This is a genomic window from Herpetosiphonaceae bacterium, from assembly GCA_036374795.1.
In the GTDB taxonomy this organism is placed as follows: domain Bacteria; phylum Chloroflexota; class Chloroflexia; order Chloroflexales; family Kallotenuaceae; genus LB3-1.
Map to the genome: position 1 here is coordinate 1 of DASUTC010000041.1, position 42,990 is coordinate 42,990.

General features: G+C 63.4%; 26 protein-coding genes and 1 pseudogene. 15 read left to right on the forward strand and 12 right to left on the reverse strand.

Going from position 1 to position 42,990, the window contains the following annotated elements; translation table 11 throughout:
- Positions 1-5,067 (forward strand): amino acid adenylation domain-containing protein (locus VFZ66_02575; GenBank protein HEX6288042.1); only part of this gene is annotated, 5,067 nt, incomplete at its 5' end.
- 202 nt (positions 5,068-5,269) lie between these two features.
- Positions 5,270-6,409, forward strand: a complete 1,140-nt coding sequence (locus VFZ66_02580; protein HEX6288043.1) for a tyrosine-type recombinase/integrase — start codon at positions 5,270-5,272, stop codon at positions 6,407-6,409.
- 107 nt (positions 6,410-6,516) lie between these two features.
- Here the strand turns inward: VFZ66_02580 and VFZ66_02585 are convergent, their stop codons facing one another.
- From VFZ66_02585 to VFZ66_02600, 4 genes are all read right to left on the reverse strand, one after another.
- Entirely contained in the window at positions 6,517-7,020 is a 504-nt protein-coding gene (locus tag VFZ66_02585) for a (2Fe-2S)-binding protein (protein ID HEX6288044.1), read from the reverse strand.
- A gap of 12 nt (positions 7,021-7,032) precedes the next feature.
- Positions 7,033-9,399: a molybdopterin cofactor-binding domain-containing protein gene (locus VFZ66_02590; protein HEX6288045.1), complete on the reverse strand. Its 2,367-nt coding sequence runs from the start codon at positions 9,397-9,399 to the stop codon at positions 7,033-7,035.
- Positions 9,400-9,449: 50 nt separating this feature from the next.
- The gene (locus tag VFZ66_02595; GenBank protein HEX6288046.1) at positions 9,450-10,346 is read right to left on the reverse strand and encodes a xanthine dehydrogenase family protein subunit M; all 897 of its coding nucleotides are present in this window, start codon (positions 10,344-10,346) and stop codon (positions 9,450-9,452) included.
- 197 nt (positions 10,347-10,543) lie between these two features.
- A complete protein-coding gene (locus VFZ66_02600) occupies positions 10,544-10,738 on the reverse strand; it encodes a hypothetical protein (protein ID HEX6288047.1) in 195 nt (64 codons plus the stop codon).
- Between the two features lie 434 nt (positions 10,739-11,172).
- On the opposite strand from VFZ66_02600, the gene VFZ66_02605 reads away from it, so the two are divergent.
- The 7 genes from VFZ66_02605 to VFZ66_02635 all read left to right on the forward strand — a co-directional run bounded on the left by VFZ66_02605 (position 11,173) and on the right by VFZ66_02635 (position 21,508).
- On the forward strand, positions 11,173-13,287 hold the full coding sequence (locus VFZ66_02605) for a prolyl oligopeptidase family serine peptidase (GenBank protein HEX6288048.1): 2,115 nt from the start codon (positions 11,173-11,175) through the stop codon (positions 13,285-13,287).
- A gap of 1,016 nt (positions 13,288-14,303) precedes the next feature.
- The gene (locus VFZ66_02610; GenBank protein HEX6288049.1) at positions 14,304-14,654 is read left to right on the forward strand and encodes a hypothetical protein; all 351 of its coding nucleotides are present in this window, start codon (positions 14,304-14,306) and stop codon (positions 14,652-14,654) included.
- A 13-nt stretch (positions 14,655-14,667) separates the two neighbouring features.
- Positions 14,668-15,564, forward strand: coding sequence for an AraC family transcriptional regulator (locus VFZ66_02615; GenBank protein HEX6288050.1), 897 nt, complete (start codon positions 14,668-14,670; stop codon positions 15,562-15,564).
- 25 nt (positions 15,565-15,589) lie between these two features.
- Positions 15,590-17,095, forward strand: coding sequence for a hypothetical protein (locus tag VFZ66_02620; GenBank protein HEX6288051.1), 1,506 nt, complete (start codon positions 15,590-15,592; stop codon positions 17,093-17,095).
- 4 nt (positions 17,096-17,099) lie between these two features.
- Positions 17,100-19,295, forward strand: coding sequence for a nitrate reductase (locus tag VFZ66_02625; GenBank protein HEX6288052.1), 2,196 nt, complete (start codon positions 17,100-17,102; stop codon positions 19,293-19,295).
- On the forward strand, positions 19,292-20,155 hold the full coding sequence (locus VFZ66_02630; protein HEX6288053.1) for a uroporphyrinogen-III synthase: 864 nt from the start codon (positions 19,292-19,294) through the stop codon (positions 20,153-20,155). Before VFZ66_02625 ends, VFZ66_02630 begins: the two co-directional genes overlap by 4 nt.
- A 102-nt stretch (positions 20,156-20,257) precedes the next feature.
- A complete protein-coding gene (locus tag VFZ66_02635; GenBank protein ID HEX6288054.1) occupies positions 20,258-21,508 on the forward strand; it encodes an MFS transporter in 1,251 nt (416 codons plus the stop codon).
- A gap of 170 nt (positions 21,509-21,678) precedes the next feature.
- Here VFZ66_02635 and VFZ66_02640 read toward each other — a convergent pair whose 3' ends face one another.
- The 4 genes from VFZ66_02640 to VFZ66_02655 all read right to left on the reverse strand — a co-directional run bounded on the left by VFZ66_02640 (position 21,679) and on the right by VFZ66_02655 (position 28,003).
- Positions 21,679-23,835 (reverse strand): hypothetical protein, encoded by a 2,157-nt coding sequence (locus tag VFZ66_02640; protein HEX6288055.1) that lies wholly within the window; start codon positions 23,833-23,835, stop codon positions 21,679-21,681.
- A 575-nt stretch (positions 23,836-24,410) separates the two neighbouring features.
- On the reverse strand, positions 24,411-26,195 hold the full coding sequence (locus VFZ66_02645) for an IlvD/Edd family dehydratase (GenBank protein ID HEX6288056.1): 1,785 nt from the start codon (positions 26,193-26,195) through the stop codon (positions 24,411-24,413).
- A gap of 221 nt (positions 26,196-26,416) precedes the next feature.
- Positions 26,417-26,638 carry a hypothetical protein gene (locus tag VFZ66_02650; GenBank protein HEX6288057.1) on the reverse strand — a complete coding sequence of 74 codons (222 nt, stop codon included), beginning with the start codon at positions 26,636-26,638 and terminating at the stop codon, positions 26,417-26,419.
- A gap of 138 nt (positions 26,639-26,776) precedes the next feature.
- Entirely contained in the window at positions 26,777-28,003 is a 1,227-nt protein-coding gene (locus tag VFZ66_02655) for an MFS transporter (protein ID HEX6288058.1), read from the reverse strand.
- 382 nt (positions 28,004-28,385) lie between these two features.
- Between VFZ66_02655 and VFZ66_02660 the strand changes: the two genes are divergently transcribed.
- Complete coding sequence (locus tag VFZ66_02660) at positions 28,386-28,745, forward strand: DUF983 domain-containing protein (GenBank protein ID HEX6288059.1); 360 nt, start codon at positions 28,386-28,388, stop codon at positions 28,743-28,745.
- Between the two features lie 62 nt (positions 28,746-28,807).
- Here the strand turns inward: VFZ66_02660 and VFZ66_02665 are convergent.
- The 3 genes and pseudogenes from VFZ66_02665 to VFZ66_02675 form a co-directional block, all read right to left on the reverse strand.
- Positions 28,808-28,973 (reverse strand): annotated as a pseudogene (locus VFZ66_02665) (transposase).
- Positions 28,974-29,132: 159 nt separating this feature from the next.
- The gene (locus VFZ66_02670; GenBank protein ID HEX6288060.1) at positions 29,133-30,452 is read right to left on the reverse strand and encodes an acyltransferase family protein; all 1,320 of its coding nucleotides are present in this window, start codon (positions 30,450-30,452) and stop codon (positions 29,133-29,135) included.
- A 597-nt stretch (positions 30,453-31,049) separates the two neighbouring features.
- The gene (locus tag VFZ66_02675; GenBank protein HEX6288061.1) at positions 31,050-32,708 is read right to left on the reverse strand and encodes a hypothetical protein; all 1,659 of its coding nucleotides are present in this window, start codon (positions 32,706-32,708) and stop codon (positions 31,050-31,052) included.
- 882 nt (positions 32,709-33,590) lie between these two features.
- On the opposite strand from VFZ66_02675, the gene VFZ66_02680 reads away from it, so the two are divergent.
- The 5 genes from VFZ66_02680 to VFZ66_02700 all read left to right on the forward strand — a co-directional run bounded on the left by VFZ66_02680 (position 33,591) and on the right by VFZ66_02700 (position 42,397).
- Positions 33,591-34,511: an SIR2 family protein gene (locus tag VFZ66_02680; GenBank protein ID HEX6288062.1), complete on the forward strand. Its 921-nt coding sequence runs from the start codon at positions 33,591-33,593 to the stop codon at positions 34,509-34,511.
- Positions 34,451-37,324, forward strand: coding sequence for a pentapeptide repeat-containing protein (locus tag VFZ66_02685; protein HEX6288063.1), 2,874 nt, complete (start codon positions 34,451-34,453; stop codon positions 37,322-37,324). Before VFZ66_02680 ends, VFZ66_02685 begins: the two co-directional genes overlap by 61 nt.
- Entirely contained in the window at positions 37,321-40,887 is a 3,567-nt protein-coding gene (locus VFZ66_02690; GenBank protein ID HEX6288064.1) for an ATPase domain-containing protein, read from the forward strand. The genes VFZ66_02685 and VFZ66_02690 overlap by 4 nt, the downstream gene beginning before the upstream one ends.
- Positions 40,888-41,041: 154 nt before the next feature.
- Positions 41,042-41,785: a metallophosphoesterase family protein gene (locus tag VFZ66_02695; protein ID HEX6288065.1), complete on the forward strand. Its 744-nt coding sequence runs from the start codon at positions 41,042-41,044 to the stop codon at positions 41,783-41,785.
- 312 nt (positions 41,786-42,097) lie between these two features.
- On the forward strand, positions 42,098-42,397 hold the full coding sequence (locus tag VFZ66_02700; protein HEX6288066.1) for a hypothetical protein: 300 nt from the start codon (positions 42,098-42,100) through the stop codon (positions 42,395-42,397).
- 170 nt (positions 42,398-42,567) lie between these two features.
- Here the strand turns inward: VFZ66_02700 and VFZ66_02705 are convergent.
- On the reverse strand, positions 42,568-42,990 hold a 423-nt coding region (locus VFZ66_02705; GenBank protein HEX6288067.1), incomplete at its 5' end, for a response regulator.

Consider the following 42,990-nt stretch of genomic DNA (forward strand, 5'->3'; position numbering starts at 1 on the left):
GGGCCGCAGGTCCAGGTCGTCAACATCTATGGCCTGACCGAGATCAGCGACATCAATATTCTGGGTGTGCTGCGCGCCGACGATCTTGGCAAACCGGTTACGGTGGGCACGCCGTTGCAGAACAACCGGATCTACATCCTCGACCAGCACCAGCAGCCGCAGCCCATCGGGCTTGCGGGCGAGATCTGCATTGCGGGCGAGAGCGTCTCGCGGGGCTACCTGTTCCGCCCGGATCTCACGGCGGAGCGCTTCGTGCCGTGTCCGTTCGAGGACGGCGCGCTGATGGTGCGCACCGGCGACCTTGGCCGCTGGCTCCCCAACGGCACGGTCGAGATCCTGGGGCGGATTGACCATCAGGTGAAGATCCGAGGCTTCCGCATTGAGACGGGCGAGATCGAGGCGGTGCTGGCGCAACACCCAGGCATCGATGAGTGCGCTGTGGTAGCGCGCGAGGATGGGGCAGGCGATCAACGGCTGGTAGCATACATGGTAGAACAAGGGGACAAGGGAACAAGGGAGCCAAAGAACAAGGGAACTGGGCACGCGGAACTTGAAACGTGGAACTTGAAACTTCACGCCTACCTTGCCAGGCATCTGCCCGCCTACATGATCCCCGCCGCGTTCGTGGTGCTCGACGCGCTGCCGAAGACGCCCAGCGGCAAGCTCGACCGCAACGCGCTGCCTGCGCCGGGAGAGGATCGCCCGACCGTCGGCGATAGCCTTGTGGCACCGCGCACGCCGATTGAAGAGATCATCGCCGAGGTGTGGGCGGCGGTGCTCAAGGTGCGCCCGATCGGCGTCCACGACAACTTTTTCACGCTCGGCGGGCACTCGCTGCTGGCGACGCAGGCCATCACGCGCCTGCGCCAGATCTTCGATCGTGACATCCCGCTGCGGCTGCTGTTTGAGGCTCCCACGATCGCCGAGCTTGCGCCTCGGCTTGCGCAGGAGCAGATCGCCGACGCGCTGCCCTTACGGCGGGTGCCCCGCGACGGCACGCGGCTACCGCTGTCCTCGGCCCAGCAGCGCCTATGGTTCCTCGATCAGGTGCAGCCCAGCAGCACGCTCTACTCCATCCCGCTCGTCCTGCGCCTGTCCGGATCGCTTGACCACGCGGCGCTGGAGCGCAGCCTCAATGTGATCGTCGAGCGCCACGAGGTGCTACGTACTACGTTCGCGTACGATCCCGACGCCATGCTGGAGCCTTACCAGCAGATCAGGCCGCCCGGCCATGTTCCACTGCCGCTGGTGGCGCTGCCCGCGACGGCGGACGAGGAGTATATCCGCCAGGCCGTCCTGCGCGTCGTCCGGCAGCCGTTCGATTTTCAAAACGGGCCACTCCTGCGCGGCACCATCTTCCAGCGGCACCCCACCGAGCACATCCTGGCATTCGTGATCCATCACAGCATCTTCGATGGATGGTCACAAAGCGTGCTGCTGCGTGAGCTGACGAGCCTCTACCGGGGCTTCGTCGAAGGCGTGGAGGTCGTATTACCGCCGCTCCCCGTCCAATACGGCGATTACGCCATGTGGCAGCGGCAATGGCTTGCCGGGTGCCCTCAGGGCATAGCGCCGGGCGACATCCTCGGCAGGCAGCTCGGCTACTGGCAGCAGCAATTGGCGAATTGCCCGCCGCTGGACCTCCCCCTCGACCATCCGCGTCCGACAGCGCCGTCCGATCGGGGTGATGTCGTGGCCGTGCCTCTTGGGGCGGCGCTCTCGACCAGGCTCCGGCATCTGAGCCAGCGTCTTGGCAGCACGCTGTACATGACGCTGCTGGCGGCGTGGCAGACGCTGCTCTACCGCTACAGCGGGCAGACGGATATTGCCGTGGGCACGCCGATCGCCGGGCGGCTGCGGCCTGAGCTGGAAGGTTTGATCGGCTGCTTCGTCAATACGCTGGTGCTGCGATCCAGCCTGGCGGGCAATCCCCGCTTTGCCGAGGTCGTCGCGCGCGTGCGAGCGACCGCGCTAGAGGCATACGCGCACCAGGATCTGCCATTCGAGGTCGTGGTCGAGCACATCCAGCCTGAGCGTGACCTCGGTCGGACGCCGCTCTTTCAGGTCATGTTTACATTGCAGAACACGCCGCGCGCGGCAATCGAGCTGCCCGATCTGACGCTGGAGCCGCTGATGCTGGGGCCGCACACCGCCAAATTTGATCTGTCGCTGAGCCTGAGCGAGACGCCAGACGGTCTGCGAGGCGCGATCGAGTATCGCACGGATCTCTTCGAGGCAAGGACGATCGCACGGATGGCGGCGCACTACCAGATCCTGCTCAGCGCGATCACGAGCGATCCGGATCAGCCCATCGATCGGCTGCCCCTGCTGGCTGAGGCCGAGCGTCAGCGATTGCTCGCGCGGCGACCACGGGGAGCACCTACGCCTGTCTGCGTTCACCATCTGATCGCGGCTCAGACCGCTCGGACGCCGGATGCGCTGGCGGTGCAATACCAAGACCGGACGCTCACGTATCGCCAGCTCGATCAACGGGCCAATCAGATCGCGCACCACCTACAGTCGCTCGGTGTCCGTCCCGACGTGCGGGTTGGCGTGTGCCTCGATCGCGCGCCGGAGCTGATCGTCGCGCTCCTTGGCATCTTAAAGGCGGGCGGCGCCTACGTGCCGCTCGATCCGACCTACCCGCAGGAGCGCCTGTTCTTTATGGCGCAGGATGCGGGCATCGCCGTGCTGATCACCGACCAGGCGCTGCGGTCGTCGCTTCCCTGCTACGAGGGGCCGATCCTCTGGCTCGACCGCGATGCCGCGCTGATCGACCGGCAGCCGCTTGCTCTGCCGGACACGTCCGTCGCTCCCGATCACCTGATGTATGTGATCTACACCTCCGGCTCAACCGGCCAGCCAAAGGGCGTGCTGATCACCCACCGCGCGGTGGTGAGCTATCTCGCCGGAGTGCGCCACCGCTATACCGTATTGCCCAACGATCGCGTGCTGCTGTTCGCGTCGATCGGCTTTGATGCCAGCGTCGAGGAGCTCTTCGTCACGCTGACGACCGGCGCGACGGTGGTGCTGCGCACCGACGAGATGCTGGCTAGTCCGCAAGCCTTCATGGAGCACTGTCGGCAGTGGCAGATCACCGTGCTGAGCTTGCCGACGGCCTTCTGGCATGTGCTGGCAGACGCCAGCGCGACCGGCACGCTGGACGTGCCGCCATCCGTCCGCATGGTGATCATCGGCGGCGAGCAGGCCGCCCGCGATCATGTGCGTCGCTGGCAGGAGCAGCTTGGCGACAGGATCGCTCTGGTCAACGTCTATGGGCCGACCGAAACCACGGTTGCAGCGACCGCGTATGTCGTCCCGTCCGCGCTCCCCGCCGATCGTGTGGACATTCCGATCGGATTGCCGCTGGCACATGCACGCGCTTATATCCTGGATCGGCAGATCCAGCTCGTGCCGCCGGGCCTGCCTGGGGAGCTCTACATCGGCGGGGAAAGCCTGGCGCGTGGCTACCTGAACCGGCCCGACCTCACGGCGGAGCGGTTCATCCCCGATCCCTTCAGCGACGAGCACGCTCAGGATGCAGGCGCGCGGCTCTACAAAACCGGCGATCTGGTCCGCTACGGACGTGACGGGATGCTCGTCTTCCTCGGACGTGTCGACTCCCAGGTGAAGCTGCGCGGCTTCCGCATCGAGCTTAGCGAGATCGAGGTTACGCTGCGCCAGCATCCCGGCGTGCATGAGGCGGTGGTGCTGCTGCGCGAGGACCATCCTGGCGAGCAGCAGCTTGTGGCGTATGTCGTAGAACAAAGAGCAACGGAACACAGCGAGGACCACGCCTCTCCCGCGCCTGCACACGCCGAGCGGGAGCCGGGTGGTGAGGGCCTCACCTCGGAACTCCGCGAGTTCCTGGGGTCGCGCCTGCCAGCATACATGGTGCCGAGCGCTTTCGTGCTGCTGGATGCCCTGCCGCGCACGCCCACCGACAAAATCGACCGCCGCGCGCTGCCTGCGCCGACGGCGGCACCGATCGAGCGTCAGCCCGCGCTGGCGACACCTCACGATCAGTGGGAGCTGTGGCTATCACAGCTCTGGGCCGATCTGCTGCATCGTCCGGTCGTCGGTGTCACCGAGAACTTCTTTGCCCTGGGCGGACACTCCTTGCTGGCCGTTCGCCTGATGGCCCATGTCCAGCAGCGCATCGGTCGCGCGCTGCCGCTGGCCGCGCTGATCCAGGCTCCGACCATCCGGCAGCTCGCGGCCTATCTCCGCCGGGAGTCGCCCGCCGAGCCGTGGACGCCGATCGTGCCGCTGCGGCCACATGGCGATCGACCACCCTTGTTCTTGATCCACCCGATCGGCGGTACGGTCTTCTGCTACACGGCGCTGGTGTGCCACCTCGACGCCCGGCGGCAAGTCTATGGCCTCCAGGCGCGCGGCGTTGACGCCGGTCAAACACCGCACACGTCGATCCGGGCGATGGCCGCCGAGTATGTGGCGGCGATTCGCACGATCCAGCCGCACGGTCCCTACCTCCTGGGCGGCTGGTCGATGGGCGGCGTGGTGGCATTCGAGGTAGCGCAGCAGTTCCGCCAGCACGGCCAGCAGGTGGATCTGCTCGCACTGATCGATAGCGGGCCTCCCTCTGCCTCGCGCAGCATGCCCGACGATGCAACGCTGGTTGCCGCGTTCGCGCGGGATCTGGCGGCTGTCTACGGAAAGCGCCTGGTGATCAGCCGTGAGGAGCTGGCCGATCTGCCCGTCGAGCAGCGCCTGAGCTACGTTTTGATGCAGGCCCGTCGTCAGGCGAGTGTTCCGCCCGATATCACCGAGGAGCAGATCAGCCAGCTCGCCGCGACATTTCGCGCGCATCTAGTTGCCCTCCATACGTACGCGCCAGCGGCGCCTGCTGAGCGAGCCGCCTTGCTGGAGGCGCGGCCAGCCGACGCGCCGCAGCCGAGTCGTGCAGAACGCTGGCGTGCGTGGAGCCATCATCTTGAGGTCGTCCAGCATTCCGCCGACCACTATGGCCTGATGCATCCGCCGCACGTTCAAGCTGTTGCCGCGTGGCTGGAGCACCAGCTCATGCAGGCGATCCGGCCAGCATGATCGACGGGCTAACAGGAAGGCATGGCGTCGCCCGCAGCCGACTCGTCCGGTCATCCCGGTTGACAGGAGGCTGCAACGTATGTGATAGTACATGTCTCAAGCCACAGGCCGTTCGCGATCCTGGTGAGATACGCGCAGACGTTGGAGCGGGTCGCACGCATGGAACGAGGATTCAGGCGCTCGATACGTATGCGGAGGAACGATGCTCGACCCGACCTTTCAGACATGGCGCGACCTCTTTATTACCGATCTCACCGACAGTCGGCGGAGCCCGACCACGATCACGGCGCACGCCGCGACGATCACCGCGTTTCTCCACTGGCTGGCCGAGCAGCCCGATCCGCCGAGCGTACACGCGCTGCCTGCCGCTGTCTTCGAGCAGTATGTCGAGTATCTGCGGGATAGTCGCGTGTCGCTCCATACCACGCGGCGCATCGCGGCGGGCAAGCAGGTCGAGCTTCAGCCGCTGAAGACGACCACGATCCTGGCCTATATCGGCGTGCTCACGCGCTGGCTCCAATGGCTCAAGGATGAAGGCGAGCTGACGGCGCTCACCGACCGGCGGAATCGCCCGCTGACGCCGGCGCAGCTCGCCAAACGTCTGGAGCGACTGGTCGACCGGCCCCAGCCGCGCGCCGCGCCGCGCATGCCCGATCTCCGGCGGCTGCCCGCCTACTATGATCTACAACTTGCGGCGTTCGTGGAAGCGGATGCTCATCAGCGCGGCGACGATACCGCTCGCGCGCGGGTCTATCTCAACCTCCTGCGCAACCGCGCGCTGATCGCCGTCCTGTTCGCGTCTGGCGGTCGAATCAGCGAGGTCCTGAGCCTCACCACCACGGTGCAGCGCGCAGGGCGCATCGTGGATATGGCTCCGATCAGCGGAAAGGGCCGCAAGCGACGCTCGCTGCGCCTGGATGAAACCGCACGCGCGTGGATCGCCGAGTACCTTGAGGCGCGCGCGGCACGCTATCCGGTCGCGGAGGCGCTGTTCATCTCGCACGGCCCCAAAGCGAACGGCAAGCGACTCTCGGCGGTATCGGCCTGGCGCGTGGTGAAGGAGGCGGCGCACTGGCTGGCCGACGAGCGCGCGGCGGAAGGCGCCGCCGAGAAGGAGGTCGCGGCGATTCGCGCCGTATCGCCGCACGGCCTGCGCCATTTTCTGGCCCAGGCGTTGCTCGATGCCGATGCCGAGTACAAAGACATCGCGGAGCTGCTCGGCCACAGCTCGACGGTGGTCACGGAGCAGGTCTATGCCCGCCCGGATGAGCAGCGCACGCACGAGCTGGTCGACACGTTAGCGCCGCGTCCGCTGCTGGGAGCGCGCAAGCGAAAGGCGTGAGAGGCAGCGGACGTGCATGTCGACTCGCGCCGGGGGCTGATCCGAGCCAATCAGGAACCGCCCTTTTCGGCGGCGACGATCGGACCTTCTTCGCGTGCGCGATGCGCTTACCGGCTGCCTGCGCCTGACTCGTCGTGGGCCATCGAGCGCTGCGCGCACGCCAGCACCGCGTCGACGATCCCCTGATAGCCCGTACAGCGGCACAGGTGCCCGGCCAGCGCCCGACGAATCTCTGCTTCTGTCGGGTGCGGGTTGGTGTCCAGAAAGCTGCTCATCTGGACCACGATGCCTGGCGTACAGAAGCCGCACTGCAATCCATGATGCGCGCGCAGCGCGCGCATCAGCGGTGTGAGCCGCCCATCCGGCGCAAGCCCCTCGATGGTTGTGATCGTCTGACCATCGGCCTGCACGGCCAGCATGAGGCAGGAGCGAACGGCCTCTCCGTTCAGCAGCACGGTACACGCGCCGCAGATCCCTTGCTCACAGCCCAGGTGGGTTCCAGTCAATTCGAGATCCTCACGCAAACAGTCCGCAAGGGTCAGTCGCGGCTCAACCGACCGGGCATACGTCACGCCGTTCACGGTCAGCGTGATCGGGTGTTGATCGGGCATGGCTCACCTCCCTCAGTGACCGGCCTGGCGCAAAAGCTCCCGAATCCGAGGCGGGGTAAACGGCTGTTCGGTCACGCGCACGCCGAATGGAGCCAGCGCATCGGCAATCGCATTCATCACAGCAGGCACGGCCCCAAGCACGCCGCCTTCGCCCATTGGCTTCACCCCGTAGGGCGTCAGGGGCGAGGGAGTCACGATGTGCTCGATGCGCACCGCTGGCACGTCCGCTGCCGTGGGAAGCAGATAATCGGCGAGCGTCATCGCGAGCGGATGACCATCATGATCATACGCCAGGCGCTCGTATAAGACGCCGCCAATGCCCTGCACGGTCGCCCCCAGGATCTGCCCGTCGACGACCATCGGGTTGAGCATCGTGCCACAATCTTCGACCACGACATACCGGTCGATGCGTACCTGCCCGGTCGCAACATCCACCTCGACCACGCAGGCATGAGTCGCGTTGGAGAACGATGCAAAGGGTGGATCGTAGCGACCGATCGTTTCCAGGCCTGGCGTTTCTCCTTCCGGCAATCCGGCGAGGTGGAAATGCGCCGTATGCGCAATGTCCTTCAGCGTCACCTCGCGATCGGGCACGCCTTTCACCCCGACGCGCCCGCCACCACGTAGCTCCATGTCCTCAGGAGCCGCTTCCAGAAGATGAGCGGCGATGCGCAGGATCTTTTCGCGGATCGTACGGCTGGCGTGCGATGTCGCTCCGCTGCCGACGACGGCGCTGCGGCTGGATTGTGTCCCAGCGCCATACGGATCGCGCGCGGTATCTCCATACAGGATCGTCACGTCGGCCATATCAACGCCCAGCTCTTCAGCGACGACCTGAGCCAGGGTGGTATCCAATCCCTGGCCGTGGTTTAAGAGGCCGACCATCACCGTCACCTGACCGGTTGGCTCGACGCGCACCGTCGCGCTATCCCAGCCTGAGATCTCGCTCCCCATGCTGTGGTATACCTGATTGCTGAACGCGCCCGGCTCGATATACGTCGCGATGCCTAAGCCGAGATACCGACTCTGCTGGCGGGCCTGCGCCTGCTCGTGGCGAAACTGCGGGTAATCGATCAGGTCAAGGGCTTTTTCAAAGGCCTCGTCGATCGAAAGGAAGATCAGCGGAAAGCCCATCGTCGTCATGTAGGGCTGGTCCTCACGGCGAACGATATTTTTGCGCCGCACGTCGACCGAGTCCAGCCCTAGTTCGTGGGCGATCACCTCGATGATCCCCTCGCTGACCACGCTGTAGATATTGGGCGGGGCGCGGAACGGCCCAACCGGGCATTTGTTGGTCGCGACGGTGTACGCTTCAAAGCCATAGCTCGCAATGTTCCAGTGACCGGGGATATAGCTGGCGCCCAGATACGTGAACATCTGGGCGGGCAGCGGAATGGCAGGGTAGGCACCGGCATCGGTGAAGAGCCGCGACCGCATGCCCAGGATCGTACCGTCCGACCTGACCGCCGCCTCGATGTAGCACGTCTCTTCGCGCGCGTGGTGGCCCGCGCTGAGATTTTCAATGCGGTCTTCAATCCATTTCACGGGACGACCAAGCTCGCGAGCGATGAGACACAAGACCACATCTTCACGCTGTAAGATCGACTTTTGCCCGAAGCCGCCGCCGACATCCGGTGTGATCACGCGCAGCTTGTGCGCCGGGAGGCCAAGCAGCGCGGCGAGCATATCGCGCAGCTTATGCGGCGCCTGGGTCGAGGCATAATACAGCATGGCCTGCCGGGCAACATCCCAGTCGGCAATGCCGCCGCGTGTTTCGAGGGGCACATGCGTTTGACGATGCTGACGAAACACCGCCGACACGATCGTGTCGGCGGTCGCAAAGGCACCGGCGACATCGCCCATCTCTTGAGCGTACTGCGCGAGAATGTTGTCGCCGAGATCTTCGTCGACCAGGGGAGCACCAGCCGCAATCGCCTGTTCGGCGTCGATCACGACGGGCAGCCGCTCGTAATCGACCTCGATCAGGTCGAGCGCATCCTCGGCCACGTAGCGGCTGCTCGCGACGACAACCGCGATCGGATCGCCGACAAAGCGCACTTTGTCTACAGCCAGCGGGTAGCTCCGCGTCGTCTTTGTCACCGGCGGGTTGCCGACGATCATCATCGGCCGGGCCAGCTTACCGACGAGCATCTCGCCGGTGTACACGCCAAAGACGCCGGGCAGGGCTCGTGCCCGCGTGGTATCAATCCGCGTGAGACGCGCGTGGGCGTGGGGGCTGCGTAAGAACGCCACATGCGCCATGCGCGGCAGCTTGATGTCGGCAATGTACTGCCCCCGCCCAAGCAAAAAGCGTGGGTCTTCGACGCGCTGGACGCGGCGGCCAATGAAGCGGGGATCGGATTGCCCGGCTGTCGTCATCTCGATGCTCCGTATCAGTCTACCGTTGAATCCGTTGTCCGGCGCTGGTGTCAGGGACGAGGAGGCATCCCGGAGCCGCGACGCGCTCGCTGCGCTGCCTCGGTGAGCGCACGACCAGCCAGCACCGCCGCAACCTCTCGCCGGTAGGCCGCCGAGGCATGCATATCGCTCGGCGGGTCAAGCAGGGACGGAAGATCCGCCACGGCTGCGCGAATCGTCTGTGCATCCGGTCGCAGATCGATCAATCGCTGCTCGATCTGCGTCGCTCGTACGGCGGTATCTCCGACACCAAAGAGTCCCAGCCGCACATCCGAGCAGCAGCCGGACGCATCCAACGTCACTACGGCAATCACCCCAACGAGCGCCAGATCGTGCTGCCGAGGTGCGACCTCTTGAACCGACCAGCCCGTCTGATCTGGGAGATACGGCAGGCGAATTTCGGTCAAGATGTCCGTGGGTTGAAGCGCAGTGGTACACGCGGCGACGAAAAATGCATCGGGATCGAGCTGGCGCGTGCGACCATCCGCTCCCATGACAACGAACTGCGCGTCGACGACCTTCGCCAGGGCTGGAAGCTCTGCCGCCGGGTGCCCAAGTGCTACGCTCCCGCCGATCGTTCCACGATTGCGAATCGGAATATGTCCAACCCAGGACAACGTTTCCGCGAGCAGGGGCAAATGTTCGCGGACAGCCGGACTCTGCTCTGCGCTTCGCTGGCGGGTCATAGCGCCGATGCGAAGGCTCTGCTGGGCGGCCTGGATGTAGGCCAGCTCCGTGACGTGGTTCAGATCGATGATCACCGTGGGGCGTACCAGGCGGGCATTCATCAGCGGCATCAGGCTTTGCCCGCCTGCCATAAGCCTGGCCTCCGACCCATATTCTCTAACCAGCGCAAGCGATTCTTGGAGATTTGCTGGTGCGTAATACTCGAATGCCGACGGCTTCATGCGCGATCTCCTCACATGCACCGGTGAGACGGAACAGGACCACGGCAAGGCACCTGATGTGCGCAGCTACATTCTAGCACAGCGAGACACCATCAATCCAGCCGCGTGTGTACCAACGAGCCTGTACAGGCGCCGTCGCCCGGCGTCCGCGCCGCACGTGTGGGAGTAGGGCCATGCGCCGCCGGGCTTCACCCGCCTTAAGCCGTTGCCTCTTCTGCCGTCGCCGACAGCTCGTGCAGCAGCTTCCCGATCAAGACCTCGCGCTCCTGAAGCTGTGCCCGAAAGCTGCGCGTATCGGTCGCACGAATCTCGCTCCGGAGATCCGTGAGATACGTGGTGAGCACCAGGCGGAGCTGCGCTGCTTCTTCTGGGGTCAGCGTGAGCGTTACCATCTCTGCACCTCCTCGTCGTTAACGAGATCAGCATATCGTAGGCCGCGGGCTGTCGTCGTTCATCACGCGCAGCGATCAGACCGGCAACGCTGGCGATCCGTCTTCCTCTGGACCGAGCTCGCGGGTTTCGGCACACGTAGCTTCATCGACCAACGCCAACGCCGCAGGGCTGGCATATAAGCGCGCTGGCGATCCATTGCACGTGCCGGGGCTGAAGTCTGGTCGCTGAGCTTCTCTCCCACACCTGCCAGGTCGATGTTTGGTATGATAGTCCAACACTCGCGACGATCCGCCCATGACGATGAAGGCGTGCATCCTGACCACAACGCACGCCTCCATCCGATGGGTACGGTTCCACTCAGGAAGGAGGCGGCGGCTTCGCCCGGAGGGCGCCCGCTACCGCATGGGGCTGGGATTTCCACCGCCGATGTTGTATGAAGAAGCTGAACCTGGACATGCCCGCGACGCGACGCGATCCGGAGAGCGGCTATACGCTGCACGGTCGGCGGTTCGACGATCCGTACGCCTGGCTGGAGCGGCTCGACGACGCAGAAACGCAGGCATGGATCGCCGCGCAGGAAGCCGTCACGCACGCTGTGCTACGCACGGTGCCGGGACGCGACTGGCTGCGGGCAGCGGTCGCTCGCTCGGCGCGTCAGGCGCGGCTGTCGCCGCCGATCCGCAGCGGGCCGCACGGACGCGAGTTCCTCTGGCAGGCGGATGCCAGCGACGAGAAGCTGAAGCTCATGCTGCGGCGCGCCCCTGCGGCACCGCTTGAGACGGTGCTCGACCCCAACACCTGGGCGAGCGACAAGGCGCTGGTGTTCGCCGTGCCGTCTCCCGACGGCGCGCTGGTCGCGTTCGGGAAGTCCGTCGGCAGCACCCACGACGCGGTGATTCAGGTGCTCGATGTCGAGACGGGGCGGCTGCTGCGCGACCGGCCACGCGGTACGAGCCACACGTCGCTGACGTGGCGGCCCGACGCATCGGGGTTTTTCTATGCGGCGTGTCCCGATCCCGGCGAGGTGCCTCCGGGCGACGAGGCCCACTGGAACGCGATCTACGAGCACCGGCTCGGTTCGGACGCGCCAGCTCGCCGGATCTTCGGCGACGACCGTGTGAAGGAGTACTGGTGCTCCGTCAGCATCAGCGAGTGCGGACGCTTCGCCGTGCTGTACATGTGGGACTTCGTACACGCCAACGTCGTCTATCTGCTGCGCCTCGCCGACGACACGCTGGTGCCCGTGGCTCCCGCGATGCGCTCGATCAATCAGGTGCAGGTGATCGGCGAGTCGCTGCTCATCCATACCGACCTTGACGCGCCGCGTGGCCGTGCCTGCGTCGCGTCGCTCGCGGCACCGACGGAGTGGCGGACGCTCATTCCCGAAAGCGCGGACACGCTTCAGACAGTTGTCGGCGTCGGCGGGCGGCTCTACGCGGTCTACTCACATGCGGCGGCGCACCGTGTGCGCATCCACGCCGAGGACGGCGTCTATCTCCGCGACCTTGAGCTGCCGATGCTCGGCTCAGTGAATCGCAACGATGGATCAGGCATCATCAGCGGCGTTAGCGGCGCCTGGGGCGGCGATGACGTGTGGGTGAGCTTCGAGTCGTACGTGCAGCCACGCTCCGTGTATCGGTATGACTACGCCGCGAATCGCCTCTCACCATACGACGTGCCTGACGTTGGGATCGACCCAGCCGCGTACGTGACGAGCCAGGTCTGGTACGAGTCGCTCGACGGGACGCCCGTATCAATGTTCATCATCCACCGCAACGACCTGCCGCGCGACGGGTGCCAGCCCGTGCGTCTGAGCGGCTATGGAGGCTTCAACATCTCCGTTGAGCCGCGCTTTTCGGCGCTCAACGCCGCCTGGCTGAAGCTCGGCGGCGTACTGGCCTTCGCCAACGTGCGCGGCGGCGGCGAATACGGTCGCGCCTGGCACGAGGCGGCACGCGCCACACGGCGGCAGAACGCCTTCGACGATTATATCGCCGCAGCGCGCTGGCTCGTCGCGGCGGGCTACACAACGGCCTCCAGGCTCGCCTCGCGCGGCAACAGCAACGGCGGTCTGCTTGTCGCCGTCACCGCCATGCAAGCGCCCGAAGCCTTCGGAGCCGTGTTGTGCCGCGCGCCCACCCTCGATATGCTGCGCTTTCCACGATTCGGCCACATGAGCTCGGCGATCGTCGAATACGGCTCGCCCGACGATCCCGTCGAGGGCAGGTATCTCGCCGACTACTCGCCGTATCACAACGTGCGAGCCGATCGCCGCTATCCCGTGATGATGTTCGTGTCGGCGTTGAACGACCGCGTCGCGCCGCCCTACGATCCGCTCAAGATGGTTGCCAGGCTCCAGGCCGACGCCAAGCAGGGCGGACCCTATCTCCTGCTGCCGCTCCGAGACACAGGGCACGGCGGCGGCACCTCGCTGACGGCGCTCATCGAGCAGGACGTCGACGAGCTGAGCTTTTACTGCTTGGCGCTCGATGTCGCGCCACCCGCGCCGGACGAGGCCAGCCGCGCACCGTCGGCGGACGCGCAGTGAGCCAGGGAGCGCGGCGGCAGCGCTGTCGACAGACGGAACCGTCGCGCTCAAGCCACGGCTCCGTGTGCTGGCTGTGGACAGCCCGATCTCGCTGATGTTAACGGTGAGATCGGGCTGCGGTCATGACGCCTGTGGCGTCGGTCCTCCGGGCACAGCCGCACGACCGCGTGCTCTCGCCGTGCGTATTATGACAAGCTATGACCGCGTGTGCTCGCTCAAGCTTCTTTCGGATTCTCGCTCTCATCTCATAGGCTGCCAGGCAACGGGTCGTGGCCGTGATTCGGGTACGCTGCCTCTTCGCACCCAAACCGCCTCCGCCCCTCGTGTCCGCCGACGCGAGCCGTGAAACCACCATCCCGCGCGCATCTTCCCCTTCCGCGTGCGCAGATGTCGTCCGGCGTGACAGGCTGATGCCGGAAAGAAGTATAGGCGTCCTCGCACGCCGTGGATTGGCTCGGCCACGCCGCTCCCCGAAACCGGCGTGCCGTCACGGAAGCGCATCCACGGCATTCTGATGCCGTAGACAGGCGAGCCATGAGGCCCGACGCCTCGGATGCGCCATGTCGTTTTTTCGCAAGTCGCTTGATTCCGGCCCTGCGCCGACAGCGACGCGCTGCCCGTGAACTTGTGCAGATCGTACAAATCAGAAGCGGGTACATTTATATCGTCTGGCTATTGCCAACCAGCCGTCGACGCCGTAGGCTACTCCCACAACTCGTTGACGGACCCCTGATGGACGATCCTCGGCACTGCCTCGCGCGAGACGCCATCACTTCCCCTTGCGGATGCATGACGCATCCGTGCGCTTTCGTCAATCATCGGAACCAGCCTGCTACGACAGCTTCTGCTACGACAGCCTCTGCTATGACAGCCGAACGCACCGCTGCTGCTCCACATCGTCGGTACTACGCACTGCCGCACTGATCGCTGCGCGCCAGACGCGCCGCTGCATGATGTCAGCGCTCCGCGTCGGTTCCGCGCCGCTGCTATGGGCACGACATCAGAGGAGGTTTGTGATGGGAGTATTTGTCAGCGAGGGCGTCCCACGGCTGCTTCAAGCGATCGTCACGTTTGAAGGGCGCGGGCTGCGCGTGCCGCAGGCGCTCGATCTGCGCTACACGGTGCCGACCGGCAAGACATCGGGCATGTTCTATTTTCGGGGCGGCAGCACCGTCAGCGGCATGGTCAATGTCGCCGTGCTGCGCGACGGCCAGCCGATGCGCTACTTTCCGATCGCCGCCGATAGCACCGTCCACGTATCGCTGGCAATCGTCGAGGACCTGCCCGCTGGCACGCGGATCGAGATCTGCGCAGCCGGTGAGGGATCAGGCCTGTTGATCCTCGACATCGGCTTTCTCGAAGTCTAGCGGAGCGATGAGCGTGGCGCGTTTTCACAACATCGAGCATCAGGTCGTCGTCGAGACGCTGACGCACGCGAACGGCCTGGCCGTCGAGCGGGTGCGACGCTTCGACCACACCACCGCGCTGCCGACGTACGAGCGCTGGTCAGGCTGGGCATTTCGGATCATGCTCGGCGGGACACGTTATGTCGAGCATGACGCCCAGGTGTACACGCTTGCGCCCAGCTCGATCCTCTGGCAGAGCCCACTTGATCATCCCGTGCGGCTGCGCGCGCTGCCTGGCACGAGCGCCGACCACCTCGTGGTGCGATGGAGCGACCGGGGCTGGCGGCGCTGGCTCTCGATGCAGCCCGGCTTCGCGCAGCGCCACGAGACGCTGATGATGCGCCGCCCGGTCGTGGCGCTTGGCGTCGCGCCGCCGCAAGTGCTGCTCGTCATCCGCGATCTGCTGGCGCTCAACGAGGCGCTCCGACCGTCGGCATACGCGATGCAGCAGCACGCCGCCCTGCTGCTGCATCTGCTCGGCGGCCTCCACTTCGACCGGCACCCGCACGCCGCACCGCCTGAGCAGCGCCGACGGGTCGAGGCGGCCCAGGCGTACCTGGCGCGCGACCTGTCGCAGCCGCCGAGCCTGATCGAGCTGGCGTCCGCGCTCAACGTGAGTCCGCGCCAGCTTCAACGCGATTTTGTCACCTGCACCGGCCTCACACCGCGACGCTATCTCAACATTATGCGGCTCAGCGAGGCCAACGCGCTGCTGTCCGAAACCAACCTGCCGATCGCGACGATCGCGGCACGGCTTGGCTATGTCAGCCAGACCCATTTCAGCACTGCATTTCGCCAGGTGTACCAGTGCAGCCCGCGCCAGCTTCGCGCGGCAATGCATGGACAGGTTGGCGAAGAAGCGGACGAATAGACATGACCTGGAGGAGGAACCCGTGATGAGTCAGACACCGATCGAACAGATAAAGGCGGCCAAAGACGGCCTCGCGGTCTTGCCCGACATCTACCGCTATGCCCGCGAAGGCTTCGCCGCGATTCCGGCAGACGATCTGGAGCGCATGAAGTGGTACGGCCTGTTCCATCGCAAGCAGACGCCCGGCTACTTTATGATGCGCCTTCGCCTGCCAAACGGCATCGTCTCCAGCGCGCAGCTACGGACCCTGGCCGGTATCGCCCGCGATGTTGGACGCGGCAGCATCGATCTGACGACGCGCCAGAACGTGCAGCTCCGCTGGATCGAGATCGAGCATGTGCCGGAGATCTTTGAGCGGCTGCACCAGGCTGGCATCAGCGCGCAGCAGACGGGCCTGGATAACTACCGCAACGTGATGGGCTGTCCGCTGGCGGGGCTGCATGAGGCTGAGGTCTTCGACGCCGCGCCGATCGCCCGCGCCGTCTCGCTCGCGCTGCTGGGACGCGAGTTCAGCAATCTTCCGCGCAAGTTCAACATGTCGATCAGCGGTTGCCGCCACGACTGTGCGCACAGCCGCTCCAACGACATCGGCCTGACGCCTGCGGTCACGCACCGCAGCGGCTTTGAGGTGCGCGGCTTCAACATCAGTCTGGGCGGCGCGCTCGGCGGCACCTGGCCGCAGCTCGGCCAGCCCATCGATGTGTTTCTGCGTCCCGAACAGGCGCTGCCGTTCTGCCGCGCCGTGCTGAGCGTGTTCCGCGATCACGGCAGCCGCGAAAAGCGAACCGAGGCGCGGCTCAAGTGGCTGATCCACGAGTGGGGCAAGGAGCGCTTCCTCGCCGAGGTCGGGCGTGCGTTTGGGCAGCCGTTCGAGCCTGCGGGCGAGTCGCTGCTGATCGAGCACAACGGCGATCATATCGGCGTGCAGCCACAGCGCGACCCCGGCTTCTTCGCCGTGGGATTGCTGGTGCCGGTGGGCCGTACCAACGCCGAGCAGATCGACGAGCTGGCCGATCTTGCCGAGATGTACGGCACCGGCGAGGTCCGGCTCACCGCCGATCAGAACGTGATCATCCCCCATGTGCATGAGTCGATCCTGGAGCGTCTGCTGCAAGAGCCGCTGCTGACCGCCTGGCTGGTCGATCCGCCCGGCGCGCTGCGCGGCCTGTCGAGCTGCACCGGCAAGGACTTTTGCCATTTCGCGCTCAACGATACCAAGGGCCTGGCGCTCCAGATCGCGCAAGAGCTGGCGGCGCTCTGCCCTGGCCGCGAGCGTATCGACATCAAGGTTTCAGGCTGCGTCCATGCGTGCGGACAGCATCACATCGGGCAGATCGGCTTGCAGGCGCAGCGCATCCGCCAGGAAGACGGCACGATCGTCGACGGCTTCGATCTCTTCGTCGGCGGTGGTCACGATCGCCTGGCCGAGCTGCACGAGCGCAAGGTTCCCGCCGATCAGGTGGCCCGGCGCATCGCCGAGGAGCTGGCACAGATGGAACCGGATGAGCTGGCGCTGGTCGCCGAGGTGTGAGGCTATGACCGAAGCAACCGAAACGCTGGTGCGCTCGCAATGTCCCTACTGCGGCGTGGGCTGCGGCATTCAGCTTACCGTCCGCGATCGGCAGATCGTGCGCGTGCAGGGCGATCCGCGCCATCCGGCGAACGCGGGCAAGCTCTGCATCAAGGGCGCGACCCTGGATCAGGTGCTCGACACGCCCAATCGCCTGCTGCAGGCGCTGCATCGTCCGGCGCGGTGGGACGATCTCGCGCCGCTCCCGCTCGATCACGCCCTGGATGCTGCGGCAGACGGGCTGCGCCGGATGCTGGCGGAGCACGGGCCGAGCGCCGTCGCCTTCTACGTGTCGGGCCAGCTCACCACCGAGACGACCTACCTGATCAACAAGTTCTGTAAGGGGCTGCTCGGCACCAACACGATCGATGCCAACTCGCGGCTATGCATGGCGAGCGCTGTCGCCGGATACACGCTGGCGTTCGGCAGCGACGGCCCGCCCTGCTCGTATGCCGACATCGAGGCGGCAGATGCGTTCTTCATCTGGGGCAGCAACACCGCCGAGTGCCATCCGATCGTCTACCGCCGCGTCGAGAAGCAGGTCCGGCAGCACGGCGCGAAGCTCGTGGTGGTCGATCCCCGCTGTACCGCGACGGCCAGGTATGCCGATCTGCACCTGCCGATCCAGCCCGGCGGCGATACCGCCCTGCTGAATGGGCTGCTGCACATCCTGATCCGCGATGGCGCATACGATCCGGACTTCATCGGGCAGCATACCGAGGGCTGGGAGGCGGTCGTCGCCGCAGCGCAGGATTGGACGCCTGAGGCGACGGCGCAGGCAACCGGCTTGCAAGCCGAGCAGATCGAGTACGCGGCAGCGCTCTTTGCCCAGAGCGAGCGGACGCTGAGCCTGTGGAGCATGGGCGTCAACCAGAGCCGCAACGGCGTCGCCAAGGTCACGGGCATCATCAATCTCCACCTCGCCACGGGCAAGATCGGCCTGCCCGGCAGCGGCCCGTTTTCGCTCACGGGCCAGCCGAATGCGATGGGTGGCCGTGAGACGGGCTACCTCGCGCATCAGCTGCCTGGCTACCGGCAGATCGCGAATCCGCAGCATCGCGCCGAGATCGAAGCGTTCTGGGATCTGCCGCCCGGCGCGATCGATCCACAGCCGGGACCGCCCGCGATCGAGATGTTCCAGCGCCTCGCCGACGGGACGATCAAGGCCATCTGGATCATCGGCACCAATCCCCTGGCGTCGCTGCCGCATAGCGCGATGGTCGAGCGGGCGCTGAGTCGTGCGGATCTGGTGATCGTGCAGGAGGCCTATGCCACGAGCGCGACGCTGCGCTACGCCGATATTGTCCTGCCGGCGGCGCAGTGGGCCGAGCAAGACGGCACGTTTACCGCGTCGGATCGGCATGTGACGCTGCTGAACAAAGCGATCGACCCGCCTGGCGAGGCGCGTCCCGACTGGCAGCTCGTGCAGGCCGTGGCACATCGCCTGGGCTACGGCGATCGGCTTGCCTACCCGGATGCCGCCGCGATCTTTGACGAGTTCCGGCAGATCGCCCACGGCGACTCGCCGCTCGACCTGCGTGGCGTCAGCCATGCGCGGCTGCGCGCGGGTCCGCTCCAGTGGCCGTGCCCCGACGACGATCATCCGGGGACGCCCCGGCTGTACGGCGATGGCCGCTTCGCGACGCCGAGCGGACGGGCGCGCTTTCATCCTGCCAGCTTTGTGCCGCCCGCCGAGCAGCCCGACATCGAGCATCCCTTCTGGCTCACGACCGGTCGCGTGCTGGAGCAGTGGCATACGCGCACCCGCACCAGCCAGGTGCCGAAGCTTAACCACAAGGCAGCGCACAGCTACGTGGAGATCCACCCGGTGGATGCGCTCGCGCTCGGCCTCGGCGATGGCGATCGCGTGACGCTGGTCGGGCGGCGCGGCGACTGTACGAGCATCCTCCGCATCAGCGATCAGATCGCGCCGGGCACGCTCTTCATGCCGATCCACTGGGAGGACGCCAATCCCAACCGGCTGACGAATCCGGCGATCGATCCCCGCAGCAAGCAGCCGGAGCTGAAGGCCTGCTCGGTTCAGCTTCTGCCGGTTGCAGAACTACCGACGCTCGCGCCGCAGCGGGAGCGGGTACGGGTCGCGGCGAGCGATAGGGCCGGGCTTCACGGCGTACGTGCGCCACACAAGGAGGAACGATGACCAGCTTACAGGGAGCGGTAGTCGCGCTGCTCGAAGCGCGCATGAGCAGCGAGCTTGCCAGCCTTGTCCTGCGGCACGGCGGCGAGCCGCTGTGCGTACCGGCGGTGCGGGAGTCAGGGCGATCCTGTACCGCCGAGGTGAGTCGGCTGATCGACGGTGTCAGCGCTGGCACCTACACCATGCTGATCTGCGCGACGGGCGTCGGCGTGGAGACGCTGATGCAGGAGGCCGCACAGATCGGGCGCTACGCCGAGCTCATCCACAGCCTGGCGCAGATCACGCTGGTCTGTCGCGGCCCCAAGCCCGTGGCGGCGCTCAAGCGCCACGGCCTGCGCGCCTCGATCACGGCGACGGCACCCTACACCACGACGGAGCTGCTGGCGGCGCTGGAGCCGCTGCCGCTGAGCGGGACCGGCATCGCGCTGCTGCATTACGGCGAGCGCAACGCGCCGCTCGCCCAGGCAATGGAGGCCCGCGGCGCGCATCTGACCGAGCTGTGCCTGTATGAGTGGCAGCTTCCGGAGGTGCAAACGCCGCTGCGCGACCTGATCGACGCGCTGATCGGCAGCCGCATCGATGCAATCGCCTTTACCAGCCAGGTGCAACTGCGCCATCTGTTGCAGGTCGCGGCTGAGATGGGGAATGCCAATGCGCTGATCGACGCGCTGCATGACAAAACGATCGTTGCTGCGGTGGGGCCGACGTGCGCTGCGGCGCTGCGTCAGGCCGGGATCGCGCCCCGCGTGGTGCCCGAACACCCCAAAATGGGGCAGATGATCGCCGCGCTGGCCGCCTATATCACGCATGAGATCGAGCATGGCCGTCGTCGAGCGCCGGACGTGCTCGAACAGAGCGCCTAGCGCTGCGGCTACGTCCGGCATCGAACGCCGATCCGCAGACCGATCGGCCGCTCGACGCATATCCGACCGGATGACCAATCATGGGGATGAAGGAGCAACACTATGGAACCTGTCACTACACCGATCACCGATGAGCCACCAGGCCATCTGCCGACGTTGATCGCGAGCTTCCTGCACTTCGACCTGAGCTTTATGCTGTGGGTCTTGTTGGGCGCGCTCGGCATCTCGATTGCCGAAAGCTTAGCGCTGAGTCCGGCGGAAAAAGGGATCATCGTCGCGATCCCGATCCTCAGCGGCTCGCTCCTGCGCGTGCCGCTTGGGCTGCTGAGCGATCGTATCGGCGGCAAGCGTGTCGGCGTCGCGATGCTGGCGTTTCTGTTCCTGCCACTGAGCGTGGGCTGGCTTGCGGGGACCAGCCTGCCAAGCGTGGTGATCACGGGCCTGCTGCTGGGAACGGCTGGCGCGTCGTTTGCCGTGGCCCTGCCCCTGGCGAGCCGCTGGTATCCGCCGCAGCGTCAGGGCATCGTCCTGGGGATTGCCGCCGCAGGCAACAGCGGGACGGTCGTCACCAATCTTGCCGCGCCGTACCTGGCGACGATCGTCGGCTGGCACAATGTCCTTGGCCTGGCGATGATTCCCCTGGCGCTGGTGCTGATCGCCTTCACCTGGATGGCGAAGGATCGTCCCAGCCCGGCGACCGGCCAGCCGGTCCGGCGGTATCTCGCGGCGCTCAAGCACCGTGACCTGTGGTGGTTCTGCCTGTTTTACAGCGTGACCTTCGGCGGGTATGTCGGGCTGAGCAGCTTCCTGCCGATCTTCTTCCGCGATCAATACAACGTCGATGCGCTGACAGCCGGATACGTCACGGCACTGGCAACCTTCGTCGGCAGCCTGATCCGTCCGCTCGGCGGCTATCTCGCGGATCGGGTCGGCGGTACGCGGATGCTGTCATGGGTGCTGATCGGCATTTTTGGCACCTACCTGCTCGGCGCGCAGCTTCCGTCGCTTCCGCTAATGCTGCTGCTGCTGGTCATCGGCATGGCCTGCCTCGGAATGGGCAACGGCGCGATCTTCCAGCTTGCGCCGCAGCGCTTCGCCCGGCAGATCGGCATCACGACCGGCGTGATTGGAGCCGTCGGCGGGATCGGTGGCTTTTTGCTGCCGACGATCCTTGGCAGCGCCAAGCACATCAGCGATTCGTTCAGCCTGGGCTTCCTGGTGCTGGCAGCCGGGGCGCTCTTCGCCTATGGTGTGCTCCAGGTGCTCACGACGGTGCAGCGCGGCTGGCGCATGTCGTGGCGACTCTCCCCGCTGACGGAGGCCGTGGCGGACGTCCACGCGAGCGAAGCATAGGCAGCGCCATCGGGCACACCTGATGCGCCTGGGAGGTGGCCGACGCTGCGTGCAAGTTGTGTATGCCGTCGCCACCCCCGGCCACCCTTCCCCTCCCTGATAGCCAGTCGGCAGCGCGGGCGACGATGGACGCGCCTCGTGAGAGCGGCGCTCCGCCCGGCCCCATGAGGCTACGGAAATTGAGGCCCGTCCGGCCCTGGCCGGTAGCGTGGGCGCTCGAGCAGGTTATCCTTTGCGTGCTCTTCGCCGGAGCGCGCTTTGTCGCGCAGGTACTTCTGCATCGCTCGCGGCTCGATCGACGCCAGCGCGCTGTCAACCGCTATGATCCGCTTCTGCTGGAGCATTAACAGCTCTTCGGGGGCGGCGTCGAATCTCAGAAGCGGCGCCAGGATCCCGGCATGCGCCATTTCAATGGGTGTGGGCGACTCGTACTCGCTCATCAGCGCTTTGACCTTCTTGCGGACGCGCACCTGAAACTCTGCTTCGATCGCTTCGGGTGTGGGCGTGCCGCCTCCGGCGGATAAATCGTCGACGACCTGCTGCCGAATCGCGTCGCCTTCGTTTGCGACCACCTCCGCGAACAGCTCGTTCGCTTTCTCGTCTCGGAGCCGATCGCGCACATCTTGAAGCTCCGCGCCAGAGAGGCAGAGCAGTTGGTCGATCTGGTTGTCCCGTACGTAGGCATACGCCGGGAAGTAGGGGATGTCCGTGATCACGAGCGGGCCATCGGGATCGTCCATGCGCGCCTGGATTTGATCGAGCGTCAGCGCAAACAGGTCCGGCTCGGCAGGATCGGCAGGAGTAAATGCGCGGCGATGCGTGCCGACCGCTTGGAGCGCAGTATCTTCCTGGATCTTCTCGAAGTCTGCGAGCCGATACCGCAGAGCCGTGATGGTGCCGTCCGCGTCTCGGATCTCATCGCGAATCACGGTATCGACGGGCGGCACCAACGCCCGTCCGACGACAGCCTTGCCGCAGAGCATAAACCCTTTCGCATTAAACTGCGCCTGGCTCGGCTTGGTGACGACCTGATGAAGCGTCGCGTAGAACGGGTCCCAGCGCCGCGTTTTGATCGTCAGCCGATCAGGAATCACGTCGGAGAGCGTGGCATCCGCTTTCTTGGCAGCCCTGGCCTCGAAGTACTCGCCGAAGAAGATGCCCGCGCCCACTTCGGCGACGAGCACCACGCCGAGAAAGATGCCTGCGCCAATCGGGCCAAAGAGGATAAACGTAAGCGTCACGGCCCAGAACGTGATGAACTCGAACAGGGCGTCGACATCGACATCTAAATCGGTGCTCCAGACCAGGAAGCCATCGCTATCAATCGACGGCTTAATATCGATGGTGAACGTGACATCAGTGTTAGTGAGGTCGATCGGGTCCACATACTCCCCTTCCAGGGCGATTCGCAGACCGTTTAACCCCATAGGAGGCACTGAGGGCGATGGGAGCGTGACGATTTGCCCGACGCGGATGCTGTCGATCGTACCGATGCGGGTGCTATTCGGATTCAGGATGTTGTAGCGCAGGGCATGCTCGATGTTTCCGAACCTGTCCTTGATGGCGGTCCTTGAGAACACGTCCTTGCTCATGTCGCCGTACAGTCCTGGGCGAGACGCGAAGGCGATGTCCTCATCGGCAGGCAGGAAGTTGGCTGCCTGGTCAAGATCACCGCGCGGAGGAAGGAATTGGTCCTCTTCATCGCCGTTACGCATGCGGATATTGATGTAGATGCCCAGGGCGGGGGCGTGCTCGTCATCGCCTTCATGCCACCTGATCGCGATGTCTTCGACTTTTTTGAACTTGCTCGTCCCGCCGATGTCGAGCTTGCGATCGACGAACGCCTTGACTTTTGCAAGCACCTCTGATTTCGGCATGTTGAAGGGAGGCTCGGCCAGGATTACGAGCGCCGGCGACTCGATGTCGACGACCGTAATGGTGAGCCCCGCGCTGGAGATGCTTCCTTCCTCGTGTGTTTTTTCTAGATCGAGCCGAACAAACAGGTCGAAGAAGAAGGGGAGATTGTTCTCTGGCTGAACCTGGGCTCTCACCCGCAGATTCGCTCCCAGCGGGTGGTTGAACAGGATGTCCGTCTCGAACGCATCGGGATGCGTGGGCGGAAGATTACCGTTCGCGTCTGGCCCCGGCTCATACGTGCGTCCAGCATTCAGCATGGCAAGCTCAAGCCTGGTGCCCCCGAATACGGCAGCTGCGGGAATCACGCCGGCATCGTAGGCCGTTTGCAGCACCATCCGCAGGTACGGCGCACCCAGGAGGGCTTCAACGTCAAATCCGCTCGTTACCCGCGACTGGTCAATCGTGCCCATGTTGCCTCCTTGGAAGTTCTATCTAGCCAATAGCGCTGGGGATTCGTGACGCGGACCTACGAATCGGTACGCTTGCCGGTCGCTGACCACACCTCAAGGAGGCGATTCGTATATCCACCGCTGATTGTATCATAGCGGTGTGTACGGGGTCGATTACCAGGCCACGGGCGGTAGAGCTGCATCTGGCGGGTCGGCTGTCACGCGGCGCGGCACACCTTCTGGTAGAGGTGCAAGCCGCATCCTTCAGGAGTAGTCATGTAGCGTAGTGGTTAAGCGACCAAGGCGGGGCGATTGCCACGCCCAGCCACCCTGTTCATCGCGCTGCCCCACATAGCAGCCAGCAATCAGCCGCGTTTCGACATCCAACGCCAGCCAGACCGAGTGCTGGCTGGGTTTCTTGCCGACAAACGACCGGAGTGCATCACATGGGATGGTCAGCGGCCTTTTTTTGACCGGAACATCGGCGCGACGTGGTTGGTGCTCATATTTCTGGTTGACGCAGTATTGCAGCCAGCGGGCCGAGACGCCGGTACCGCGCACAATGTCGGCTAACCAGACCCGCTGGCTGCTACCCCTCAGTGATTATGACGCGGCGGCTTTGCGGCAACACCACGATACTTCACCGCGACCTCCAGGACGGCCCCGCTGTCCATCTGGCCCACTCCGGCGCGATACATCTCCTGCCAGGGCGTGGCGCTGGCCGGCACGGTCGGGATGCCGTCCTGTTTGCGGCGCTCAATTTCCGCCTCCGACACGAGCATATCGCAGCGCCCGGCATTGAGGTCGATGCGGATGGTGTCGCCGGTGCGGAGCCAGGCCAGGCCACCGCCCACCGCGCTCTCAGGTGCGGCGTTGAGGATCGATGGGCTGTCGGACGTTCCCGACTGTCGTCCATCACCGATCGTGGGCAGGGTCGTGATCCCCCGCTGAAGCAGCGCGTCCGGCGGCTGCATGTTGACCACCTCCGCCCCGCCCGGCCAGCCGACCGGCCCCGTCCCACGGATCACCAGGATGCTGTGCTCGTCGATCGCCAGCGCCGGGTCGTTGATGCGGGCATGGTAGTCCTCAGCGCCGTCGAAGACCACCGCGCGTCCATCAAACACACCCTCGCGCCCAGGCTCGCGCAGGTAGCGGCGCCGAAACTCCTCGGAGATCACGCTCGTCTTCATAATCGCGAACTCGAAGAGGTTGCCGGTGAGGACCAGAAATCCGGCCTGCGGCTTCAGCGGCGCGTCGTAGGGCGTGATCACCTCGCGGTCCGTGCTCGCACGCCCGGCAACATTCTCGGCCAGCGTCCGGCCAGTGACGGTCAGGACATCGCCGCTGAGCTTCCCGGCCTGCATCAGCTCCCAGAGCACCGCGGGCACGCCGCCCGCCCGATGGAAGCGCTCACCCAGATACTTGCCTGCGGGCTGCATGTTGACCAGCAGGGGGATGTCGTAGCCATGCGACCAGTCCTGTGGGGTGAGCGCCACGCCCGCGTGGCGCGCCATAGCCATCAGGTGGGGCTGCGCATTGGTTGAGCCGCCGATCGCGGCGATGGTCACGATCGCGTTGAGGAAAGCCTCGCGGGTGAGAATCTGCGAGGGCCGCAGGTCCGCGTAGGCCAGCTCGACGATGCGCCGCCCGGTCGCGTAGGCCATCTGGGCGCGCTCACCATACGGCGCGGGGATCGCCGCGCACCCGGGCAGCGACAGGCCCATCGCCTCGGCCACCGCATTCATCGTGGAGGCGGTGCCCATGGTATTGCAGTGACCTGCCGAGGTCGCGGACGCCAGCGTGGCATCGAAAAACTCCGCCTCGTCGATCAGCCCCGCCGCCAGCCGACGACGGCTTTTCCAGATGATGGTGCCGGAGCCTACGAGCTCGCCCTCAAACCAGCCATCGAGCATCGGCCCGCCCGAAAGGACGATCGCCGGGATATCGACGGTCGACGCGGCCATGATCGCGGATGGGGTGGTCTTATCGCAGCCGGTGGTCAGCACCACTGCGTCGATCGGATAGCCGTAGAGGATCTCGACCAGGCCCAGGTAGGCCAGGTTGCGGTCCAGCGCGGCGGTAGGACGGCGGCACTCCTCGAAGATCGGGTGGACGGGGAACTCCATAGGAATCCCGCCGGCGTCCCGAATACCATCGCGCACCCGGCGCGCAAGATCGAGATGGATGCGGTTGCAGGGATTCAGGTCGCTGCCGGTCTGGGCAATGCCAATGATCGGCCTGCCCGCGCGCAGCTCCTCCGGCGTCATGCCATAGTTCATGAAGCGTTCGAGGTAGAGGGCAGTCTGGTCGATGCGCTCTGGATCGTCGAACCAGTCGCGTGAGCGGAACCGGCGCGTGGGCCGGGTGGTTGGAGCCGTCATAGCAGTATCCTTTCGTTACGTTTGGTTGCGCTGCCGCGCGCAGGTGGTTGGTAGCACTGCCACTCGTCGGCGTGGGACGCGCACAGGCCCCTACACCCCGCCGTTTACAGCCGCTCCCGCACCTGAAAGCGGGCGCGCAGCACGCCTTTATCGGACGCATGCCGTCCGACGATGATCTCGTACACGATCGGCGCGACGACCCGGTCGCGCGCAACATCGGACTAGGCCAGGTCGGCAGCCGACACCGCCCGGCGCAGTACACGGGTTTCACCTGGAGCGAGCGCGACGCGGGCCACCTTAAGCTCCTGCGGCGCGTGCTCGACCGTCGAGCCCTGCGCCGCAACGTCTGGCCGCATCATCATCCAGAGCTGCTCATCGCGGGTCAATGGCGCGAGCAGCTCGTGCGCGCTCGCCTCGATCGGCAAATCGCTCTCACGAACCATCCGATCGGTACCGTTGCCACGAAGAACTGGCGTTTCTCAATGGGGAACCGTGGCGATACCGGCGCGGATCGGGAGCGTCCAAAAACGAATGATACGCCACGCTGCTGGTATGACGTCTGGATGCGTTCGCGGTGGGCGCTACGGGACGGGCATCGTTTCCAGTCGGCTGTGCCGCAGGGCGGTGCTCCAGAGCGTATAGAGCGCGATCAGGCCATACAAGAGCGCGGCAATCGCGTAGATGTCACGAATGCCGATGCTGTCGGCCAGCTGTGAGAAGAGCAGCCCGCCGACCAAAAAGGCCATGCGTGCGAACATTTCGCGGAGCGCGTACACACGTCCGAGCATGTCCGGCGACACCTGGGTTTGGAGCAAGGAGTCCTGGGCGACATCGCGGAGGGCAAACGGTGGGCCAAAGGCCATCGAGACGAGTACCGCGACGATGACCGAGGGTGAGGCGGCGTAGGCGACGGTCATCGTGCTCATCAGAAACCCGTTGGCGATAATGATCCACCCCGGGCGCCTTCCCAGGTGGCGTGCGAACGAGAGCGCCAGGGCCGCGCCGATCAGCTGCCCGGCGAAGAACGCCCCGCTTTGGTAGCCCCAGGCATCGACGCCAGCGCCCAGGGCATGCACCGTAAAGGACAGCATCAGCGCCGATGTCCACACACCGTGGGGCCAGGACTCAAGAAACTCGACGGTGATTAGCGCACGCGCAAGCCGGTGCGATCGGAGATAGGTGAAGCCATCCAGCACATTGCGCCAGAAGCGAACATCCGCTCCCGACCGCGCAGGGCTGGCGATGGCGCCGATCAGACCTGCGCTTCCGGCGGCGAGGAGAAAGCAGCCAAGGTTGAGCGACGCGAGGAGCTGCGGCCCGGCGGTAGCGGCGATGAAACCACCCGCGGTGTACCCGATGGTGAGCACCACCTGGGTTGTCGTGAAGAGGACACTATTGGCCCATACTAATCGTGCAGCGGGCACCACGACGGGGAGCGTGGCAAGCAGTGCCGGCTTATGCATAACCTCAACCATGATCAGACCAAAGACTAGGAGGTAGCCAGCCCAGAGGCCGCCGATGCCGTGCGCCGCTGCGAACAAGAAGCAGCCAAGCAGGCTGGCACGCAGCAGATTAGCGGCCACCAGGACGGGGCGGCGCGGCCAGCGATCCACGATACTGCCAGCGAATGGCCCAAACACCAGCGGTGGGATATTGCGCGCGACAAGGACACCCGTTGCCTGAAGCGCCGAGCCGGTTGAGCCAAAGACCAGCACAACCATGCTGATCGTTGTTAACTCGTTAGCCAGGGTGACGACAAGGTGGGTCATCCAGAGAAACAGGAATGCACGTTGTCTGATCATCTGCATAGATCGCTGAAGCTCCTGCGGGACCACCCCGTCACCGGCGTGCCAACGCAATGATAGCAACCCCGTCGCGAGGGCGCAAGGTGGCGGCAGGGCCGTTCCCGGTCGTCTGTGAGCAAGCGCCACCGCGCATGCCACAGGGCTAAGCGATCTGGCGATCACCCGTGCGAGCTGCGTGCCGGATTCGACCCCGGTGATCGGGGGCGTCCCCTTCAGCTTGGCACGCTCCACCGGGGTACTGATCTATGCCTGAGGCACTCCTCAGCTCTCATCAGTAGCGTAACGTCCGGTGTTGAATCCGGGTGGTACCTATGAGTCCGTGGTAGCATACCTGCCACCTATGCACGGAGATAGCGTACACCATATGTACAGGAGATGCATAACGATGAGCCGGATTGTGCGAGCTTTGATCGATGGGGTGCGCCTGCGCTGCCCCGAATGCCATCGCGGCAGGATATTTGTCAAGCCGTTCAAGATTCGACGACAATGCCCGGTCTGTGGGATAGTGTTTGAGCGGTCAGGTGGTGAGATGACGGGTGGCATGGTGATTAATCTGGTCGTTACCGAGCTGATTGTGGTCATTACAGGCTCCATCTACGCGCTCTTTACCAGAGTGCCGCTCCTGCCCCTGCTGACGACGTTAATCGTCTTCGCCATCATCTTCCCGATCCTGTTTTATCACACCGCGCGCGGCCTGTGGGTGAGCATCATCTACTTGACGGCGGCCAATCTGGAGGCCGACTAGTACTACAGCAGCACGTACGTCGGGCAACGTGCCCGACGTTTGGTATCGTGGCACCGCTGCGCCCGGTCAATGAAGGATGCCCCATCCTGGCTGGCGTAGCAGAGAAAGACCCCGATCTGAGCCGACCGTGCCACCATATTGGCGCTTGACGCCGACCGATTGGTCGCCTTTTTTCAGAAAGCCAGCTTCATCAACCACCAGGACCGCATCCCGATCGCCGAGATGGTCGCTTGTCTGCCGGGTCAGCCGTAGCGCCATGAACGCCGCTATCTCGATGGCTGGTTGTGCTTGCTTTCGAGGATACCCACCTGGCGCGTCGTCGTGCGCTTCGCCCGCCTTGCGGTATCCCGCCGTCAGGTGACGTGCGTCACCTGCCCTCCAGCACCCCTATGAACTATGGCTGGATGAGGCTGCCGCCACCTGCTGCACCTCCCGATGGGGTCGCAGCGGCTTCATCCCAAACAGCACCCGCAGGAGGTTGATCCGACGAATCAGCAATTCGTACAGCACCATGATGAGTGTGAACGTGCTGACCAGGATGATGGCCCATTTGGCAAGGTCGGGGATCGTCCACGTCAACACGTAGAAGGCTACCACGAGCAGGATGGATTGATGCAGGACGTAGAAGGGCAGCACGGCTTCGTTGCCGTACTCCAATACCGGCGTGCGGACATTCAGCCGTTGCATCCCAAACCCAAGGATCGCCAGCGAGCCGGCCCAGCAGGAAAGGCTCGAAGCGATCGACCACACCAGGTATATCGGTGTACCGAACGCATTTTCCCCGCCGGTCAGTGCGAGCACCAGCGCGACCCCGACGAAGAAGCTAACCAGCGCAGTGACCAATGAGAACCAGCGTATCCGGCGCATGCTGGCCTGCATAGCCGGGCTGGAGGCGAACACAAAGCCGCTCAAGAAGAAGATCAGGTGGGAGGGCAGGTTCCAGCCCCCAAACTCATCCCGGGCCAGGAGGCTATTGCTATCCGGATCTAATGTCGCAGACAGCAGGATGATGGGCAGAACCGGCAGGTACAATGCGCCAGGTGCGGCGAACCGCGCTCCCACCCAGGTAAGCACCCGCTGACCGGTTCCGTTCCGCAGCCAGAGGAACAGCGGCAGGCAGACCAGACTGAAAACGAACAGCATTTCCAGATACCAGAGATGGCTGCCGATCCAGTTAAAGTTGCCGCCGAACCGATCCAAGCCATTGAACGTCGTGAGGTACCACTGCCAGAAGGATCCGCGGTATTGGTTCTGGCTGACCTGCTTGAGATATTCCTGGAGCGGGATGTGCGTGACGAGGCCGACCAGCAGCGGGACCAGCAGGCGCAGCGCGCGGTCTTTGACAAACCGCCATGCCCGGCGTGTGCCCAGAGCATAAAACGTAGCCATCCCGGAGATGAGAAAGACGGCTGGCATCAGCCAGCGGCTGATGAAGACCACCAGCGCCTGAGCACTCAGATGGGTCGTTGCACTCTTGACATACCAGCCTTCCAGGTCAAACAAGCGCAGACTGTGGAAGACGAGGACCGTCAGGATGAGCAGCACACGGAGCCAGTCCAGGTCACATCGACGTTGTCCGGAAGGTTTGCTCAACATCTTGCTTCCTCCCGTTCTTTCTCGGGTTAGCGGAGAGCGCTGGGAGTTCTGCACGCTCACGAAGGAGGGGGCGAAAGCCTGCGGTAAGCGCCAGCGGATCATCTGCACCATCGGTGGCTCCATGCCTGGTCTGATGTGCAAACGCATCGCTTTCTGAAGCCCTGTTCTTGGCTTAGCGTACACTTCTCCCGGTTTGATACCGTCACCCCAGCCGTGGGGTCCGAGGATGACCGGGGAAAGTGGAAGCATGGGACGGCCCATCCTCTATGGGCACAACCATACCACGGCAGGGCGGTGCGTGGAGCAACGACACCACCATGCGCGGGGATGAATCCTTCACGTGGTGGGTCCCCTCGCAGATAGTGAAGGGGGACAAACCTCCTACGCATGTAATCGCCGGTCTGGGAGCGCTGGCAGGCAAGTCATTGTTGCTGACTTTTGGGCTGGTGTGCGTGCCCGATCCTGTCCGTGTCGGTGGGCATGACATGCGGAAACACGTGACTGAACTGGGCCGAGCAGCAGCCGTGCGATCCGCACGATCAGCGGGAGGGAATGCCGGAGCGGTGCGAGCGTGTCCGAGGCAGGCCACATCCGCAACGGAGGTAGCCTGCCTCATCCGCTAAGGTGCGATGAGCCCACAGCGTGGGCAGGGCAGACCGGATCGCACCGCATTGACGCACCGTTCATCGCAGTGCAGGCGTGGCGGGGTTACGGCAGGGCGATGGTGGCATCCGACCAGCCGAGCGCCTTAAGGGGCTCCGTATCGAACGGCAACGTGCACTTCCAGTGGAAAGTGACCACCTTCAGGTTTGCGTTGCTGGAGGAGCCGTTATCACTGTACCCCGAGATTCCTACCAGATAGCCCGTCGTGCCTTCGGGCGGCCCTGAGGTAAAGTGGAGATTGGAGGTGCCGCCTCCAAGTATGGAACGACCCTGGCTGGTGGTAAACCCGAGCTGGTTGATCAACCCACTGGCATACCCTTGTGCCGCGATAATGGTTTCCCCCTCCGCCAGCGCCAGGGTTTGTGGCACTCCACCGCTCCCGCCGTGCCGTCCCGTGGATGTCCCATTGAGGAACAGCTCCAGGCTATCTACCAGCGAGCCGGTGCTGATGGTGACTTGGGTGATGCGTTGGGTATCGGCGGCGATTACCGAAAAGGGCGTTGCCTGGTACTGGCCGTATGGCCCATCGGCGTAAATGATGGTGGGAGGTTGCAGGGGGGCCGGGTTATCGGGGTTGATGTAGCTCCAGAGATCCGCGGTGGACAGGTAGCTATCGAGGGTGTAGGCGAGCTGGTTGGTCACTTGCTCGGCGCGCTGCGCGACCGCATCTTCCACCTCGCTGAGGTGGTGAACCTGACTCCCACGCCACCCCGTATACTCGTCGATAGGAACATAGATGGTGGCGTCGCTGCCGATGCCAATGGTACTTTCGTCGCGATAGGTGACCATGGCAGCGCGCTTGTCCAACAAACTCTGCCGCGCCGGGGGGAGCGCTTGTTGGTAAGCATCGATGGTATTTTGCAGATTGTCGATGAGCTTTTGACGTTCCTCAGGCGACAGGGGGACGCCGTAGATCTCCTGATACGACAGGATTTGCTCTCGGAAGGTGAACAGCATCAACGTTCCGTACGGGATGAAGAAAAACATCTCGACCTGCGTTTGACTCAGATCGACGAAATACGGCTCATACAGGCGGAGGCCCCCAAGCAGATTCTCAAACGTATCCGCACGGCGCTCGGGCGGGGCATTCAAATAATCGTCCGCGAGATTGTACAGGCCATCGAGTTTCTTCGTCAGATCGTCAATCGTGCGCTGTCGCTCGATCCCACTGACGATCTGGTCGATATAGTTTTGAAAGCATGCCCAGGCTTGATCGCGATTGCTACTTTCCGGCCAGAGCATCATGGTGATCATCCTCAGGGCACTGCCAACGGTTGGAACCAGCGTCAACGCCGCGCCGACGAGCGTCCGCGCGATGTCGTTGATCGTCAGCGAGGAGTAGAGCCCGGTATCCGCCTCCAGGAGCGGACTATTGGGAGACGAAACCCACCAGGATTGCGGCTCATCGTACATGCGAAAGCTCGAGATGTTCCCACCGACCCCATAGGCATCCAGGTCATTGATCTCCGAGCCGGGACCAAAGGTTGCGGTCTTACCTTCGTAGTTATCATCTTTGTAGACTTCCAGCCAGGTGCGCGTCCCCGTCTTGAGGGAGTCCGGTTCGTCGCCCAGCTTCTCGCCGGTCGACTGGACGTAGTCATCCATATCGGCAACGTTGGTGGGTCCGTCGAAACGTTTGGTGCCGCCCTGGAAGCCATCACTGTCATAGAACTGCACCCAACAACCATCTGTTGCATTCGACATGCGGCGTGTGCCCTTTCCCTTCATGGAAGGTGATTGATGTCGCCAGTGACGTGATGCTATGGAACGGAATGGCAAGAGCCGGATCTTACCAACGGCGGTCCAACCAAGACGTCACCGCTACTCTAGCATAGTTCCGTTCCGCCCACCCCCCGACCGATGTCCCCCGCGAGTACCAGCCATATCCCGGCAATCAGGGGGCGATCCGTAGCCGTGACGATCCGGCGACCCTAAAGCGACATCACGGCCTGGCGACAGGCTGCGATCATGTCCACGAACGCGCACACCGCATTGGCATGCCGTACACCGCATGTCGCACCGTATCGTATCGATGCTCCGAACGCTGGAAGCGCACGCTCCGTCGCGCGACCGAGGCGTTGACCGGCCCTGCCGATGCTGTCGCCCGCCACCCCGGACCTTCAGCGGACGCTGAAGCGCATCCGTCACGACGGCGTCCGGACTCATGATCGGAATGGGGATGCGGTACCGCATTGGCACTCCCGCCCACATCGCTCACAGCACCCCGTGTACGCACTGAGCAGGTCATCCTGATCTTGAATTGGCATGACATCTGGTGTAGTATTGGCTGGAGATGGTGAGCGGACAGCATGGTGAGCGGACAACCCTGTAGCACCTGCCTTCATCCAAGCGCGACATCATACCCTCCGACCTCACCGCGTCGTACCCGTGGTCGGCATCCTCGCAGAGGACTATCGGTTGAGCGAACGCCGTTGCTCTTCGGATATGCCACTACGCCATCAGACCTCAACGCAGAACCGTACTGGTACCTCATGCAACGCACGTTGAGGAGTCGAGCACACTCCTTCGTCTCACCAGAACAAGCGCGCGTGGATTAGCAGCTATCAGCATACGAGGTGATACATAATGGCCCTGCCCCGCAAAGCCAAAGGCAGCAAAAAGATCGATGAAGGTCTGATTAATATCATTGCGGAGTATGTCAAGCGAGGAGAATGTATTCTTTTTTTAGGAGCAGGCGCGCATTATCCACCCCCCAAGGACTCGTCCTACACCTACCCGGAACATCAACGGCCACCGCTTGGCAGCGCGCTGTGCGAGCATTTATCGGTTCGGAGTGGGCTGTCGGAGCAACCTCCCAAGGAGCGGAAGAAAATCAGCGGCCTACAGCGTGTTTCCTTGTATTACGAGACAAAACGGTCGAGAAAAGCATTAGTTGACGAGATACGGCAGATGGTCGGGGAGGGCAAAACGCCTTCTCCGGTGATCCGAGCGTTAGCGCGGCTCAATTTCCCGCTCGTGTTCACCACCAACTATGACCGCCTGTTCGAAATGGCCCTGCACGACGAGAAGAAAGCCTTTAATCGCCGCGTGTACTCGAAGGATCGCGATACGCCAACCGAAGATTATTTGGAAGATCCCAACCCCCAGCAGCCCATCATCTGCAAAATTCATGGCGACATCGGAAACCCCGACTCGATTGTCATTACCGATGAAGATTACATCCAGTTCGTGTTGCGCATGGGCGATCCTGATATTTATCATCCGGTGCCTGAGACATTTCGCTTCTACTTTAAGCGCTGGCCGACGCTCTTTATCGGGTACAGCCTGATGGATTACAACCTGCGGCTGCTGTTCAAAACCATGCGCTGGAAAATCGATCGGGCGAAAGTTCCTGACATGTACTCCGTTGATCTTTCTCCCGATCCCCTCATCCTTGACGTATGGGAGCTCCAGCAAAAATATGTCAAATTCATCACCCAAGATGTATGGTCCTTTGTGCCAATGCTGTATCAAAAGGTGACTGGCGAGGAGTTTCCACCGCGATGACCGACATACCCGCCGCTCCGATCCTCCCGCATATGCCCTATCGAGGGATCGAGCCGTTTCGCTATGTGGATCAGCCCATTTTTTTCGCGCGCGCCCAGGAAACGCGCAAGCTGCTCCGATCGATCACGATCTACCGAGGCGTCCTGCTGTATGGAGCATCAGGAACCGGCAAATCGTCGCTGATTAATGCGGGGGTTATCCCGGTGGTCCGCCCAGAAGGCTTTGCACCGCATCGCCTCCGCGTTCAGCCGATCCAGGGATCAGAAATTATCGTCGAGCGGATCCCCATGACCACCGAGGGTCAGAGGCCGTATCTGCCCTCGATCTTTGTCGACGACTCGAACCCGGCAGCGCAGGTCGTTCTCTCGCTTGCGACCTTCGCCGAGCGGCTCCAGGCGGCGTCAGCCGATTCGGCGCCGCTGCTGATCTTCGATCAGTTCGAGGAGTTTATTACGCTCTTTGAGGAATCGCTGCAAGGAAAAGCGCTGCGAAAAGCTCAGGCGGTTCAGCAGGAGATCACGACCTTGCTGCTCCGGCTGCTTCGCGATCATTCGCTGCCGATTAAGCTGCTCTTTGTCTTCAGGGAGGATTATCTGGCAAAGCTGAGCAAGCTGTTTGTGCAAAGCCCCGACTTAACCGATCACTACTTAAGGCTCACCGCGCCACTCGTCAATATGCTACCGATGATTATACGTGGCCCGTTTCTGGATCAGGCGCTCAGGCAACATTTTGGCAAAGAGCTGTCGGACGAGCTTGCCCGCAAAGTGATGGCAAAAATTGAGAAAAGTAGCGCCGGCGGCGGCCTCAATCTGTCAGAAGTGCAGATCGTCTGCCTGGAGCTGTGGCGATCGGAGAACCCGGAGAGCTTGTTCAAACAGCGTGGCGTGCAGGGCGTGCTGGAAGATTACCTGGATCGCGCCATTAATCTTCTCGGCAGCGACCATCTCCGCGACCCGGCGCTTGCATTGCTCAGCTTCTTAATCACGCCCTCCGGCACCCGCAATATTGTTGCCGAAGACGATCTCATTACCCGCGTCAATAAAGAGGAGCAGATCGCGACCGAGCTGTTGCGAACCGCTTTAAAAGCGCTTGAGATCAAAACGAAACTGGTCCGACGCGAGCTGCGATACAAAACCTATTTCTATGAGCTGGTCAGCGAATTTCTTGTCCCGTGGGTGGCTAATCAAAAAGCCGCCCGATCGATGGCGATAGAACACCGTCGGCTTGACGAAACAAGCCTTCGGACAGCAGGCGCCGTACCAGGCGCGATCGGTATCGCGCCCGACCCACACCATCTTGAGATGCTTCGACAAGACCTTCGGATCTGGCATGCGTGGCGACGAAACAACCCCACCATAGCGCCGACGCTGGCCCGCGCGGACCTCGCGGGTCGTCCGTTGCGGGCAATCGATCTCAGCGACGCGAATCTGAGCCAGGCGACTCTTGATGAAACCGATCTGCGCGATGCGCTCCTGCGGAGCGCGGACCTGACGGCTGCGACGCTGCAAGGCGCCGATCTCACCGGGGCCAACCTGGGCCGTGCGACGCTGCGCGGTGCGCGGCTCGACCACGCGAAGCTCAGGCAGGCACAGTTGAGGGACGCCAATCTCATGCGGGCAAGCCTGGTAGAGGCCGACCTGCGCGGCGCCGACCTGACGCACGCCGATCTCACCGGAGCTGATTTGACAGGCGCTAACCTCAGCGGCGCGAGCTTGAGCTACGCAACGCTGGTTGATACCAACCTCAAGCGTGCGGACATGACCGGCTGTACGGTGATCGGCATCACCTTGTGGGATATGAACCTGGAAGGAGCCGATCAATCGAGCCTCGTGATCTCCGATCCCGATGAGCCGTCGATCACCGTCGACGATCTCGGCGTCGCTCCTTTTGTGGGCATGCTGCTGAAGAGCAGCACGATCCAGCAGGTGTTCACCGCACGCTCGTCGAAAGCGGTCCTCTTGCTCGGCAACTTTGCACAGGACCGGATGGATATTCTGGAGACGATGCTCGGCGTGATCCGTGGCCGTGGCTACGTACCCATGGTGATCAATGTCGATCGGGCGTATGGACAGGACATTGCGAAGACCATCGACATCCTGATCAGCTTATCCAGGTTTGTGATCGCGGATTTCAGCGGCGTGTCGTCGCCGCTGGAACTGCTGTCGACGCTGGCAGCCATCACGATACCGTTTGTGCCGCTGATCCACCAGGGGGAGCGTGTCGTTGGCCTACCGGTCGGGATGCAACCGGTGCTCGCGGTGCCATTCATCGCGTACACCGGTCCCGATAGCCTGAGCCGGCGTCTGCCCGCAGAGGGTATCGATGCGGCTGAGCAAAAGTACCAGGAGCGGCAGCTTCTCCTGCGACAACGCCTGGGCCAGGCCGCCGAGCCGACCCAGCCGCACGTGGCTCCTGTCGACGTGGCACAACCGCAATCGCGCGCTCCTTCCGATGCGGGTGTGGAGCCGCCGCTGCTGATCGCCAGCCCCGTCGAGGCGACGTTATCAGACGAGCAAAAACAAACGATCTCGAACATCGTGCAGAACTACACTTCCCAAGACCGGATTCGCGTAGCACACAAGGATGTGAAAGTTCTCGCACAAGACCCGGAATTGAACGAGCTGCTCACACCCGTAGGGAGCGACAGCGAAGAGCGGTACCTGGACCTGATCGAGCTGGGGCAGCGGATCCAGGCGGCGCAAACAGGCGCACGTCGGTTCGGCGGGATCGCCAGGTATTTGTTGCGCATGCTGCAGATCAAGATACGCTATGCGCCATCATCGGCACCGCCAGAAACGGAGTTCGGCGTATGAACGCAGAGGACATCGACAGCGAATACCAGGGCAGCTTGCTCCAGGCGGTGACGGCGGTGATGGATTTTGGCCGCGCGCTGTGGGAGCTCGCCTATCCTCCTGCTGGAACAACCGTCCGCGATGTCAGACATACGCCGGGCTGCACGGTGCTCACGGAAACGCAGTTGCTTGACCTGCTGGCAGCGCCGCAGCACAGCCACGCGGCCTCGATTCTCGAAGAGCTGCGCCAACGCGATGTCTACCGGCCGGTCGAGCCGGGGATCGTCGAGTTTCATGGTGATGTCTTCCAGCCGGTCGAGCTGGTGCGCATGCTCCTGGGAGGCATCCGGTCGGCCCACGATCTGCGCTACTTCGTCATGCAAAATATCCGCTCACACTACGGGCTGGTGCTGTCACACGAAATGCCACAGCTATTCTACATGCTGGCAACCACGATCAACGATCGGTCTGTCGCACCCGGATCGCTCAAGCAGCGCACGCACTGGGAGTATGCCCACGACTTCCGCATGCCCCTCGTCGCCGCACTGCAAGCACGCTCTTCGAGTGTCGAACAGGCCCAGCGCACGGCAAGTATGTTTATCGAGTGCTGCCGTGCGGTCAGCTATGTCAAAGCGTCGTATAAGCCCAACAGCATCTTATGCCGGGCGACCATCGACGCGGAGTACCTGCTTGCCAAGCTGTTCGGCTTGCCCACCAACATGCGCGGCTTTGATGATTTGTTCGGCGGCGGCCTGATGCTGACGGAGAGTATTCCCGGCGATATGTCCGCGAGCCGACTCGGCGGGCGGACAGTGCTGATCAAGGGACGCTCCGGCACCGGGAAAACATTGCTGGCGCTGAAGCTGGCGGTCGAGGTCGCGTCTAAAGGCGGTCTGGCCTGGGTCATGCCGCTGGAGCAATCTCATGAAGAATGCCTGTATGCGCTGGCCTCGATCGGCGCGCTGCCGGATACGCAGGTCGTCGAAGTTGCCACCGATCCGTTTGCCGCCGCAGCGCTGCTACAAGAGCGTCCCGGCGAGCGCGGCGCGCTGATCATCCTCAAAACGATCAAGGACTCCTATGAGAGCTTTTTGAGCGCCTTTGCAGAGAATGCGAAGCGGATGCTGAAGTATCCGCTGCGGCTGATCATTGCGGATCCGGTCAACAGCATTGCGCGCGGCGATCGGGGCGAGCGCAGCGAGCCGCCGGATGTCGCGGCGCTCCGCGCACGGACGATGGATCGCATCGAGGTGGTCAACAAGGCAGGAACCAACGTGCTGCTGGTGGCGGAAGAGGGCAATGATCCCGTCGACGAGCTGCTCTTCGAGCAGAATATCGCAGATACCGTGATCCGCCTGGGCGTAGATGATCGCAGCGGCTATGATCAGCGCACCTTTGAGATCATGAAGTCGCGGTTCCAGCGCGAACAGCGCGGGGAACATCCCTTTGCGATCAAGCCCGGCCAGGGCATCAGCATCTTTCCGTCCTCGCCCGCGGTCATGTCCCGGATTCGCTCGCGCAGCCTCCTGCCGCCAGACGCTCCGATCCACTTCGGTCACACCGGCCTTGATATGATTCTCGGTGAGAAATCGCTGCGCGCGGGCGATGTCATCGTGATGCAAGGGCCGGAAGGATCGTATAAAACGCCGCTCGGCCTCCTGTTTTTGCTGGGCACGGATCAGCCCGAAAATCGGAAGCGGGTATCGCTGCTGGTTGCGGTGCGGGATGATGAGTCGAAGATTCGCGAAATGCTGAAGCAGGGCTTCATTCAGCGCAGCAGTGATACGCGCAAGCAGCAGAAGGAGATTCGCGTCTGCTCGCTGCCGCGTGGCTATGTCGAGCCGGGCTTTATCATGCAGCAGATCGAGGACGAGTTTGAGGCAGCGCTGCGCGACGGCAACCGGATCGACCGCGTGATGATCGACGATATCGCGCACTGGGAATTAAGCTGTCCGTTGGTACGCGCCGAAGAAACCTTTGGCGATACCCTGGTAGAATTTCTGCGCCGAAAGAACGTGACGAGCCTGTACGTGTGCGGGGAGGTCGAGCCGGAGACTGCGTTTGTGCTGCAACGGTCGATTGCGAATAATGCCGACTGTGGCATTGAGTTCAATCGCTTCGAGTACGGAGGGATCCAGCGCGTCACCCTGCGGGTCTTACGATCGCATGGCATGGCGCATCGGCGCGAGTCGTTCGAGGTGACGTTTGATACCCAGCGCCTGGAGATCAAGCCGATCTCATCGCTGCTGCGGGTTGGTCCCAACGGCGAGATCAAGCCGATCAACGTGCGGCTCTTTCTGCACTCCGAAACCTACATGCAGGATAAATATAACCGCATGCTGGTCCAGGCGGTAAAAGCGATGCTGTCGCGGGAAACCGAGGTTGAATCGGAAGATCCGGTCGGGATGAGCAGAGCGATGCGCCTTGGCTCGTCATCAGCGCTCAACGAGCTCCAAATCGTCCAGTGGGATGAGTACCAGTTTTCAACATCCGACCATGATCCAAGCCAGCGGTTGATGTTTCATACCTTTCCCAATAAGCATTGGGACGATTCCGAATGGGGCGAGGTCGGAGCCGATGCATCAGGTCACGTGAGGTGGGGTCATTTCGTGCCGCGTCTGATCCGACGAAACGGGGATACCGTAAACACGTTTTTTGTGCTGCCCTTCTATGCCAATATCGGGCTGCTGGCGTATCGGCGGGATGAGCAGCTCGACGCCGTGGTGACGTCATGGGAGCGACTGGCAGACGCCTGTGACGCATGGACGCAGCGGCAGGCTGAGGCGGCGCGGCAATCCGTGGAAGGATCGGATCAGCCTCCCCACAAACCCTTCTTCGATTTTCCAAAGGGCACCTCAGAAAATTACAACTGCCTGTTCCTTGAGATCTTATTGTCGCTGGAGAAGCCGGAGCCAAAAGCCGTTCCCTCGCTGCTCAAGCAGCTCCAGGGGCCGGTCAGCATCCACGCAAGCAAAATCTTTCGACAGCTGTGTCGTCAATCATACCTCGCGGGTGGCGGCAATGACCTGGTGCGCCCGACAACGCGCGCCGCTGACGCGACGCCCAACGTGAACGTCGCCGTGACGTCGGATGCGATGGTCTGGCGTCATTGGTACACCACGCTCAACCAGATGCTGTCGGGGATGGAGCTCAAGGATCAGCAGCAGATCAAGGTGGTGCCACTTCCTGAGCAGATTGCGATCGCGGGCGACTGGTATATTGGCATACCTGCCTACTCCGCCGCTCCGGATGTCGGATTGGAGGTCATTAAGTTTCTCACCAGCCGCGACGCGGAAACCGAGCGGCTGCGCAAAGGCGTGGGGCTGCCAACACGTCAACCGTTTTATGCCGATGGAAGCGACGGCCATTCGATCGATACCGCGATCTCTCCCTATTTCTCGATGTCGGTAGACACGGTGCGCACGCTGGTGAGTGAGGCATACCAGCGTTCCGATATTCGCAGCTATGCCAGATTGTCGAGCACGCTGGCGCGCTGTTTACAACGAATTATTGAAATTCCAGATGACCAGAGCGCGTATCTTGATCAACGAATCAAGGATATTTTCCGCGATTTGAGAATCTAGGCTGCGCCAGCGAGTAGCCCTGGTCGCGCACGGTGCGGGCGATGAGGTCAGCGGTCTGGCGCGTGGTTGTCGTGTAGCATGGATCTACCAGTCTGCGCACTGCTTCGTCGCCGATCCGATGACGATCGACCGTTGTTGACGCAAGGAGCCTACCATGCGCGTTGCCCTGCTGTCCGATATTCATGGAAATAGTGTGGCTCTGGATGCCGTCCTGGCCGATCTCCGGCACGACCCAGTCGATCGGGTGGTGTGTCTTGGCGATGCGATTCAAGGCGGTCCACAACCCGTGGAGGTGGTGGCCCACCTCCGCGCCCTGGCGTGTCCGGTCGTGCTGGGCAACGCGGACGCCTGGCTGCTCTCCGGGGTGGAAACCGGCGCTGAGGGAATCCCACCGGAGCGCTTGCGGGTCATGCACGACATTCGGGCCTGGTCGCTCGCGCAGCTCTCGCCTGACGATCAAGCGTTCATCGCGCAGTTCCAGCCCACCGTCGAGGTGCCATTGCCGCACCAGCGCACCCTCCTGTGCTATCACGGGTCGCCGCACTCCTACGATGATGTCATTTTGCCGACGATCGCGGATGCGGAGCTGAAGCGCTTGCTGGAGCCGCACGAGCACATCATCTACACCGGCGGTCACACCCATGTCCAATTCCTGCGCCATATGCACCGCACGTTCCACATCAACCCCGGCAGCATCGGCTTGGCGTATCGGCACGATCAGCCGGAGGATCGCTTCAAGACCGATCCCTGGGCGGAGTATGCGATCCTGACGGTCGACGATGCCCGCATCGCGGTGGAATTCCGGCGCGTCCCGTTCGATGTGCAGGCGCTGATCGCGATCTACGCCAGCAGTGGTCGGCCCCATAGCGAGCAAGCGATCGCGCAATACCAACCGTGAGGCTGGTGCTCGGCAATGCGGCGGGTTGTCACCTTTCGTCCGGTGGAGCCGTGTGATTCTATGGGGATCATAGAGACGGCTGTGGGCTGTTCTGCGGCATAACCTCGTCGCTGCACACGTTCCGCCGCGCCTCGACGGCCACCTGCGAAACACCCTCACGGATCTAGCCCCGCTTCTCACCCGCCCATGCATGCCCTGTCAGACGGCACCTTGTCCAGGCAGGCGAGCCAGTGACAGTAGCTGTCACAACGACCTGGTACTCTAGGGCTGTGACAAACACATTCGCCAGAGGTCGGGGCAAGGAGGTGTGCGATGACCACAGGTGAACATCAGATCAAGCCACGGCGGGGCATGAGCATGGCCTTTAAGGCAAACGCCTCGCGATCGCTCGCTGGTATTCCGGCGACCGTGATTGACATCTGGCCGCGCTTCCGCTCGGGCGATTACCTCGTCACCCTAGAATATGCGACACCGGTCCCGTTCCGAAAGACGCTGATTCGGCACATTGACGCCTTCGTCACCGAATTGGACCTGGTCGAGCCTGCGCAGGTCGCCCTGCCGACAGCCAACCTACAGCGTGCGTGGCGCCGCACCATGTCCAGGCCGCGATAACACCCGCACCTCAACATCGCAGATTATATCAGCGTCGATTCCAACGAGGCGGAGCGGCAGGATGGCCGACCATGACTGGGGAGACGCGGGCGACATAGGAAAAGCGCGGCGGAACGGGAGTGGTGTCGCATCTGCGAGCACACCAGCGGCGGCATGCTCGGAGTCATGGTTCATCGTCTGCGGCGCAGCGCGCCCATCCGCTGGAACAGCGTGCCGCGTCCTCGCCACCGCTTCCGCAGCCCGGCCAGGACCTGTACGCTGTGCCGGTTCTCATCTACGCCTGGATCTGGCTTATTCGCGGAAGGCGAGTCTAAGAGACTCGACACCTTGCTCAGCAACTCGTCCACGCTGAAGGGCTTCAACAGCACGTCACAGCGCTGATCCCGCAGAATCTGCCGCCGCATCTGGACATACGCCAGATCCCCGGTACACACGAGGACGGGCACATGCGCCGTCTGCGGATTGAGGCGCAACATGTGGATAATAATCCAACCGGCTTGCGGATGCTCCATGCGCAGATCCAGAATCAGCGCATCCGGGCGCTGATCCCGTACAAACTCGTAGGCGTTCTTGCCCTCCGACCAGACCACCAC

Excerpts from the sequence above, each read along its gene's own strand:
- VFZ66_02610 (HEX6288049.1), top strand. The coding sequence starts at position 14,304 with ATGGGAGTATTTGTCAGCGAGGGCGTCCCACGGCTGCTTCAAGCGATC.
- VFZ66_02690 (HEX6288064.1), top strand. The coding sequence starts at position 37,321 with ATGAACGCAGAGGACATCGACAGCGAATACCAGGGCAGCTTGCTCCAG.
- VFZ66_02620 (HEX6288051.1), top strand. The coding sequence starts at position 15,590 with ATGAGTCAGACACCGATCGAACAGATAAAGGCGGCCAAAGACGGCCTC.
- VFZ66_02670 (HEX6288060.1), bottom strand. The coding sequence starts at position 30,452 with ATGGTGCAGATGATCCGCTGGCGCTTACCGCAGGCTTTCGCCCCCTCC.
- VFZ66_02635 (HEX6288054.1), top strand. The coding sequence starts at position 20,258 with ATGGAACCTGTCACTACACCGATCACCGATGAGCCACCAGGCCATCTG.
- VFZ66_02655 (HEX6288058.1), bottom strand. The coding sequence starts at position 28,003 with ATGCAGATGATCAGACAACGTGCATTCCTGTTTCTCTGGATGACCCAC.
- VFZ66_02630 (HEX6288053.1), top strand. The coding sequence starts at position 19,292 with ATGACCAGCTTACAGGGAGCGGTAGTCGCGCTGCTCGAAGCGCGCATG.
- VFZ66_02640 (HEX6288055.1), bottom strand. The coding sequence starts at position 23,835 with ATGGGCACGATTGACCAGTCGCGGGTAACGAGCGGATTTGACGTTGAA.
- VFZ66_02685 (HEX6288063.1), top strand. The coding sequence starts at position 34,451 with ATGGTCCTTTGTGCCAATGCTGTATCAAAAGGTGACTGGCGAGGAGTT.
- VFZ66_02695 (HEX6288065.1), top strand. The coding sequence starts at position 41,042 with ATGCGCGTTGCCCTGCTGTCCGATATTCATGGAAATAGTGTGGCTCTG.
- VFZ66_02650 (HEX6288057.1), bottom strand. The coding sequence starts at position 26,638 with ATGGTTCGTGAGAGCGATTTGCCGATCGAGGCGAGCGCGCACGAGCTG.
- VFZ66_02660 (HEX6288059.1), top strand. The coding sequence starts at position 28,386 with ATGAGCCGGATTGTGCGAGCTTTGATCGATGGGGTGCGCCTGCGCTGC.
- VFZ66_02605 (HEX6288048.1), top strand. The coding sequence starts at position 11,173 with ATGAAGAAGCTGAACCTGGACATGCCCGCGACGCGACGCGATCCGGAG.
- VFZ66_02675 (HEX6288061.1), bottom strand. The coding sequence starts at position 32,708 with ATGTCGAATGCAACAGATGGTTGTTGGGTGCAGTTCTATGACAGTGAT.
- VFZ66_02595 (HEX6288046.1), bottom strand. The coding sequence starts at position 10,346 with ATGAAGCCGTCGGCATTCGAGTATTACGCACCAGCAAATCTCCAAGAA.
- VFZ66_02645 (HEX6288056.1), bottom strand. The coding sequence starts at position 26,195 with ATGACGGCTCCAACCACCCGGCCCACGCGCCGGTTCCGCTCACGCGAC.
- VFZ66_02680 (HEX6288062.1), top strand. The coding sequence starts at position 33,591 with ATGGCCCTGCCCCGCAAAGCCAAAGGCAGCAAAAAGATCGATGAAGGT.
- VFZ66_02625 (HEX6288052.1), top strand. The coding sequence starts at position 17,100 with ATGACCGAAGCAACCGAAACGCTGGTGCGCTCGCAATGTCCCTACTGC.
- VFZ66_02580 (HEX6288043.1), top strand. The coding sequence starts at position 5,270 with ATGCTCGACCCGACCTTTCAGACATGGCGCGACCTCTTTATTACCGAT.
- VFZ66_02700 (HEX6288066.1), top strand. The coding sequence starts at position 42,098 with ATGACCACAGGTGAACATCAGATCAAGCCACGGCGGGGCATGAGCATG.
- VFZ66_02590 (HEX6288045.1), bottom strand. The coding sequence starts at position 9,399 with ATGACGACAGCCGGGCAATCCGATCCCCGCTTCATTGGCCGCCGCGTC.
- VFZ66_02585 (HEX6288044.1), bottom strand. The coding sequence starts at position 7,020 with ATGCCCGATCAACACCCGATCACGCTGACCGTGAACGGCGTGACGTAT.
- VFZ66_02600 (HEX6288047.1), bottom strand. The coding sequence starts at position 10,738 with ATGGTAACGCTCACGCTGACCCCAGAAGAAGCAGCGCAGCTCCGCCTG.